This is a genomic window from Myxococcus sp. CA056 (assembly GCF_013336715.1).
Lineage (GTDB): Bacteria > Myxococcota > Myxococcia > Myxococcales > Myxococcaceae > Myxococcus > Myxococcus llanfairpwllgwyngyllgogerychwyrndrobwllllantysiliogogogochensis.
Genome location: NZ_JABUMT010000011.1, coordinates 115,344 through 171,529, shown reverse-complemented (window position 1 = coordinate 171,529; position 56,186 = coordinate 115,344). Strand labels below are relative to the sequence as shown.

The following is a 56,186-nucleotide window of genomic DNA, read 5'->3' as shown; positions in this document are numbered from 1 at the left end:
TCACGAGCACGGTCCCTGCTTCCGTCCCGTCACTCTTCCAGAGCTCTACATTCTCTTCCTGATCGACACCCGTGAAGTAGAGGGTGCCGTCGATTCGCACCATGGAGCTGCTGGCGGGCATGCCGGTGTATTGCCAGTTGGGGATGCCATTGAGAGGGCCCGGGTTGATGTCCTTCACGAGCGTCGTTCCCGTATCCGTTCCATCCGTTCGCCAGAGTTCGTGGCCGCGGGTGGGATCCGACGCGAACATGTAGGCGTACTGTCCGAGAGGCAGGAACGCCTGCATGCCATAGGGCGTCTCGCCATGGAGGGCCAAGGCGGTGCCGGCGGGAGTGAAATCGGTCCGCCACAAACGGCGGCGCGGCACGCCGGCCTGAGAGGCGGTGACGTACCTCACGCCCGCGAGCTCGAACGAGCCGCTGCCGAAGCTCACCCTGTTCGCGCTCCCCGAGGAGTCTGTCAGCAGGTGACTCCCCCCGGGCGTTCCATCAGTGGCCCAGAGCTCGCCCTGCCCTTGAGAGCGATTCACCACGAGGAGCGCCTGGTCGTTGAAACCGAAGCCCGGGAACACCGCCGAGCTTCCGTACTCCTCTCCAGTCAGCAGCTCCCTCACCTTGACGGTGCCCGCCGCCGTGCCATCTGTCTTCCACAAGGCCATGTCCGAGGCGATTCCTCCTGAGAAATAAGGTCCGTCCCCCGCGAGGAAGAGCAGGTTCCTTCCCAGGACTGTCATGTCGCCCAAGTAGGCGCTGTCAGGGCCGACCGCGATGTCCTTCATCACGCGGGTCCCTTCCCGGCTTCCGTCGCTGACCCAAAGCTCTTTTCCGTAGGGAGAGCGGGCCGCCGCGAAGAGCATCACCTCCGTGGCGTACGCGGGATACGTATACGTCCAAGGCATGGCGCGACGATCCTGGAACTCCAGGGGCACTTCGCCAATATCTCTCACCGGATACGCTGGCCAGGAGTCCGGACGTGATTGCAGCCGTGATTCCAGAACGGGTGAGTGGCGCTCGACCGGCACCCCGCCCTCCGACATCACCGGACTACAACTCCCCGCCAACACCCACAGCGCACCCCACAGCGCTCCATTCGGTCTCATGCGCGCATCTTCATGAATTGACGCGCGCGTGACGAGTCCTCGGCTCTTCATCGCGTCGAACATGACGCCGAGTCCTCGGCTCTCACCGCTCCCCGTGCGAGAAGGAGTAATCCCAGACGTCTGCCATCACGAAGTTGGCGGAGACGACCCAAGGGGGCCTCGTACTTCAAGCCCAGGGCTCACCATCGGTTGTCATGGAAGAACCCGCCCCCTCCACGGGGAGGTGTTCTCCCCGTCGGCCCTGGGCCGCGCGTAGCCCTCCGCCTCGGCTACTCGCCCTCTTCGACGGTGAGCTGGTACGAGTCCTGGAAGTTGGCCTCGCGGTTCTTCGCGTCACGCACCTCGAAGATGTAGACGCCGGGCTCCGCGCTGTACCGGATGCTCTCCGGCTGGTCTCCCTTGGCGCGGTCCGCTGTCTGCACGAGCGACAACTTCCCATCCGGCTGCACGCGATGCAGGTACAGGCCCACGTCGACCTTGAGGATGCCCAAGAGCGTCGCCCTCAGCGGCGTGCGCACCGGCCGGTCCGACAGGTCCACGCGGTAGTAGTCCGAGTCCTTCACCGGGAACACCGTGCCGCGCACCGCCTTGCCGAGCGCGAGCTCCTGCGCGCGGTCCACCGTGTTGTTCGGCTCGCGCTCCTCGCCACCGTTGTCCGGCACCGTGGAGACGCTGATGCGGTAGGGCTGCTCCGCGTTCTCGAAGTCCTTCACCCACTTGCCCTCCACCTTGCGCGACGCGCCCTCCACGCGGAAGTAGCAGGCGCCGGTGCACGAGACGTTGTTGAGGCGCTCGGGCTCCTTGAGCGCGCCGTCATTGGCGCGCAGGAGCACCGTCTCCGACTGCCCATCACCCTGGGCTGGCTCCACCATGGACAGCACCAGGTCCAGTCGCTCCACGCCGGACAGCTCCACCTTCGCCAGCACCGGCTCCGTCGTGCGCAGCACGAAGTGGTCCACGTCTCCCTTGGGCGCCAGGAACCCCTCGCGGTACCCACCGGCCGTCAGCGGCGTGGCCTTGTGCAGCTCGTCATTGGGCTCCAGCTCCGCGTTCGCTCCGGCCTCCTCCTGCGTCACGGTGAGCGTGTACGGCGTGCTCGCATTGAACGTGCGGCGCGCTTCCTTGCCCGCCCCCGTCCAGCCGCCCTTCACCACCACGTAGACGACCCGGTCCGTCGCACGCACCCCGATGTTGCGCAGCGACAGGGCCTCGCCCTCCTTGCCACGCAGCGAGAACAGCGGCGCCTCGGCCGCGGACAGCACCGAGATTTCCGGCCGCACGCCCTCCACCGCGGACAGGTCGATTTTCAGCGCCACCGAGGGAGGCTCGGGCGGAGGCGCCGCCACCCCCGCATCCGTGATTTGCGCCACGCCCGTCTCCGGAGTCGGCGCGGCGGCGGGCTCACCTCCACCGAACGTGCCCGTGGGGGAGGGGGGCGTGTCCAGAGGGGCCGCACCTTCCTCGGGCGTCCCCGTGGCCGCGCCGCTCTCCGCGCCAGGCACCGGGCTCGGAGGAGGCGTTGCTCCCTGGGTGGGCACGTTCCCTGGAGCCGCAGCTCCGGGGGGCACGGTGCCCTCGGCACCCGAGTCCGCGTCGTTCGCCGCGGGCGCGCTCGTGGGCGCGGCGGTCTCCGGCAGCTCCACCCGGTACCAGTCCTCGTCGCCCGCGTGGCCCAGGAACGCCGTCACCGTCTGGCCCAGGGGGAGCGCAATCGCGTCCACGGCCCTGTCGTTGGGCTCGTGCTCCTCGCCGTCATTCGCGGCGCGCATCTTCACGCTGAGCGTGTAGGCCCCGCCCACGCCCTTGCGCGCGGGCGCCACGCGCACCCAGCGCTCGCCGTCCACGTAGAGGTTGGGGAAGCGCTCCGGCTTGCCGTCGCCCTCGCTGTTGATGGAGGCCAGCCGGTTGCGGTCCCGGTCATAGACCTCCAGGGTGATGTCTCCGCCGGGCAACCCGGACACGGTGACGTCCGCCACGCGGGGGGCAGGGGGCGCGAGCCGATACCAGTCCTCGTCCGCCTCGTTCGGCTGGGCCGCCAGGTCCGCCGTCACCGTGCTGTCCCGCGTAATCGTCAGGGCCTGCTCGGGCCGCTCGTTGGGCTCCTGCTCCGTGAGGGCGGATGGCCCCGTCTCCACGGGCCCCGCGTCGGGCACCTCGCTCGGCTTGTCGTCCTTGCAGGCGACCAGCGTCGCGGCCAGCACACAGACCCACCCCCAGCGTCGCATCACGTTTTCTCTCCGCATCGGGCCGCATCACTTCCCCGCGGCGTCCGGGTGTCAAGCACCCCAACACCCGGGCCCGTGCTTTCATCCGTGACGAAAGGCCCACCCCGGGCCCCTCCAGACGGCCTTCCTGGTCGGGGACTGGAGCCACCCTCGCGGTGCGATCAAAGATGGGCGCATGAGCCGCCTCCCCCTCGCCTTGTTGCTGCTCGCCTCCGCCGCCCCCGCCGCGTCCAACGCCCCGCCGGGGTATGCCCAGGCCGCCGACTACCTGGAGCGAGAGCGCCAGCCCGAGCGTTACTCGCCCCTCCACCTGCTCGACGGTCGCGACTCCACGGCCTGGTGCGCCACGGGCGCCACCCCGGCCCCCGTCACCATCGGTTTCAAGGACGTCGTCACCATCGACGAGGTGCGCGTCTACACCGGTGATGGGACGGACAAGGCCTCGTACAAGGCCCACGCCCGCGCGAAGAAGCTCACCCTCACCAGCGTGGACTCCGCCAAGAGCCTCAAGGTGGAGGACAAGCGCGGCCTGCAGGTCGTCCCCATCAGCCCGTCCCTGAGGGGCAACCGCTTCACGCTCGAGGTGGCGGAGCGCTTCCCGGGTTCCGGCGAGGCCGCCCCTGTCTGCGTCACCGATTTGATCTTCTACTCGGGGGGCAAGGCGCTCAACGGCACGTGGCTCGCGCCGCGCCTGCGCTACGACTCGCGCCTGGCGCCCCTGTTGGGGACGTGGTTCAGCGGCCTGGACGGCGCCCCGGACCGCTTCCTCTCGTTCTACGTCGACGGGACGTACCGCTTCGCCCACGAGCCGCTGGAGGGCGGTGAGCCGAGCGCCGTGACGGGCACCTATGCCCTGTCGGGTTCTCGACTCACGCTGGAGGTGCCCAAGCGCGGAAAGGTGACGGCGCGCCTCCAGAAGGCCGCCCCGGAAGGGGCCACCTCGGCTGGAGCCACACTGGAACTCGACGGCGCGGTGGCCGAGGAGTGGGGCCGCGCCTTCCGCGGCCAACCCTGAACCGGCTGCGACTGCCCGGTGGGCCGTCTAGAGGGAGGCCGCCTTCTTCTTGCCACCAAAGTGGCGGAAGAACGCGATGATCTCCTCGACGGCGACCTTCACATCGGTGGCGTCCTCGAACTCCGACTCCAGGAAGATGCCACCGCAGGATTCGCAGGTGTCGTAGTGCAGGGGATGCTGGCGGTCGCCGCCATCCACGCGGACCAGATCGACCAGACATTCAGGGCACTGACCGGTCAATGCCTGTGCATCTACCTTGCCGCCCTGGCTCTCCAGCCCGGGGAGGTTGTTGTGGAGGAGGACCCGGTTCAGGTCCGCGACGTCAATCCACAGTCCGCCGCAATCTCCACACCTTCGCAACGTCTGGTCATCCCCCTCGAGATCAACCATCTCGACGTTGCAGCTGGGGCAATCCATGGCGCGGGTCAATCTCCTTCAATGGGGGACACACGTCCCCAGTGGTTCGGAGAATGATAGGTCGTGCGAATTTTGGGATGCAACCCAGGTTGCCGCTTCTGTTGGCAACGCGCCTTCTGGGGTCGTTCGGCCCCGTGTCCCCCGGTCCCTCAGGCCTTTGCTTTCACGCGCCGGATGTCCGCCCCCAGGGCACGCAGCTTGCGCTCCAGGCGCTCGTAGCCGCGGTCCAGGTGGTAGACGCGGCTGACGTCCGTACGCCCCTCGGCGCGCAGGCCCGCCAGGATGAGCGAAGCGCTCGCCCGCAGGTCTGTCGCCATGACGGGTGCGCCACTGAGGGTCTTCACGCCCTTCACCACCGCCGTGTGCCCCTGAACAGTGATGTCCGCCCCCAGTCGGTGCAGCTCCGGAACGTGCATGAAGCGGTTCTCGAAGATGTTTTCGCTGATGACGGATGTCCCATGGCTCACACACATCAGCGCCATGAGCTGCGCCTGCATGTCGGTGGGAAACCCAGGATGTTCGGTGGTGGTGATGTTCACCGAGTTGAGGGTGCGAGGGGCCTTGCAGCGCAGGCCCCCGGCCTCGGCGGTGAGGGTGCACCCGGCCTCGCGCAGCTTGTCGATGACGGCGTCCAGGTGTTCGGGGACGGCGTGTTTCACCAGGACGTTGCCACCGGAGATGGCCGCGGCCACCAGCAGGGTGCCCGCTTCGATGCGGTCCGGGAGGATGGCGTGGTCCACGGGCGTGAGGCCCTCCACGCCTTCGATGGTGATGATGGACGTCCCGGCGCCTTCAATCCGGGCGCCCATCTTGTTGAGCACCCGGGCCAGCTCCTCGATTTCGGGCTCGCGCGCGCAGTTCTCCATCACGGTGCGGCCCTTGGCCAGCACGGCCGCCATCAGCACGTTCTCCGTGCCGGTGACGGTGATGACGTCGAAGTTGACGGTGCCGCCCTTGAGCTGCTTAGCCCGGGCCTCCACGTAGCCTTCCGTCAGGGTGATGTCCGCGCCCAGGGCCTTGAGGCCCTTGAGGTGCTGGTCGATGGGGCGTGCGCCGATGGCGCACCCGCCGGGCATGGACACCCGCGCGCGACCGAAGCGCGCGACGAGCGGGCCCAGCACCAGCACGCTGGCGCGCATCGTCTTCACCAAATCGTAGGGGGCCTCCGGGGTGATGGCCCCGTTGACGCCCACCTCGCACACGTCCTTCTTCCGGCCGGTGAGCCGCTCCGCGTCGCAGCCCATGGTGCGCAGCACCTTGAGCATGGTGACCACGTCAGCCAGGTCCGGCACGTTGCGGAAGGTGGAGGTGCCATCCGCCAGCAGCGCGGAGGCGAGGATGGGCAGCGCCGCGTTCTTCGCGCCCGAGACGACGACCTCGCCGTGCAGCTCCGCGCCGCCCTTCATCACAATCTTGTCCATGCTGTTTCCGGCCCTCAGCCCTGTGGCCCGCTGGCCGCGGGCTGTGTCCCAAATGCCATGCGCTCCCGCCGCTCCAGGTCCTTCTCCACCCGCGCGTCCTCGTAACCGGCCGCGCGCAGCAGCTCCAGGACCGCGGCGCCCTGCGTCTCACCCATCTCCAATGCAAGGAGGCCGCCAGGCTCCAGCCACTTGCGCGCCTCCGTCACCACCCGCCGGAGGGCGACCAGGCCGTCCTTCCCACCGTCGAGCGCCAGCCTGGGCTCGCGCCGCACCTCCGCGGACAGGCCGGGAATCTCGTGCGAGGCGATGTAGGGAGGGTTGGAGACGATGACGTGGAAGCTCGCGTCGGCGGGCAGCGGGGAGAACAGGTCTCCCTGGAGCACCGTCACCCGCTCGGAGACCTTGAGCGTCTCCGCGTTCTCACGCGCCAGGGCGCACGCATCCGGAGACAGGTCCGTGGCCGTCACGGCGAGCTGGGGGCGCTCGGCGGCGAGGCTGATGGCGATGCAGCCGGAGCCCGTGCACACGTCGAGCGCGCGAGCAGGCGAGTCCTTGGGCAGCACGCGCAGGGCCGCCTGGACGAGCAGCTCCGTCTCCGGCCGGGGGATGAGGACGCGGGCGTCCACCTTGTAGGCGCGGTTGTAGAACTCGCGCGTACCGGTGAGGTACTGCGTGGGCTCTCCCGCCAGGCGCCGTTCAATCAGCGCGCGGAAGGCGGTCAGCTCCTCCTTGGACAGGGGGCGGTCCAGGTCCACGTACAGTCGCACGCGCCCCGTCTTCAGCACGTGAGACAGGAGGATTTCCGCCGTGAGTCGCGGCGCATCCACCTGCCGCTTCTCGAAGTGCTGTGTCGTCCAGGTGAGGACCTTGCGGATGGTCCAGGTCTCGCTGCTCATGCTTCGGACTGGGGCCTCGGGCCGCCCATCTGAGCCTTGAGCGCCTCCGCCTGGTAGAAGGTCCGACAGGCGGTGATGATGTCCTCGATGTCGCCCATCATCACGGCGGGCAGGTTGTGCACCGTGAGGCCGATGCGGTGGTCCGTCAGCCGGTCCTGCGGGAAGTTGTAGGTGCGGATCTTCTCGCTGCGGTCGCCGGTGCCCACCTGCGAGCGGCGCGTGGAGTCGCGCTCGGCGCGGATGCGCTCCTGCTCCATCTCGTAGATCTTCGCGCGCAGCATGCGAAGGGCCATGTTGTAGTTCTTCAGCTGGCTCTTCTCCTGCTGGCACTTCACGACGATGCCCGTGGGCCGGTGGGTGAGGCGCACCGCGGAGTCCGTGGTGTTGACGCTCTGCCCGCCCGCGCCGGTGGAGCGCATCGCCTGGCGGTCGATGTCCGCCTCGTTGAGCTTCACGTCCACTTCCTCCGCCTCCGGCATGACGGCCACGGTGATGGTGGAGGTGTGGATGCGGCCCTGAGTCTCCGTCGCGGGCACGCGCTGGACGCGGTGCACGCCGGATTCGTACTTCAGGTTGCTGAAGACGGCGTCGCCGGACAGCGTCACGGTGGCGTCCTTCACCCCGCCCGCGTTGCCAGCGCTCATGTCGATGATGTCCGACTTCCAGCCCCGCTGATCCGCGTACCGGAGGTACATCTGCATGACCTCCTCCGCGAACAGCGCCGCCTCGTCGCCGCCCGCGCCCGCGCGAATCTCCAGGATGACGTTCTTCTCGTCATTTGGATCCTTGGGCAGGAGCAACAGCTTGAGGCTGCTCTCCAGGCTGTCGCGCTGCTCCTTCAGTCCGGGCAGGGCCTCGCGCGCATAGCTCTTCTCGTCGGCGCTGCCGGCGTCGAGCCACACATCCACTTCCTTGAGGTCGGCGAGCACTTGGCGGTACGTGCGGAATGTGTCCACCAGCTTCTCCAGGCCCGCCCGCTCCTTGGAGACCTTCTGAAGCCTCGCCGAGTCGGCGAGGACGTCGGGGTTCGACAGGTCCGCGGTGAGGCGTTCGAACCGGCGCTCGACGTCTTCAAGTTTGTCAATCATCGTCGTTCCAGGGGGTATTGCCCCTTTGTCCGGCTGCTGGCAAGGGAGGACGGAGTCAAGAAATTCCTTGGCCGCTCGGGCGGTAGCATGAAAGAAGGGCCGCCCTCACCGCCGGATCCACTTGGCGGTCGGTTTCACATCACCACACGGAGTCCTTCCACATGCCCGCCCAGAAGGGAAATCGTTCCAAGAAGAAGGTCGCCAACCGTGCCAAGGGCCGGAAGGCCCAGCTGAAGCGCCGCCGTAGCCGCGCCAAGAAGGGCCAGTCCAACAACAAGGTCTGACGCTCCGGTTACTCCCTCCCGCCAGTCGCGGGGGAGGGAGACGGCCTTGCCCACGGCTCCAGCTCGGGGAGCATCCGCTCCACCCCCGAAGAGCTGTTGGCCAGCAGTCGCAGCACCTCCTCGGCTGCCTCCCCGGTGACGGGCACGGGCTGGAAGGGGAGCTCCGGGAAGCGGTCCGTGCGCAGCGGCAAGACCTCGCTGGAGAGGTAGCCCCCCGGACCGAAGCGGCCCTTCCACAGGGCGCCCCGCTTGTCGCGCGGGTTCCAGTTGCCTCCGAAGACGAAGTTGCCCAGCGAGTAGACGACGGGCGCCCCCCGGTGCAGCTCCATCGCCTGGAGCACGTGGGGGTGGCTGCCCAGCACGCCCGCCGCGCCCGCGTCGATGGCGGCGTGGGCCAGTCGCACCTGGTAGGGCTCCGGCACGTAGGTGCCCTCGCGACCCCAGTGGAAGAAGGGCAGCACCACGTCCGCTTGGTGCTTCGCTGCGAGGATGTCCTCGCGCAGCATGCGCTCCATCACGTCCACGTCGGAGAAGTGGCCGGCGACCCCGGGCGTCGTCTCCGTGGCGTAGACCTCTGGCGGCTCGATGTTTCGCTCGCCCAGGAAGAAGTACCCCAGGAGGGCCACTTTCACGCCTCCCACGGTGATGACAGCGGGGCGGCGCGCCTCGGCGAGCGTCCTGCCCGCGCCGAAGTAGGGGATTCGGGCGGCCTCCAGCGTCACCAGCGTGTCCACCAGCCCCTGGGCGCCGTAGTCCATGAGGTGGTTGTTGGCCAGGCTGACGACGTCCACGCCGCCGGCGACGAGCGCTCCCACCAGCTCCGGCCGGGCGCGGAAGTTGAAGTTCTTGGCCAGCTTCTCGCCGCCCTCGGTGAAGGGGCACTCCAGGTTGACGACGAAGAGGTCGGCCGCGTCACCCAGGGCCCGGACCTCCTTGAAGCCGTAGGCGAGCATCTCCTCGCGGGAGCGGCCCTTGGCCACCTGGTCGTCGAAGTACTTCTGGTGGTTGTGACCCAGCGTCACGTCCCCGCCTACGACGAGGGTGATGGGGCGAACGGGGGGCCCGGCGTCCGGGAGGCCGGCCAGCGGATCGGTCGCTTCCCGGCTTTCGGGAGGCCCTGCGTCCTCTGGAGAACGGGGCTCCACGGAGGGGGGAGGGGCCTCCGCCACGGGGGCGGGCCGGGGATGACAGGCGGAGAACAGGAAGAGCAGGAGGGCGGCGTGGCGCATGGACGGAGGGAAACTCTACCTTGCACCCTTTGTTGCGCGACGCGTAGATTGCCCGGCGCTCTCATGGCCCGGGAAAAGGACAACATCGCGCTCTCCGACGAGCACAACACTCGCGGAATCGAGCTGGCGGACCGGGGTTGGCTCGATGAGGCCATCAAGGAGTTCAAGAAGGCCATCGACCTGGACCCGAGCTCGGCGCACGCGCACGACAACCTGGCCACCGTCTACGCGGAGAAGAAGCTCTTCCGCGAGGCCCTCACCGAGTACCTCACCGCCCTGAAGCTGGAGCCGGAGAGCGCCACGGCGCACTACAACCTGGCTTGCTTCCTCTCCACGCATGCCGGGGAGATGGCGGTGGAGGAGTACAAGGAAGCCATCGAGTTGGATCCGGAGTACCCGGACGCGCACCTCAACCTGGGCCTCACGTACGCGGACCAGGGGCGGGTGGAAGAGGCGATGCGCGAGCTGCAGGCGGCCATCGAGCTGGACCCCCAGGACGCGTTCCCCCGGCACGAGCTGGCGGCGCTGATGATGGACGAGGGGGACTACCGCTCGGCGATTACGTTGCTGAAGGACGTGGTGCGGCTGGAGCCGGACAACTTCGAGGCGCAGCTCGATTTGGGCATCTGCTACGCGCAGAAGGGCTTCTACGCGGAGGCCGAGCGCGCGTATGAGCGGGCTCGCGCGCTGAACGCGGAGGACCTGCTGCTCAACTACAACCTGTCGGCGCTGTACGCTCTGTGGGGCAGGCCGAAGGACGCGGTGCAGTACCTGAAGGCGGCGCTCACGGCGGACCGTCAGAAGGTGATGGGGTGGCTGTCCACGGACCCCATGTTCGACGCGCTCAAGGGCGACGCCGACTTCGACGCCTTGTTCTGAGCCATGGGAATGGAATGGGTGTTCCTGGGGCTGGCGATCCTCCTGGTCTTCGCCAACGGCTTCTTCGTGGCGACCGAGTTCGCCATCGTGAAGATTCGCGCCACGCGCCTGCAGTCGCTCGTGGACGAGGGCACGCCGGGCGCCGCGCAGGCGCTGCGGATGGTGGAGAAGCTGGACGCGTACCTGTCCGCCACGCAGTTCGGAATCACGCTGGCCTCGCTGGGCCTGGGCTGGCTGGGTGAGCCCGCCTTCGCGAAGCTCCTGGAGCCCGTGCTGACGCGGCTGGTTCCCGAGGGCGCGAGCCCCACGCTGGCTCACACCGTGTCGGTGGTCATCGGCTTCAGCATCATCACCTTCCTGCACATCGTCCTGGGAGAGCTGGCGCCCAAGAGCCTGGCGATTCAGCGCGCGGAGGCGACCACGCTGGCCGTGGCGCTGCCGATGCGGGCGTTCTACTTCCTGTTCTATCCGGCCATCATCCTGCTCAACGGGCTGGCGGCGTGGGTGCTGCGCATCTTCGGCCTCCATTCGGTGGGAGAGGCGCACGAGGCGCACAGCGAGGACGAGCTGCGCGTCATCCTCCACAGCTCCGCGCAGGCGGGGGCGATTACGACGGCGCGCGCGGAGCTTTTGGAGCGCGCGCTGGAGATGGCGCAGAAGACGGCGCGGCAGGTGATGGTGCCGCGAAACCAGGTGAAGTTCTTGGACGTGGAGGAGCCGCTGGAGAAGTGCATCGCGGACGCGCGCGCCGCGGGGCACACGTGGCTGCCGGTGTGCCGGGGCAACCTGGACGAGGTGGAGGGCGTGGTGAACGCCAAGGACCTCTTCTTCCTCCTGTCTCGCGGTGAGCTGCGCAGCCTGGCGCAGGTGCAGCGGCCGGTGCTCTTCATCCCGGAGAACGCGACGCTGGAGCAACTGCTCGCGGAGTTCCGCCGCCGTCGTCGTCAGACGGCCCTTGTCGTCGACGAGCACGGCGGCACGTCGGGCCTGGTGACGATCGCGGACGTGGTGGCCGAAGTCGTGGGCGACGTGGCGGAGCTGGGCCGGCGGGTGGATGAGGTCCGCTCGCTGCCGGGCGGGCGCTTCGAGCTTCCGGGCACGGCGCAGTTGGATGACCTGGAGGAGCGGCTCGACGTCAGCTTCGACCTCGATGAGGACGAAGAGGGCGAGGTGACGACGATTGCCGGCTTCCTGATGGCGAAGCTGGGGCGCGTCCCGGAGAAGGGGGACTCGCTGCGGCTGGATATGTGGCGAATCCTGGTGGAGGAGGTGGACGGACCCCGTGTGGTGCGCGTGACGGTGGAGCCTCAGTCCCGCGCCGCCCCCCGCTCGGCCACGGAGTCGTCGTCCTCGTCCGGCCCGGGAGAGCCGTCGCAGGGCGCTCCAGGAGAGATACCCCCCGCCTCGTCGTCGGGCGGCGAGTCCACCTAGCTGTCTGCCCCGGCCGCCTGGTTCAGGGCGCCGAGGGCACCTTCGTGTCGGCCGCGGCCTTCTTCACGGGCCGGCGCGCCTTGCCGGAGGACTTGGCCTGCACGGGCTGGGGACGCTCCACCTTGAGCAATTCCAGGTCCGTGCTCTCCGCCGTGGCGAACTTGAGGATGCCCACGCCCGGCGCGAACCAGACATAGCTCTCCATGGAGCGGCCCTCGGAGCCAGGGCGGCTGGCGCGCGCGGTGACGATGTTCTTCACCTTCAGCGCCTTGAACGTGCCGGCGGCCACGGTGACTTCCTCCTCGCCCACGACGGTCGACTCCTTTTCGAACGTGGTGGCGATGATGGGCCGGATGCCGCCCGTCTTGCCCGCGGGGGGCTGGAGCTTCACCGACAGGCTGTTCTTCCACGAGCCGCCGGGCACCATGCTCGTCAGCGCGGGCACCGCCATGCCTTCCGAGCTCACCACCTGCACATCCATGCCGGACGCGGACAGCAGCGTGCCTTCCAGGCCGCCCAGGCCCGTGCTCATGCCCTCGGCGGTGCAGGTGGCGTCCGTCTCGCCCTGGCGGCCCTTGAGCTTCACGGCGACCTTGCCGCGCAGCCCCTCGGGTGTGGGGGTCACGCCGTGGGTGCTGATGACCATCTGCGACGACTTGCCCGCCCGGTAGGTGAGCGTCAGCCCTTCCTCCAGCGGGAAATACGGGTGGGGGCAGGGGGCCGGGGCTTCCACCGCCTGCGTGTCAGACCGGGGTGTTACCTCCGGCGTAGGGGACGCTCCCATGAGGAGCGTCAGGGCAAGAAAGGGCTGGTACGTACGCAACCTCCAGGAATGTCAATGGGAAGGTAGGGTGGGGCGGCCAGGGCGCAAGTCCAAGAGAGGACCTTCCTGCCCGCCTCTGGCCCGTTTGAAGGGCAAGCAGCCGAACGTATGGCCACGCGTGGCATGGTCACGCTTGATCGCCTGGATGGCGGCTGGTACTCCTGCTGATCGTTCCGAGGCCGATTTTTCGGCCTCGCGCTCACTTTTCACCTCGTACCTCGCGCCTCTTCCAGGAGCCCGCTGGCATGCGTATCAAGCGGTTGGACATCACCGGCTTCAAGTCGTTCATGGAGCGGAGCGTCTTCACTTTCGACGAGGGCGTCACCGGCATCGTCGGCCCGAACGGCTGTGGAAAGTCCAACGTCGTGGACGCCATCCGCTGGGTGATGGGTGAGCAGAGCGCGAAGAACCTCCGTGGCCGTGGCATGGAGGACGTCATCTTCAACGGCTCGGAGAACAAGCCGCCCCTGTCCATGGCGGAGGTGTCGCTCACCTTCCTGGTGGATGACACGGACCAGCTGTCGCCCCAGTACCAGGGCTACTCGGAGATCACCGTCACGCGGCGCCTGTTCCGCAACGGGGACTCGGAGTACCTCATCAACAAGACGCTGTGCCGGCTGCTGGATATCACCGAGCTGTTCCTCGGCACGGGCGTGGGCACCAAGGCCTACTCCATCATCGAGCAGGGCCGCGTGGGCCTCATCGTCTCCAGCAAGCCGGAGGACCGGCGCCACCTGCTGGAGGAGGCCGCGGGCGTCACCAAGTACAAGGCCCGCCGCAAGGCCGCCGAGCGGAAGATGGAGGCCACCGAGGCCAACCTCCTGCGCGTGACGGACATCACCAGCGAGCTGGAGAAGAGGCTGGACGCGCTGTCGCGCCAGGCGAAGAAGGCGGAGAAGTACAAGAAGGTCAAGCAGCGCATGCGGGACATCGACCTGCACGCGGCCAGCCACCGCCACCTGGAGCTGCTGGCGGAGAAGCAGGTCCTCCAGTCGCGCCTGCAGAACCTGGGCTCCGAGGAGCGAGAAAACCTGGACCGGGTGAAGGAGCTGGAGGAGGCCATCACCCGGCGCCGCGCGGAGCTGGACGCGGAGGCCGCCGCCCTCCAGACGCTGGCCGCGGAGGTGCACGCGCTCGAAAGCTCCGTGCAGCGCGACACGCAGGAGCTGGCCTACGGCCGCCGTGACTACGACGAGACGAACAGCCGTGTGATGCAGGCCCGGGCGGAGCTGGACGGGCTGCTGGCGCGGCAGGCGGAGATGTCCGACGCCATGGCCGCCCGCGAGGCGGAGCTGTCCGGCATCGCCGGCTCGTGGAAGGAGGACGAGGTGGCGATGCAGGTGGCGCAGGAGGAGCTGCGCCGCGTCAACCACCTCCAGACGGAGGTCGCCCTGCGGTTGGAGCAGGAGCGCGCCGGGCTGGTGGCGGTGGCCACCCGACTGGCCAACCACGAGAGCAACCTGGTCAACCTGGCCCGTCAGCGCACGGACCTGGAAGCGCGTCGGGCCAGGCTCCAGGCGGAGCTGGACGGGCTGCGCGCGCAGGAGACGGAGCTGGAGTCGGTGCGCGGCGACGTGGCGAAGCGGGTGGAGGACACCCGGCACCTCGCCGCGGAGCTCGCCGAGCGCAAGGGGCAGGAGGAAGAGGCCCTCACCCGCACGCGCGCGACCTTCACGGAGAACGAAATCCAGGTCATCGCGCTGCGCGAGGAGCTGAGCGACAAGCGCAGCCGCCTGTCGTCCCTGGAGGACATCCAGAAGAACTACGACGGGTTCGACCGGGGCGTGCGCGCGGTGATGATGCGCGCCGGCACGGTGGCCCGGGAGCAGGGCATCTTCGGCCTCGTGGCGGACGTGCTCACCGTCACCCAGCGCTACGAGCGCGCCGTGGAGGCGGCCCTGGGTGAGCGGCTCCAGCACGTCATCGTGGAGAGCCGCGACAAGGGCGTGGAGCTGGTGGAGTACCTCAAGGGCCACGCGGAGGGCCGCGGCAGCTTCCTGCCCGTGCCCATGCTTGACACGCTGCAGCCCGTGCTGGAGCCGGACTTCGAGCGCCCGGGGGTGCTGGCCCACGCGCTGCGCGAGGTGACGTGCGAGGAGGCCCTGGCGCCCGTGGTGCGGATGCTGCTGGGAGACGTGGTCATCGTCCAGGACCTGGCGTCGGCGCGTGCGTACTCGGAGGCCGGTGGCCCCCAGTGCACGCTCGTCACCCAGGAGGGCGAGGTCTTCCGCTCGGACGGGACGATTGTCGGCGGCGAGCGCGAGGGCGCGGCGGTGGGTGCGCTCCAGAAGAAGCGTGAAATCGCCGAGCTGGCCACCGAGGTGGCCCGGGTGGAGGAGCGCTACAACGAAATCCTCACCCGGCACTACACGCTCCAGAAGCAGATGGGGCACACCGAGGGCGTCCTCAAGGGGCTGGCGAAGAACCAGCACGCCGAGGAGGTGAACCTCGCCAGCCAGGAGAAGGACCTGCACAAGGCGGGCGAGGACCTGGCGAAGGTGCGCGAGCGCCTCCGGGCCCAGGAGCTGGAGGACGGGCAGCTGGGTCAGAGCCACATGGCGCTGGCGAACGAGGAGGAGACGAGCCGGGGCGAGGTGGCCCACGGCCAGACGGACCGGGAGTCGCGCGAGGAGCGCGTCCGGCAGCTCTCCTCCGAGCAGGAGTCGCTGCGCCAGCGCTCCGAGTCCGCCAATGGCGAGCTGACGGGCCTGCGCATCAAGGTCGCCGCGGGCAGCGAGCGCGGCGAGTCCGCGCGCAAGGAGCTGGACAGCCTGGTGACTCAGCGCCGGGAGATGGAGACGCGCGTGGCGCGCCTCCAGGCGACGCTGGCCGAGGGTGGCACGCGCACGGAGGAGCTGGCGCGGCGCACGGCGGAGACGGAAGCGGGGCTGGCCCAGCGCGTGGAAGAGCACCGCGTGGCCGCGGAGGGCCTGGAGACGCGGCGCACCGCGCACACCACGGCCTCGACGGAGGTGCGGGAGCAGGACGCCCAGTTCCGCGAGCTGCGCGGTCGGGTGGAGGAGCTGATGCAGGGGCTGTCGCAGATTTCGCTGCGCGAGCGCGAGATTGCCCTGGAGCTGGAGCACCTGTCGGCCGGCATCCGCGAGCGGCACCAGGTGGACCTGGCGCTGGAGCTGCACCGCTACCACCTGCTGCCTTCGCTGGCGCCGGAGACGGAGGCGGAGCTGAAGGACCTGCGCGCCCAGGTGGAGAAGATGGGGGAGATCAACCTCACCGCCATCGACGAGCACGCGGAGCTGTCCAAGCGCTTCGACTTCCTCATCGCGCAGAAGACGGACCTCCAGGCCTCCATGGGGCAGCTGCGCGAGGCCATCACCCGCATCGACGCCACCAGCCGCGAGCGCTTCAAGCAGACCTTCGACGTGGTGAACGAGAAGTTCCAGGCCATCTTCCCCCGCCTGTTCGGCGGTGGGCGCGCCAGCCTGGTCCTCACCAACGACGGCCCCAATGGCGAGCCGGGCGTGGAAATCGTCGCCCAGCCGCCGGGCAAGAAGCTGCAGAGCGTCAACCTGCTCTCCGGTGGAGAGAAGGCCCTCACCGCCGTAGGCCTCATCTTCGGCATCTTCCTCATCAAGCCCACGCCCTTCTGCCTCCTGGACGAGGTCGACGCGCCGCTGGATGAGGGCAACGTGGGCCGCTACAACGACATGGTGAAGGAGATGAGCAGCCAGTCGCAGTTCATCCTCATCACCCACAACAAGCGGACCATGGAGGTCTCCAACACCCTCTACGGTGTCACCATGGAGGAGCCGGGCATCTCCAAGCTCGTCAGCGTGCGCATCAGCGAGGCCAGCGCGGCCAACGACGACAAGATCAGCGCGTAGTCGTCCTCACGACGCTGGAAACACAGAAGGCGCGGGTCCCGGAAGTTCGGGTCCCGCGCCTTCGTGCGTTTCAGCCCGCTGGGGACTGCTTACCGACTACTTGCCCTTGTAGGACTTCTTCGGGCACGCCTTCTGGTCCGCGTCCGCGCGGGCCTGGGCGGCCGTCAGGTCCTTCTGGGTGTTGGTCAGCGCCGTCTGGCTGGCCGTCTCCACCGGCGTCCAACCCTCGGCGTCCGTCGTCTTCAGCTCCTGCACCAGCGCCACGGAGGCCTGGTCCACGGCCTGCTGGGCCTCCAGCGCCTTCACCCAACCCTGCGCGGCCTCCACCAGGGCGTTGCACTTGCCGGCCAGCTCGTCGAACAGCTTGTAGTCCTTGGTCTTCTGGTACTTCGCCACCACGGCCTCGAACGACTCGGCCGCCGCGGCGCGGGCGCCGAAGGCGATGGCCGCGTCCGCCGCGCGCTGGTTGCGGACGACCTCCAGCTGGAAGAAGCGCAGCTGGGGGGGCAGGGCGCTGGCGGCCTCGGTGGCCCCGGAGTTGAAGTGGACGAAGCGGTGCGGGTAGCTGAGCTTGTCCGTGGACAGCTTCGCGGGCACGGCGACAATCTTCGTCTTGAGGCACGCGGCGAGCTGGTCACCCTCGGTGCTGCCGGAGGCGTCGAACGTCACCTCGGCGACGGGCTGGCCCTTGGTGAGCGTCATGTGGGACGTCAGCACCGGCGGCGTCTGCGCCTTGTAGGTGGCGTAGCAGTCGCACCAGCCCTGCTGGGCCAGGCGGACGGCGCCGGAGAAGTCCGAGCCGTCGTTGACGCCGAACTTCACCGTGGCGCTGGCCGTGGTGTCGTGCTCGAAGGTCGCCGTGGACTCCAGCGGCGGGGCGCCCTTGGCCAGGGGCTTGGGCTGGACGAGCTTGTCCACCACGGCCTGGATGCACTGAGTGCCCGTGGGGGTGAGGTTCTCACCAGTGATGGCGTGGGTGCTGCCCGCGTCCGTCACGGTGGTCTTCACCGTCGCCACCGTCTTCTCGGCGGGGCCCCGGTTCTGCGGGGACACGAGGCACTCGAGTACTTCCGGCCGGGTGGTGAGCATGGCGCCCACCAGCACGCCCTGATTGGACGCCGGCAGGGTCAGCTCGCGCGGGAAGCAGGTGGCCACGTCGAACGCGGGCTGGTTGCCAATGCGCACGCGCTCCTCGGTGGTCTGCGGCTTGGCGGCCGTGTCGGCGCTCTCGGCGGGCTTCTGCTGACCGGCGCAGGCGGCGGTGAAGACGACGGAGGCTACGACGAGACGACGCAACATGCGGTTGTTCTCCATGGGGTGGAACTGCGAGGGGGCACTCACTTCTCCAGGCCCTCGGCGTTCTTGAGGTCCTTGAGGCGAAGCCCGTTCTTCTTGAGCAGACGATAGAGGCTCTGCATGGACAGCCCGGTGCGCTGCTCGGCGGCCTTCATGTCGAAGCCCACCGTGCGCATCACCTCGGCGAAGTAGAGGCGCTCGAAGTCGGCCAGCACCCTGTCCTTTGCCTCGTGGTACGGCATGCCGGTGACGAGCGTGGCCACGTGGGTGCCGGGCGGCTGACCCTCCGGGCGGCGCGAGGGCTGGGCGAGGAAGTCCAGCCAGCTGGTGTTGCCCGTCTCCTCCATCAGCGCGCCGCGCTCGAGCACATTGCGCAGCTCGCGCACGTTGCCCGGCCAGTCATAGCCCTCGAAGAGCGCGAGCGTCTGGGGCGTCAGCGTCACGCTGGCGCGCAACGTCTGCGACAGGGCCTGCGCCAGCGAGGGCAGGTCCTCGCGGCGGGTGCGCAGGGGCGGCAGGCGCACGCGCGCGACAGCGAGGCGGAAGTACAGGTCCGCGCGGAAGCGGCCCTGGCGCACGTCCTCCTCCAGGTTGCGGTGCGTGGAGGCGATGACTCGCACGTCCACCGGCACGGGCTGGCCGTCCAGCGAGGGCACCTCGCGCGCGTCCAGCACGCGCAACAGCTTGCCCTGCACCATCAGCGGCAGCTCGCCGACCTCATCCAGGAAGAGCGTCCCTCCCCGGGCGGCCTCGAAGACGCCGCGCGCCTCCTTGTCCTCCGGGTCGCTCGCGCGCAGACCGCCGAACAGCTCCCGCTCCGCCTTCTCCTCGGAGATGAGGTTGCAGTCGACGACCTTGAACGGGCCATGCCGCCGCGACGAGTGCTGATGCACCGCGCGCGCCGCCAGCTCCTTGCCGGTGCCCGTCTCGCCCTCGATGAGCAGGCTCATGTCCTCGCGGGCCACGCGCCGCAGCTCCGTGAAGACCCACCGCATCTTCTCCGAGGAGCCCACCAGCGCGCCGAAGGACTCGGCGCCCGCGAGCTCCACCTCGGTGGGCTTCGCCGCCACCTTCACGGCCAGCTTCGTCTTGCCGAGCTCGACCTTGTCTCCGCGGCCCAGGTACGCCTGAAGCACCTGTCGCCCGTCGAGGAAGGTGCCATTGCGACTGCCGGTGTCGCGCAGCAGGAGGCCTCGCGGCGTGCGCTCCACCTCGAGGTGACGGCGGCTCACCGTGGTGTCCGTCAGCACCAGGTCGCTTGCGGGGTCCGAGCCCACGCGTACCAAGCCATCCTGGGTCGTCACCTTCTTGCCCTTGTCGGGGCCAGACACCACCTCCACGGTCCATTCGTGAATGGGGATGCGGGTGGTGCGGCCTTCTTCTTTGTCCGTCTGGGTGGTCTGGGTGACCTCGGGCCTGGGCTCCATCATGGGTCCTCTTTAGGTGCGAGGGGACCGGGCGGGCAAGCCCGACGCACCATGTGCTCGTGCCCGAACTGGTCAGGGCAGCATGAGTGGAAGAATCTTCCCGGAAGGCTGTTGCACGTCAGCCTTCCTCGGAAGGAGCGCCCCGTGCGCGTGGACCGGGGCGGGGGTGGCGCGTCGGAGTGTCCCCGCTCGGGCCTCCGGGCGAACGACTCCCCAGCGCGCGGTGGCTTCGGAGTGGGGCCTGGGCCCTCGTCCGTGCTTTGCGCGATGGGGATGCTGGCGTCCTTCCCGGTGACTCCCGGAAGGGCGCGTCGGAGGGTGGGGTGGCGCACGTCCACGTGGCCCCAGTACGCCATGGACGCCTGGGGACCTCGTGCTGGGGTGTGCCTGGGACTGTCCACCAGCGCACGTTCGTCGCCGTGCAGGCGCCGCGTCGTGTCGCGGTGCGGCCCTCGGGCGTTCCGCAGCCGCGCCTGCGCCGGCGGAGGTCGTCCAGGAGGATGGGAAGGGCCGTTCCAGAAGCTCACGGCCGGCATCCAAGACGAACACCCTCCGCGAATCCAGTGTCACGCGCGGGCGAGGTCCAATCAGTACGTCGACGGCGAGTCGCTGGCGGGGAATGACTCCTTGGAAAGCTCGTCCACGAGATCATCGGAGCTGGTTCCTCCGGACTTCACCCCCGCGTTGCTCTGGTCCCTGACCACCGGTCCCTTTGGGGAGGACTTGCCCGAGCCCGCCGCGCGCTTGCGTCCGGCGCTGCCCGTGGCCGCGGCCCTTTCCGTCGTCCCCAGTCGCGCGCCCAGGAGGTTCTTCGCCCGCTCGGCCAGGTGGCGCTGCTCGTCCCGCCAGTCGCGGAAGAACTGCGCCAGCTCCGGGTCTCCCGCCCGCTCCGCGTCCTGGATGAACTGCTCCGCGGTCGAGGCGCCCTTGAGCAGGTGGTACAGCGTGCTGATGACGTTGTAGTGCGCGTCTTCACCTGCCATTGCCGCCTCCCGAGAAGGGGTGGTGTTCCATGGCGGTAAGGTAGGCACGGCGCGGCGAGCGGCCCCGTGAAGGGCGCTCGCCTGCCCGCTTGCGACTCAGGCCTGGAGCATGGGCTCGAGCTTGCCTTCCTTGTCGAGCTGGGCCAGGTCCGAGTAGCCGCCGACGTGCGTGTCACCGATGAAGATTTGAGGCACGGTGCGCTGGCCTCCGCTCATCTCCACCAGCTTCTCGCGCGCGTCATCGTCTCCGGTGACGTCCAGCTCCTGGTAGTCCACGCCCTTGCGCTTGAGCAGGTCCTTCGCGCGGACGCAAAAGCCACAGTAGTTCGTGGTGTAGATCTTCACGGGTTTCACGGTGTCGCCTCCTTCATTCCCAACGTAAGGGCGTGGCCTTTCGCGCGCCACCGGGCGCATGAAAGCACGACGGCCCCCGGCTCCTTGAAAGGAACCGGAGGCCGCCAGTGAAGCGTCCACCCCGGATGGACCGGGGTGGGGGGCGACTACATGCCCATGCCGCCCATACCGCCCATGCCGCCCATGCCGCCACCGCCGGCGGGGGCGTCCTTCTCGTCCTTCGGACGCTCGGCCACCATCGCCTCGGTGGTCAGCATCAGGGACGCCACGGACGCGGAGTTCTGCAGCGCCGTGCGGCTCACCTTGGCCGGGTCGATGACGCCCGCGGCCAGCAGGTCCTCGTACGCGCCCGTCGCGGCGTTGAAGCCGAACGAGCCCGTGCCTTCCTTGACCTTGTTGACGATGACGCTGCCCTCGAGGCCGCCGTTGCCGACGATCTGGCGCAGGGGCTCCTCGACGGCGCGGCGGATGATGTCCACGCCGAACTTCTCACCCTCGGCGAACGTCTGACCCTCCAGCGCCTTGAGGCACCGGATGTAGGCCACGCCACCGCCAGGAACCACGCCCTCCTCGACGGCCGCGCGGGTCGCGTTGAGCGCGTCCTCCACGCGGGCCTTCTTCTCCTTCATCTCCGTCTCGGTGGCCGCGCCGACGTTGATGACGGCCACGCCGCCCACGAGCTTCGCCAGACGCTCCTGGAGCTTCTCGCGATCGTAATCGCTGGTGGTCTCCTCGACCTGGGCGCGGATCTGCTTCACGCGCGCCTCGATCTCCGGCTGGCTGCCCGCGCCGTCGACGACGGTGGTGTTGTCCTTGTCGACGGTGATGCGCTTGGCCTTGCCCAGGTCCTGCAGGGTCAGCGTGTCCAGCTTGATGCCCAGGTCCTCGGCGATCATCCGGCCGCCCGTCAGGGTGGCGATGTCCTCGAGGATGGCCTTGCGGCGGTCGCCGAAGCCCGGCGCCTTCACCGCGCACACGTTCAGCACGCCGCGGATCTTGTTCACCACCAGGGTGGCCAGGGCCTCGCCCTCGACCTCCTCGGCGATGATGAGCAGGGGCTTACCAGCGCGAGCGACCTGCTCCAGGATGGGCAGGAGGTCCTTCATCGAGGAGATCTTCTTCTCGTGGATGAGGATGAGCGCGTCGTTCAGCACCGCCTCCATCCGCTCCGGGTCCGTCACGAAGTACGGAGACAGGTAGCCGCGGTCGAACTGCATGCCTTCGACGACGTCCAGCGTCGTCTCCAGGCCCTTGGCCTCCTCCACCGTGATGACGCCCTCCTTGCCGACCTTCTCCATCGCGTCCGCGATGATCTGGCCGATGGTGGCGTCGCCGTTGGCGGAGATGGTGCCAACCTGCGCGATTTCCTTCTTGTCCTTCGTCGGCTTCGCCAGCTTCTTCAGCTCCGCGACGATGACGGCGACGGCCTTGTCGATGCCGCGCTTGATGTCCATCGGGTTGTGCCCGGCGGCCACCAGCTTCGCGCCCTCGCGGAAGATGGCCTGCGCCAGCACCGTGGCGGTGGTGGTGCCGTCACCGGCGACGTCGGAGGTCTTGGACGCGACCTCCTTCACCATCTGCGCGCCCATGTTCTCGAACTTGTTCTCCAGTTCGATTTCCTTCGCCACCGTCACACCGTCCTTGGTGATGGTGGGCGAGCCGAAGCTCTTCTCGATGACGACGTTACGGCCCTTGGGGCCGAGGGTCACCTTGACCGCGTCGGCCAGGATGTTGACGCCACGGAGAATGGCCTCGCGGGCGCGTACGTCGAAAAGCAGTTCCTTCGCCATGATGGGAATTCCTTGAGTGAAGGGGTGGGGGACGGATTACTTCTCGATGACGCCGAGCACATCCTCCTCACGGAGGATGAGGTGCTCCTCGCCGTCGAGCTTGATCTCGGTCCCGGCGTACTTGCTGAAGAGGATGGTGTCGCCGGCCTTGATGTCGAGGGGACGCACCTTGCCGTCCTCCTGCACCTTGCCGTTGCCGACGGCGATGACCTTGCCCTCGAGGGGCTTCTCCTTCGCCGTGTCCGGGATGAAGAGGCCGCCCTTGGTCTTGTTCTCCTCGGCGACCCGCTTGACGATGAGCCGATCCTGCAGGGGACGAATCTTCATGGTCTGCTCCTTGATGGGCGCCCACCGTCCGGGGTCTCCGGACGGCTCTCGGCGCCACTGGGGGTTGAAAAGGGCCGTGACGACCCGCGGCATTTAGCACTCACACCTTGCGAGTGCTAACGCCTAGGCGCGGCGGATAATAACCAGCGAAGTCGACCCGTCAAGCGACGCTGACTGCCCGTGCCCCGACATGCCAACCGTCTGGCATTGCTGCTCTTTTCCCCGCCGCGCACGACGCCGTGGAAGGACGCCCGCTCGTCGCCCCGCACGTGGAAATTGGCACTCGGGGTGGTCGAGTGCCAGCGCAAGTGCTTGGAATCATTGAAAGCGGGTTTTGCGACGAGGAGGGTCGATTGCTACCGTTCCCTTATTCCCGAAGGCGCCGTCGGCCGGGTGGAAGGACGGGAGTGTCGATGAGTCAACTGGTGGCGTCCCTGTCGCTGAAGGAGTTCTTCAAGTCGCTCCTGGACGAGGTCACTTCGCGCCAGCGCGTCTCGCTGGAAGAGGTGACGGAGTTCTATCTGGTGAACCTGCTGGCGGACTTCGCCAGCACCGACATGCTGTTTGACCGCCAGGAGGACGGCCGCAAGGGCCGCGAGCCCCTGGCGCTGCTCTACCACCAGGCGCTGCAACAGGAGCGCGAGGCGCGCATCCGGACGCTGCGGCGGCTGGGGGATGTCTCCCTCTACACCGTGGGCTTCTTCTCCGGCGCGCTCCAGGGCGGAGTGGTGGGGCCGGACTACTACATCCAGATGGGAGGCACGGCGTACGGCCAGGTGGCGGACCTGTCCCCTCGGGCGGGCTTCGCGGGGGTGTACCGGGAGCTGCACGACAAGTTCCGCTCGGTGGTGGAGGTGCTGGAGGAAATCTCGGCGCGAGGCATGGTCCGGGCCGGGCCCTCCGGGGCGTTGAAGGTCTACGAGTCGTGGGCGCGCACGGGCAATGACCGGCTGGAGCGCGTGCTGGTGGACGCGGGGATGATGCCGAACGCGAAGGGACAGCTCCCCAACTAGCCGTGGCACGGAGGTCGCGATGATTGGCCGCGTTCAGGACCACCTGGAGGCCATCTATGGCTTCACGTGCGAGGCTCGGGCGGAGGTCTTCGTGGTGGACACGGAGGCCGCCGTCCAGTTGGGCGCCACGGGGCGCAGTGACGAGGAACTCCTGGTGCACGAGTCAGGGGACGCGCTGGAGATGGCGCTGTACCTGTCCCCCGCGCTGCTCGACAGGCTGAAGCCCTACGAGGCCGGGCCGCTGGGGTACCTGCTGGATGGAGACCTCGCCGGCTACTGCCAGGTGGCCGAGGGCGTCAGCCACTTCCTCTACATGGCGCACACGGCGGCGCACGGGCGGACGGTGTCCCTGCTGGAGCTGGAGGCCCAGGCGGAGGTGGACAAGTTCGCCATCTGCCTGTTGCACCGCTGGGGGGAGGGGGTGGGGGCGTGGGCCCAGGAGCTGCTCACCCGGCTGTTCGACAGGGTGTCCTACCGGGAGAAGCTGTCGTCCCAGGAGCGCTGGCGGTACGAGGAGGCCAACCGCGTCTCCCGGCGCTTCTGCTCGCGGATGATGGGGCACGTCTCCGGAAGGCGGTTGGACAGGCTCCTGGCGGACCTCCGGTATGCCTACCGGCTGGGAGCGGAGGCGAAGCTGAGTCACTTCGTCCACGGTGGTTGAGTCCCCGCGGCCCGCCTCCTTCGGTTAGGGTAGGTGGGCATGCCACGCGAGGCGTCCGCAGGCGGGATTGTCATCCGGGAGAGTGACGGCACCTGGGAGGTGGTCGTCATCCGTCCGCATGGCCGTCCTCTGTGGGCGCTGCCCAAGGGGCACGTGGACCCGGGGGAGACTCCGGAGCAGACGGCGAGCCGCGAGGTCCACGAGGAGACGGGGCTCACCGCCGCGCTCATCGCGCCGCTGGGTGAGATTCGCTACGTCTACCAATTCAGGGGGCAGCGCATCTTCAAGCGCGTCCACTTCTTCCTCTTCCGCTACCAGGAAGGCGCGCTGGGGCCGCTGCCGGGGCCGCGCGTGGAGGTGGACGAGGTTCGCTGGGTGCCGGTGGGACAGCTGGTGCCCCTGCTCGGCTACAAGGGAGAGAAGGCCGTCGCCGCGCGCGCCGTGCGGTGGATGCGCGCCCAGGGGCTCATCCCGGAGGCCCCTTCCCCGGCCGTAAGGCCCGAGGGGAAGGGAACCTAGGACCTACGACTACTTGCGGGCGTCTTCGGGGGTGTACTTCCCGGAGAGCGCCTCGCGCACGTCGCGGTCGAACTTCACGCGGCCCGTGGCCACCTCGCGCAGGGACAGCACGGGGGGCTTGTTCTTGGAGCTCTCGATGATGGGGCGGGCGCCGGCCATCAGCTGACGCGCGCGCTTCGCACCGAGCAGCACCAGCGCGAACCGGTTGTCGACGAGGGGGAGGCAGTCTTCGACTGTGACGCGAGCCATGGAACGTCCTTCGGATTTCGGTGGGGCTACCTGAAACGGTGAAAACTAAAGACCACCCCGGGGGGAGTCAAGGAAGGACGCACGGGCAGGGCCGCCGGGCGGACAGGCGCTGTCCCACCCTGGAAGCCTGGATTCGGTGGATCAGGTGTACCACCAGGCCCAGGCGATGAGGACGACCTGGAGGGGCAGCCGGGCCCAGAGCAGGGGGGCGGGGACCTTCTTGAAGCGCTCGGGCTGGAGGGCCATCTGGAGGTTGGCCGGGAAGATGGCGACGAACAGGGCGATGAGTCCCCATGCGGACACCGCGCGCGTGGCGGGAACCAGCAGGCCCACGCCCAGCAGGACTTCCGCCACGCCGCTCAGGAAGACCAGGGGCCCGTGCCACGGCAGGTACGGCGGCATCATCCGCACGTAGGGGCGCGGGTTCACGAAGTGATTGATGCCACCGGCCACCATGAACAGGCCGAGCACGTACATCAGGACGGTCTTCACCATGTGCCGGGAGTCCTACGCCCCCGCGAAGGCCGTGTCGACGATGGAGCGGGCTTCCTGGAGGATGGCCTGGAGGTGGGCGTCGTCGCGGAAGCTCTCCGCGTAGATTTTGTACACGTCCTCGGTGCCCGACGGCCGCGCGGCGAACCAGCCGTTCTGCGCCACCACCTTGAGCCCGCCGATGTCCGCGTCGTTGCCGGGCGCGCGCGTGAGGCGCTGGAGGATGGGTTCTCCCGCGAGGCTCGTCGCCTTCACCGCCTCCGGTGAGAGCTTCTTCAGCACGGACTTCTGCGCGGGCGTGGCCGCCTGGTCGATGCGCGCGTAGTACGGCGTGCCGAAGCGCCCCGCCAGCTCCTGATAGTGCTGTCCCGGGTCCTTGCCGGTGCGCGCGAGAATCTCCACCGCGAGCAGGTCCAGCAGCATGCCGTCCTTGTCGGTGGTCCACACGGTGCCGTCGCGGCGCAGGAAGGACGCTCCCGCGCTCTCCTCACCGCCGAAGCCGAGCGAGCCGTCCAACAGCCCGTCCACGAACCACTTGAAGCCCACCGGCACCTCGACGACGCGGCGGCCCAGGCTCTTGGCCACGCGGTCGATGAGCCCGCTGCTCACCAGCGTCTTGCCCACGGCGGTGTCCGCCTTCCAGCCGGGCCGGTTCTGGAACAGGTAGTGGATGGCCACCGCGAGGTAGTGGTTGGGATTCATCAACCCGATGGAGCGCGTGACGATGCCGTGCCGGTCCGAGTCCGCGTCGTTGCCGAAGGCGATGTCGTACTGGTCCTTGAGCTTCACGAGATTCGCCATGGCGTACGGCGACGAGCAGTCCATGCGGATCTTCCCGTCATGGTCCACCGGCATGAAGCGGAACGTCGGGTCCACCGTGGGGTTCACCACGCGCAGGTTCAATCCGTAGCGCGTGGCGATGGGCTCCCAGTACGCGACATTGGAGCCGCCGAGCGGATCCGCGCCGATGTGCAGCTTCGCGCCGCGCAGGGCCTCCATGTCCACCACGGTGCCCAGGTCCTCGACATAGGGCGTGATGAAGTCGTGGGGCTTCACCGTCGGGGCCGTGCGCGCCTTCTCGTAGGGCGTGCGCTTCACGCCCGCGTTGCTGGTACCGAGCAGCGCATTGGCGCGGCGCTCGATGCCGGAGGTGACGTTCGTGTCCGCGGGGCCGCCGTTGGGCGGGTTGTATTTGATGCCGCCGTCCTCGGGCGGGTTGTGGGACGGGGTGATGACGATGCCGTCCGAGAGCCCCGAGGCGCCCCGGCCTTTGTTGTACGTGAGGATGGCGTGGGAGATGACGGGCGTGGGCGTGGCGCCGTCGGTGAAGCGCACCTGGACGCCGTTGGCGGCCAGCACCTCGAGCGCGGTCTGCTGCGCGGGCGCGGACAGCGCATGGGTGTCCATGCCCAGGTACAGCGGCCCGTCGATGCCCTGCTGCTGCCGGTACTCGCAGATGGCCTGCGTCACCGCGACGATGTGGGCCTCGTTGAAGCTGGTGCGCGCGGAGGAGCCTCGGTGGCCCGACGTGCCGAAGGCGACGCGCTGCTCGGGCACGGCCACGTCGGGACGCTCCGCGTAGTAGCGCGCGCGCAGCTTCTCGGGGTCGATGAGGAGGTCTTCCGGCGGGAGCTTTCCAGCGAGGGGATGGGCCATGTCGCCGCCAACATAAACGCGCCGCGCGACGGATGGATCTCCCATGTGAGGGAGCTGTCCTCGGGTGGACCCAGACCCTCCCGGGCTCGAAGCGGGTGCCTCGCTACGAGCCGGTGGCGCCAGAGGGGGAGGGGGGCGCCTCCTGCTCGGGGAGGTAGAACGCCCCGGAGCGCGCGGCGAGCACCGCCGCGGTGAGCAGGCCCACCGTCAACCCGAAGACGGCGATGCCGGCCAGCGTCACCCAGTCGGTGACACCCGAGGGCTGGAACAGCGCGGTGAAGGGCGTGGCGAAATCGAAGCCCTTCTCGGGCGCCTTGCGCAGGTTCTGCACGGCGGTGAGCAGCGCTGTCGTCATCGCGCCCAGCACCATGCCCACGACGGCCGCGAAGGCGGCGCTGCCCATGAGGACGGGGCGGGTGACGGCGCGGGTGGTGGGGCGGCTCTGCACGTCGAAGTCCGGGTCCTTCACGCCCAGCGGCACGAAGCGCGCGAGCAGCAGCAGGCCGGGGATGCCGCCCACCATGGTGAACCAGAAGAAGGGCTCCCAGCCGATGGCGTACACGAGGAAGCCGGCGATGGGGCCCGCCACCACGCGCGGAATGGAGAAGAGGCTGGAGAGCAGCGCGAACTGGGTGGCGGAGAAGCGCTTCTGCGTCAGCCGCATCAGCAGCACGGAGAAGGCCCCGGTGCCCAGGCCCTGCGTCACGTTCTCGAAGCCGATGGCGATGTACATCAGCCACGGCGTGGGCGCCCCGGCGCGCGCGACGAGCACGTAGCCGATGTTGGACACAATCTGGATGACGCCGAACACCCAGAGCGCGCGGCCCAGGCCCAGCACCGTCGTCCACGCGCCTCCCACGAGCGTGCCGGCGATGGTGCCGAACAGGCCGATGGTGCCCAGGGCCACGCCCCGGTGCAGGTCGCTGTAGCCCATGTCCACCAGGAAGGGCCGCAAGAGCGTGCCGCCGAGGTTGTCGGCCAGCTTGTAGAGGAAGACGAAGGCGAGGATTTCGAGCGCCCGGTGCCGCGCGAGGAAGCCCACGAAGGGATACCAGACGGCGTCCTTGAGGGACTTCGGAGGCGTGAAGCGCTCCTCGGGCTCCGGCGCGAAGCGCGTGACGATGAGCATGGGCAGGTACAGCACCGCCAGCCCGATGACGACCCACTTCCACGACACGCGGCCCGCGAGCGTAATCGCCGCCGAGCCCGCGATGAACATGGCCGCGCGGTACACCGCCACGCGCGCGCCCACCGCCACGCCCTGCTCCTCCTTGCGCAGCACCTCCACCGCGTACGCGTCGATGGCGATGTCCTGCGTCGCCGCGGAGAACGCCACCGCCATGGCCAGCGCGCCCACCACCCACGCGGTCTCCGGATGTTCTCCGATGCCGGCCAGGGCCAATGTCGTGGCGAAGAGGGCCACCTGCGCCACCGCCATCCAGCCCCGCCGCCGGCCCCAGAAGGGCGGCACATAGCGGTCCATCAGCGGCGACCAGAGGAACTTGAAGGACCAGGGTGCCTGCGCCAGCGTGATGATGCCCACCACGCGGATGTCCACGCCGATGCTGCGCAGCCAGTCGGGGATGGCGATCCACACCAGGCCGAGCGGCAGGCCCGAGGAGAACGAGAGCAGCGTGACGGAGGCCGTCCGCCAGGAGGCCATGGCCCGCGCCAGACTGGCCCAGGTTCCCGGCCGCGCTGCCTGCTCTCCACTCTTGCCCTGCTGCTCGCTCATGGCGGCGGACTCTATACCAGCCGTGCTCGCGGCCCAGGGTGTCCCGCGCGCTTCCGCTCGGAGGGTTGGCCGGTTACCGGTCCAGCGCGGACATGTCCGGGCAGGAGCTGCGCAGGCCCTCGGTGGGGTTGAGGAAGTCCCAGCTCCGGGAGATGAACGTCACGCGGCCCTGCGCGTCCCAGCACTCGGTGTATTTGGCGCCCAGGATGTCGCCCTTGATGATCTCCAGGATGCCCGTCCCCCGGCCGTCCGGTGCCCAGCGCGTGGTGAGGGCCACGTCTTCGCGCAGTCCGCCCTGGACGAAGTCGGTGTCGAGGATCTGGAAGGTCATCTCCGCCAGGTCCCCCTCCGCCTCGCGGTAGATGTAGCGCGAAGGCAGCAGGGTGGGCACGTTGCTGACGAACACCAGCTCCACCCGCGTGGGGAGCTTCCGCGTCTGGTAGTGGATCTCCTCGCGGTCCAGGAAGGGGATGTCCAGGAAGCGCTCTTCCCGGGCCCGCTTCAGGTCCATGATGAGGCTGCCCTCTCCCTTGCGGACGCCGCCATTGGCCTGGAAGGAGCCCGACATGAAGCTCCACCACGCGTCCTCGCCCTCACCGACGTCCCGGTACTGGAGCTGGTAGTCGAACCGCTCCCCTTCACGCGTCATCACGAAGCGCGTGTCGAACTTCATGTCGTTGCGCCCCGGGATGGGCCCCCACACCCGACGGTCCGGCTCTCGCTTCGTGGGCGTGTACTGCTGGATGGCCTCCAGCGAGGAGAGGATTCCGTCCACCGCTTGGTTGAAGCGCAGGCCCGTCTCGTCCGTGTCGCCGACGATGCCCGACGAGTCCCCCAACCGTCCCGCCTGCTGCGCGGACTTGCTGGCCACACGTGCGCCCCAGGCTTCGCCTTGGGTCTTCCCCGGCATCGACGCCGTCAGGTCCTCGCGCCGGGGGAAGGCGTTGAGGAACTCCAGGTCGTCGTTGGAGAAGTCGCCGCCACATGCGGCCAGGGCCAGACACAGACAGATGGGCACCAGGTGTCGCATCGAACGCTCCCTCAAGGCTGATACGTGACGAGCGCGCCCAGCTCCCAGAAGCCCAGCGAGCGTTGCTCATCCACGGTGTAGAGGAGGTAGTGGAGCCGCGCGCGTCCCGTCACGTGCAGGCGCCGCAGGGGTTGCCACCGCAGGCCCGCCACCAGGCCCGGGGAGAACATCGCGTACTTCTGGTCCGGGTACGTCGCTTCCTCGAAGTCGCGGCGCATCACCAGATACGCCATGCGCGCGCCCACGAAGGGCGCCACGGTGCCTCGCGGCCACTCGGACGTGAGGGTCGTGCCCAGGCTCGTCACCGAATACTTGTAGGGCGGTCCACTCAGGGTCGGCAACGCCAGCAGCGCCTGTTTCCCGCCCACCGCCACGTCCACGCCCCACACCCAGTCGCGGCGGAAGTAGTCGTGAAGCTGCGCCTCCGCGCCCAGCATGCCCACCGACAGGAAGAGCGACTGGCGCGTGGGCGCATCGAAGAAGGACTGCACGCCACCGGACACGCCCACCGTCCACCACGCTCCGCCCTCCGGCGCCGCGCCCTTCACCGGGTCGTCCGAGAACGGCGCGTCTCGCAGCCGCGCCTCTTCCAGCACCACCTGCCGTCCCCGGGACACTTCCACTTCGCCGATGCGCAGCCGGTCCGACAGCCTTCGCTTCACGCGGTACGTGCCGGGCGCGAGCGCCACGCGGCGCTCCACGTCGGGCGTCTTGTCCAGCTCCGCCACCACCATGCCGCCCGGGTCCACGAAGTAATACATGCCCGCGGGCGCGAGCCCTGGCACCACCAGCCCGTCGCCGCCCGCGCGCAGGTCCGTCAGCACCAGGTCCCCGTTGCCGGCGAGGTCGTAGCTGAACGTCGGATGCTGAGCGCCCCCGCTGCTGGCCGCCGTGTCCGCCACCGTGCGGGCGTAGGCATGCGAGTACGCCTCGAACAGCGTCACGCGTCCGTCACCGCTGCGATCCGCGTCACCCAGCAGGCCACTGGCCAGATGGTGCGAGAAGTAGCTGCCGCGCAGCGCGTCCGACTCCTGCGAGTCCTCGTCCGCCGAACTGGAGGTGAGGATGACCAGGCCCCGCGCATCGCGCGCCGCGCCGGACTCGATTTCGAAGGCAGGTGCCCGTCGCGCGCCCTTGGTGCGCGTCAGCGCGCCAGAGCGGCACGAGTCGAGAATCGCGATGCGGATATCCGCGGGCGCGTTCGACAGCCGCTGCTTGAGGTCTTCGAAGCCCAGCCGCGTGTTGCCCAGGCGCAGCGTGCCGTCCTTCGCGTGGCCGGAGTAGTAGACGAGCAGCGCCGTGCGCTCACCTCGCGCCCGAGCCTCCTTCGCTCGGGCCTCCAACTGCGTCAGCGCCGCGAGGAAGTCCTTCGAGGACTCGTTGAGCAGCAGCATCGCGTCGCCGGGCGCGACACCGCCCAGGCGCGCCAGCAGGCCGTGCATCTTCCGCGCGTCGTCCTGTGCGAAGCGCAGGGGCCGCGTCTCGTCGCCGCCCTCGTCGTTGCCTGCCACCAGCGCGAAGCGGCGCAAGCTGTCCGCATGCGCGGCCGAGGCACCGAGCACGAGGAGGGCGGCCAGCGCGCGCCAGGAAGGAAGCAGGGGAGGGCTCATGGCTTGAACAGCACCCAGTGCGTCTGCGCACCCGGCACGTCGAGCTGGGACATCCGCTCCACCTCGCCGTTCGCCGCCGTGAACGCACGACGGGTCGCCTCCACCACCGACTCCACCGTGAACGATTCATCCCCGAGCACCAGCACCACGCGCTCGGCTCCAGAGCCGGTGAACTCCCAGCTTCCTTGCAGCCAGTGCAGGTCCTCGCCGGACTCCACGGGGGCGCTCGCGCCGGACTCCGGATGCAGCGCCGTCACCTCGCCGATGGCATCCACGGACACGGCGGCCACGTAGCGGTGGGTGCCCGCCTTGTAGCCCAGCATCACCCGCTCACCCGGTTCCAGGGCCTCGGGAGCCTCCGGCTTCACCTCGCGCTGGGGCCCGGGACCTCCGCCGATGCGCAGCTCCGCGATGTCCGCGCCGCCCTTGCTCCGGTCCCAACCCGGACCCTGATTCAGCAGCGGCCGGGCCAGCACCACCATCAGCACCGACGCGGCCAGCGCCACCGTCGGAGCGAGCCAGCGCCGGGGGGAGGGCTTCAGCGCGTCACGCCGCTGCTGTCGCTCCAACGCGCGCTGCACTCCCAGCTCGAAGCGCTCGAAGGGAAGCTCTGCTTCGAAGCGGGCCTGGTTCGACTCGAGGCCGCTCAGCACGGCGCCACACGTGTCGCAGCTCGCCGCGTGGGCGCGCGCGCGGGTGGCCTCGGGCGAGCCCAGCTCACCGGCCCTCAGGCGTCGCAGTGTCCACTCCGACTCGTGCGCGCTCATCGAACCCTCAGCTCCTCTCCACCCAGCGCGGCGAAGTGCTCCAGCCGCTTGCGAATCGTGGGCACCGAGCGCCCCAGCAACGCCGCCACCTCTTCCAACGTCATCCCATCCACGTGGTAGTGCACCACCGCCGCCTGCGTCTCCGCATCCACCCGGGACAGCAGCCGGCGCACCAGGTCCCGCGTCTCCATCTCTCCCGGACCCCCGTGGGCTTCCGGGCGCGCGGCCGCGTCCCGCTCGAACCACTGCCTCCAGCCCGCCCGCTCCGAGCGGAGCTGGTTGAGACAGTGGTGCGTGGCGATCTTCATCAGCCACGTCAGCGGCGAGGCATCCGCGCGGAAGTCGTCCGCGTGGACAAGCGCTCGGGCGAACACGTCGTGCATCGCGTCCTCCGCCCTCGCCGCGTCCTTCAACAGGTAGCGGCAGCGTCCCATCACGCTGCCGCCGTACCGCGTGTACAGGTCGCGCAGGAAGTCCCGCCGGTCCTGCTGGGGACCCCCCTGGATGACCCTGAGGGCCGGCTGGCGCGTTCCTGTCACGCGCCGCAGACTACCGCGAGCCGGCTCACAGCGTGGAGTAGACCGCCGTGCTGAAGCTGCCGCAGGCGCTCACCGTCCCGTAGCCGATGGCCGGGTTGTAGCTGACCGCGTGGTAGGCGCTGCGGAAGTTGCTGTCCCAGCACTCGTTGATGGTGGCCTCGCCGAACAGGTCTCCGCCCGACAGCTTGATGTCCGAGCGACCGAGGCCCGTGCGCTCCCAGCGGCTCTTGATGGACAGCTTCTCCAGCTTCGAGCGCGTCGGGTCCACGTCGATGTTCTGCTTCACGACGTAGTCCAGCTCGCCGCCGGTGCCCGGGGCCTGCTTGAAACGATAGTTCGCGCTCGCCAGGGTGCCTCCGCCGGCATCCACCTGGAAGTCCGCCTCCACGGAGGCCACCGCGTTCGGGGCCGTGCGCGCGTAGCGAATCTCCATCGTCGCCACGCCCGTCTCGCCCTCGTTGCCAGGCAGGGAGTTGTTCTTCTCCCAGTCGATGAGGAACTGTCCGGAGCCATAGCCGGAGCGGCGCTCGCCATCATCATCGACCGCCGCCGTGTGCGAGCCGGCCAGCACCGTCTTGAAGTTCGTGTCGGGCTCGATCTTCGCCTTGGCCGCCAGCACCCACCCGTAGGTGTCGTCATCGGTGCGCGTGACGGTCAGCTTCCAGGTGATGGGGCTCAGGGCCTCCGTGTGCGGACCCCACACCGCGACGTCGCCCTGGATGGAGGACGGCGGGTGCTTGACGATGGCCTCGATGAGGCCGAGCACTCCCAGCGTCCCACCGTTGATGCTCGCGGCGGCGGCCACGGTGAGCACGTAGTACTCCGACGTCTGGTTCTCGGCGGAGGCCGCGGTCAGTCCCTGACCGTCCGGGCCGGGCGAGGCCACTTCCACCATCTGCTTGGAGGGAAGTCCCTCGCGGAACGAATCGGCGTCCTGCTTCGAGTCAGGATCGCAACCGGCGAGCAACAGGGAGGCGCACAGCAGGCTCTTGCGCAGCATGGTCCTTCTACCTTTCGGATGGCCCCCGGCGGGCCGTGCAGCAGCGTGTTCGCCTCAATGGACACAGCCCCGCCGAAAAACAGAAAGCACGCCTGCCTGGTTCTGAAATGCGCTGGGATTCCAGGGGGTTGGAGGTCGCTCGGACGCCCCTCGGGCGACTTCACCCGGCCTTCGGACGGCGGAAATGCACCGTCCCTACCTTTCGCCCATGGAAAAACGACACCCCAACCATCCCGGGGAGATGGGCACGGACGCCTCGCTCGCGGAACGGGAGCGCACGGCGGATGAAATCAACGCCCGCGCACGGGCCGTGGGGCTGTTGCGCGACGCGGGGGTGCCCTTCGTGGTGGGAGGTGCGTACGCATACGCCACCTATACCGGCATCTACCGGGACACGAAGGACCTGGACCTGTTCCCCCGCAAGGCGGACGCGCTCCGGGCGCTCCAGGTGCTGGAGAAGGACGGCTGGCGCACCGAGCGCACCGACGAGGTGTGGCTCTACAAGGCCTTCAAGGGTGACTACTTCGTCGACTTCATCTTCTCGTCCGGCAACGGCGTGGCGGTGGTCGACGACGAGTGGTTCCAATTCGCCAAGACGGCCACCGTCTTCGGGCACGAGTGTCTGGTGGCGCCCGCCGAGGAGATGATCTGGTCCAAGGCCTTCGTCGTCGAGCGCGAGCGCTACGACGGCGCGGACGTCAACCACCTCATCCTCAAGGCGGGCCACGTCATGGACTGGGACCGGCTGATGCGCCGGTTCGACCGGTACTGGGAAGTGCTGCTCAGTCACCTGATGATGTTCCGCTTCGCCTATCCCTCCGAGAGGGACCTGGTGCCGGAGTGGGTGATGGCGGAGTTGATGCGCCGCACGCTGGACAGCATCCGCGAGGGGCGCTGGGAGGAGAAGCTGTGTCGCGGCAACCTCGTCTCCAAGGTGAACTACCACGTGGACATCCACCACTGGGGGTTCAGGGACGGGCGGGCCTGGGACGAAAACGAACGACAGCAGGGGGGCGAGCGTGGCGAGGGATCCGAGCTCGAAAATTCGATTGGCGGCAGTCGGTGACCTGCACTGCCGGGAGGACCAGCACGGACGCTTTCGCCACCTCGTCAAGCAGGTGAACGCCACGGCGGACCTGCTGGTGCTGTGTGGGGACCTCACGGACCGCGGCATGCTCGAGGAGGGCAAGGTGCTCGCCGAGGAGCTGTCCGCGCTGCGGGTGCCGTGCGCGGCGGTGCTCGGCAATCACGACTACGAGCACGGCCAGGTGAAGGACATCTGCGCGGAGCTCGCGAAGGTGGGCATCCACATCCTCGATGGGGACCACTTCATCTTCGAGAAGGTGCTCGGCGTGGCTGGCGTGAAGGGCTTTGGCGGCGGCTATGGCAACGCGACGTTGCAGGCCTTCGGCGAGGCGCAGACCAAGGGCTTCGTGCAGGAGGCGGTGACGGAGTCGCTGAAGCTGGAGGCGGCGCTGAGCCACCTCGACACGCCGAGGAAGATCATCATCATGCATTACTCCCCCATCCCGGAGACGCTGGAGGGGGAGAACATCGAGATCCGCCCCTTCCTCGGGACGAGCCGGCTGGCGATGCCCATTGATCACTACGGCGCGGAGGCGGTGTTCCACGGACACGCGCACCACGGCGCGCTCCAGGGCAAGACGAAGAACGGCATCCCCGTCTTCAACGTGGCCATGCCCCTGCTGGCCCGGCACACTCCCGACCAACGCTACGTGCTGCTGGAAGTGTGAGCCGGACTCAGGCGGTGACGACCATCCCGGCTTCCACCTTCACGGGCCAGGACGTCAGCGACGCACCGCTGCACGGGCCGCCGACGCACTTCCCGTCGTCGGGTTGGAACAGGGCGCCGTGCCACGCGCAGACGATGAGCTGCTTGTCCGGCGTCAGGTAGCGGTCCAACACGCGCGCCAGCGGGAGCCCGGCGTGGGGGCACCGGTCCACATAGCCGTGGACCTGGGTGCCCTTGCGCACGAGGAAGCCGTGGAAGAACGCCTCGCCAATCTGGAGCACGATGTTGCGCGAGCCCGGGTCCTCCAGCGAGTCCACCGGGCAGAGCTCGACGTCGGAGGGCGTCGTCCAGACGCGCTGCCTTGGAGGCAGGCTCAAGGCAGTCGGGCCTTCTCGAACCCGGCCCAGCAGTCGTCGTAGTCCAACTGCATCGCCGGCGTCTCCACCGCGAAGCGCGTGGGGCGGATGGTCCACCGGGACTCGAACATGAACGCGAGCGTGTCCTGAATCTTGTGCGGCTTCAGGTCCGCGCGGAGGGCCTGCTCGTAGCTCGCCCGGTCCGGACCGTGGCCGCTCATGCAGTTGTGCAGGGACGCGCCGCCCGGAGCAAAGCCTCCGGCCTTCGCGTCATAGACACCCTGCACCAGCCCCATGAACTCGCTCATCACGTTGCGGTGGAACCACGGCGGCCGGAACGTGTTCTCCGCCACCATCCACCGGGGCGGGAAGATGACGAAGTCGCAGTTGGCCGTGCCCGGTGACTCGCTGGGCGAGGTCAGCACCGTGAAGATGGACGGGTCCGGATGGTCGTAGCTCACCGTGCCGATGGTGTTGAACCGCGACAGGTCATACTTGTACGGCGCCAGATTCCCGTGCCACGCCACCACGTCGAGCGGGGAGTGGTCGAACTGGGACGCCCACAGGCGCCCCTGGAACTTCTGGACGACCAGCGTCGGGCGGTCCACGTCCTCGAAGGCGGCCACGGGCGTCAGGAAGTCGCGCGCGTTCGCCAGCCCGTTGGAGCCGATGGGCCCCAGGTCTGGCAGGCGGAAGAGGGCGCCGTGGTTCTCACAGATGTAGCCCGACACCGGCCCTTCGGGCAGCTCCGCCCGGAAGCGCACGCCCCGGGGCACCACGCCCATCTCGCCGGGCCGCAGGTCCAGCACGCCCAGCTCCGTCACGAGCGTCAGCCGCCCGGCCTGCGGAACGATGAGCAGCTCGCCGTCGGCGTCGTAGAACACCTTGTCCGTCATCGACCGGTTGGCGAGGTACAGGTGGATGGCGATGCCCGCCCCCGTGCCTGGATCTCCATTGCCCGCGTAGGTGACCAGTCCCTCGACGAAGTCGGTGGGCGCGGTCGGCGCCGGCTGGGGACTCCAGCGCAGGCGGTTGGGCGTGGGCGGGACCTCGTCGAACGGGCCACCGCGCAACAGGCCCTGGGGATGGACCTTGTACGCGGGATGGTTGGCGCTGGGCCGCAGCCGATACAGCCACGAGCGCTTGTTCTCCCGGCGCGCCACCGTGAAGGCCGTGCCGGAGAGCTGCTCCGCGTAGAGCCCGAACGGGGCGCGCTGCGGTGAGTTGCGCCCCACGGGCAGGGCACCCGGGACGGCCTCCGTGGCGAATTCATTGCCAAAGCCGGAGAGATAGTCACCGGGCGCCTGTCGGAGCCCGCTCTTCGGAGGTACCGCGGTTCGATTCTCGAGAGTCACCGTGTCGCTCCTCCGAAGTCGGGCCCGAGACTACTTCCGGGACTTGTCGACCTTGATGACGCCGCGGCGGATCTGATCCAGCTCGATGGACTCGAACAACGCCTGGAAGTTGCCGTTGCCGAAGCCCTCGTTGCCCTTGCGCTGGATGATCTCGAAGAAGATGGGCCCGAACAGGTTCTCGGTGAAGATCTGCAGCAGCAGGCCTTCCTGCTGATTGCCGTCGATGAGGATGCGGTTCTTCCGCATGCGCTCCAGGTCCTCGCCGTGGTTGGGGACGCGCGAGTCGACCAGGTCGTAGTAGGTCTCGATGGTGTCCTGGAGGTCCACGCCGCGAGCGCGCAGCTTCTCGACGGTGCTGTAGATGTCCTGCGTGGCCAGGGCCAGGTGCTGGATGCCCTCGCCCTTGTACTCGCGGATGAACTCCTCGATCTGCGACTTTTCGTCCTGGCTCTCGTTGAGCGGAATCCGGATGGCGCGGTCCGGCGCAATCATCGCCTGGCTGAACAGGCCCGTGGCCTGGCCCTTGATGTCGAAGTACTTCTGCTCGGTGAAGCCGAAGATGCGGTTGTAGAAGGACGACCACGTCCGCATCTCACCCCGGCGCACGTTGTGCGTCAGGTGGTCCAGCGACTCCAGGCCCACGCTGTTGCGGGCCTCGGCCTCGACGGCGCCGGGAATCTGCACCCAGGAGTCGTAGATGGTGCCGCTCGGACCGTGTCGGTCGATGAGATACAGCAGGCTGCCACCGATGCCCTGGAGGACATAGAAGCCCTCGCCCAGGGAGCTGGCGGCGGGGTCGGCCGGGATGGCGCCGCGCTCCAGCGCCATCTCGTACGCGGTGCGGGCATTGGCCACGCGGAAGGCCATCGCGTTGGCGGACGGACCGTGGGCGGCGCGGAACTCGGCGGCCTGGCCCGTGGTCTCCCGGCTGATGAGCAGGTTGATGTCACCCTGCTTGTAGCGAACCAGGTCCTTGCTCGGGTGCTTGGAGAAGGCGGTGAACCCCAGCATCTCCACCAGCTTCACCATTGCCTCGGGGGCGGGGCTCGTGAACTCCACGAACTCGAAGCCATTCAGTCCAAGAGGGTTTTCCGCCGTGCTCATCATGACCCAGCCTCCGCGAAACGTCTGCGAGTGTGCCTTGGAAGGTAGGGAGTGGCGGCCAGGGAGGAAAGCACAAAGCACTGCCAGAGAATGTCAGGCCCTTTCACAATCTCCAGAGGGAGGGCCCACGCGAATGCGCACGGGTGGCGCGTCAAACGCGGCACCGCGTCGCGTCACCTACGGAGGGTCGTGGATTGTCACAGCAGGAGCGGGCTCATCCTCACGGACCGCGCGCTTCCGTGGGCTCCGGTGCGGGGGCGCCTTCCATCAGGTCTTCAGCCCGCACCGGCAGCACGAGTCCTTCGATGGAGACCTCCATCACCTCGGGTCCCGAACCCCGCACGTAGCTCAAGCCCGACGAGTCGGGCACGTCGCCGCCCAGCCACAGTCGCGCCAGCTCGCGTCCATCCGCGCCCAGCAGCACCGCGCCGCGTGAGGCCTCGTCGATGCCGTACTTCGCCCAGCTTCGTGGCTTTGCGTCTCCGAAGCTCGTGGCCTTCAGTGCGCCCAGTGCGCGCAGCAGGGAGACGACGCGGAAGTGCTGGGCCTTGCCTTGCTTCGGTGACTCCACCCGCCACGACTCCGTGCCGCCATCCGTCTCCGAGGCGTTGACCAGGATGATGGGGGCCGCGCCTCCGCCAGGGTGGAACACCACGCGTCGCACGTCCTCGCGCCGGAAGCTCAGCACGTGCTTGTCCTTCAATTCGTGGACGTCCACGTCGAGCACCGTGAGCGCGCCGTCCGACACCTCGGCCAGCACCGCGTCCGGGCCCTGCTCCCGCAGCGCGTGGATGCGCGGAGTGCCGTCCTCCATCACCTGGGCGAGTCGGATGCGCACGGGTTCGCCCGAGAGCGGAGTGAAGCGCGCATCGACGAGCGGCGACTCCAGTCCCAGCTTCTTCCGCATCTGCGCGGAGTCCGAGGGGAAGGCGAGCGCCCGGTGCTCCTTCAAGTTTTTCAACAATGTCGCCACCCGAGCCTCGTCCGCGCGCTCGGCCACGGGTTTCGTCAGGCGCCACTTCGTCGTGCCCGTCTCGTGCTGCAGCACGTAGCTTCGCTCCTGGGCCCGCACCTCGATGGTCGCGAGCGCGGTCGCCTCCAGTCCGCCGAGCAGCTCCTTCGAGCGCAGCGCGAAGGTGTCCTTGTCCAGGCTCCATCGCACCGAACCCTGGGCCGCGTAGACCTTCGAGTCCCCGTCACGACGCACGTACACGGACCCGTCGAAGGTGTTCTCGACGCCGCCGTGTAGCGTCACCGTGTGCTGGCGGCTCGGGACGTCTTCACCTCCGCCGCTCGCGTCCGGCAGGAAGGCGTGTGCTGTCACGCTGAAGACGGGCGACTTGAGGCCGTACTTCTCCAGGTCGGCGTCGGTGGGCGCGTCGTTCACCAGGGGGCTCGACGCGGTGCTCCCCAGCGTCTCCAGCAGGGCCTCCACCGCGGCGGCCTCCGCGCGAGCCTTCACGGGAACGACGATTTGCCACGCGCCATCCGGCTCGCGCGCCAGCTCCGTGGTGTCGCCCTGGGCCCGCACGGTGATGCGAGTGAACACGGGCGCGGCGGCCTTCGCCCCCTGTGTCGCGCTGGACGGCGGGGCGAACAGTTTCTCTGACACCGCCGGGGTCTCGGAGCCTCGCCGCGAGGTGCCGTCGGAGCACGCGGACAAGGTCAGTCCTCCCGCGCCCAGCGCGAGGACCGCCACCGTCACGAACGCCTTGCCCGTGGCGCTCACTTGTTCCGCCGGGTCAGCCAGATGGCCAGTCCCAGGCCCATCATGGTGAGGGGGAGCAGGTCGGTGGAGATGAAGCGGATGTGGTCCATGTCGTCCGCGTCCAGCTCCAGCGTCGACACCTCGCGGTCCGGGGGGCGCAGGGTGACCTTGGTCACCTGATTGGAGGCCCAGCCCAGCGCGTTCATCACGAGGTTGCGGTTGGGCTCATGGCCCCAGTTCGGATCCAACAGCAGCTCCGCGTCACCCATCACCACGAGTCGCGCCTCGTCGAAGCGCTTGTTGGCGGCGTTCTTCGTGTCGCGGACGATGGCGGCCACGAGCGTGAGCTGGCCCGTCTTTTCGCCATCGGAGGGGACCGCGTTCTCCTCCGGCTTGGTCTCCACCCAGCCGTACTGAGAGGTGTGCACCACGGGCTCCACGCGCACGCCTTCCGCGAATCCCTCGCGCAGCAGCGTGAGGCTGCGCGGCGTGGGCAGCTCCACGTTCAGCCCGCGCTGCCGCAGCGGGAGCACCATCGCGTGGTTGCTGTAGAACCGCGAGAGCACCACGTAGGGATTTCCGCTGTTGAACTGCGCGTCGGCGGCGATGCCCTCGTCGAGCTGGATGCCGTACTCGGCCAGCAACCCGCCCAGACCGTCCTCCAACCCCGCGTCCGTGAAGTAGAGCAGCCTGCCGCCGCCCGCGAGGTACTTGCTCAGCACCTCCACCTCCGGCGTCGTGAAGCGCGCGCGAGCACCCGCGATGATGACCAGCGAGGCATCCCGGGGCACGTCCGTCGCGCCCGCCAGGTACATGGCCTCCGCGCCGTAGCCCTCCTGAAGTAGCTGCCTGCGCAGCTCGGACATGGTGGCGCCCGGGTCATTCGGGGCCGCTTCGTCCTTGGCCAGCGGCCACTCACCGTGGCCGGTGACGAAGTACACCCGCTGCGTGCCCACCGCGTTCAGCTTGATGAGCGCGTTGGTCAGGTCCTGCTCGGAGACGGCCTGCAGCGTCGTGTGCGCCTCGCCACGCACCAGCACCACGCTCGCCTGACCCTCCTTGAGCTGGTACTTCGCGGCCAGGTCCGGGCTGCGGCGCGCGTCCTTGAACGTGTACTCGAAGTGCTCCGGCGCCTGCGCGCGGTAGCGCTGGAACAGCGTGTCCAACAGGCCGTAGGACTCGTGCGTCGGAGGCACGAAGCCAATGGCGAGGACCTTCTCTGGCAGGGCCTCCAGCGTGGCGAGCGTCTGCGGCGCCAGCGTGTGGATGCGCCCCTTCGTCAAATCCCAGCGAGGACTCTTCTGGAAGGCGACGTAGTTGAGCGCCACCAGCGCGAGCAGGGCGGCGAACACGGTGAGTCCCGTGCGCAGGAAGAAGAAGCTCGAGCGGTGCGAGGCGAGCTTGCCGAAGTGCTTCAGGTTCGTCGCCAGGTACACGCCGAGCAGCACAAGGCCCACAGTCGCCTTCACACCCGCGGCAATGGGGTTGCCGGAGGTGACGAAGAGGGTGAAGGGGCTCGACAGCAGCAGCAGGAGCCCGAAGGCGCCCAGGTATCGACCGAGGAGGGTCGCATTCATGTGCGGGGATTCCCTTTCGCGTGAGCGCGGGCCATGTCAGGCCCAGCGCCGCGCTTCCACGGTGCGGTGGGTGAGCAGCAGCGAGAAGACGATGACGGAGGCGAAGAACACGAGCGTCTGCACGTCGAGGATGCCCTTGAGCATGTTCTGCAACTGCGCGTCGAAGGACAGGTACGTCAGCACCGAGCGCAGCGGCTCCTCCGTGGCCTGCGCCACGCCCGACAGCAGCATCCACGGCAGCAGCACCGCGAAGGTGAGGAAGGCCGCCAGCATCTGGCTCTCCGTGAGCGCGGAGATGAACATGCCCACCGCCATGCACGTGGCGCCCCACAGCAGGATGCCGCCGTAGCCCAGGAGCACGGTGGGCCACTCCAGCGCGGTGCCGGACTCCGCATGGCCGAACGCGGAGAGCACCAGCGGGAAGATGAGCGTGAGGCCCAGCGTCGCGGAGATGATGCCCAGTCCGCCCAGGTACTTGCCCAGGACGATTTCGATGGGGCGCACTGGCGCGGTCATCAGCAGCTCGAACGTCTTGTTGCGCTTCTCCTCCGCGAACAGCCGCATGGAGAGGAAGGGCGCGATGAAGAGGGTGATGATGATGACCATGCCCCACAGTTGCACCATCACCCCGTCGGTGAGGTTGCGGTAGGCGGTCATGTCCGGAGGCATCATCGCCCACGTGACTTCCCGTGCCTGCTCCTGCACCTGCTGGAACGTCGCGAGCAGGTTCACGAAGAAGAAGGACGAGAGCGCCACCATCGCCGTGAAGACGCCATAGGCCCACGGGGTGGTGAAGAAGAGGGACAGCTCCTTGCGAGCGATGGCCAGGGCGATGCGCATGGACCGGGGGGTTCCTTGAAGGAGGGGACGGGCGTCGCGCTCAGGCGGCGGTCAGCTTGATGAAGACCTCTTCCAGCGACGCGCTCTCCGAGGTGCCCTGGGAGCCGGCCAGCTTGCGGAGGTCGTCGTAGGCGACGATGCGCCCTTGGTTGAGGATGAGGACCTTCTCGCACGTCATCGTCACTTCCGGGAGGATGTGCGTGGAGAGGATGACGGTGTGCTTGCCCGCGAGGCTCTTGATGAGCGCGCGCACCTCCGCGCGCTGCGCGGGATCCAGCCCTTCCGTCGGCTCGTCGAGGATGAGGACCTGGGGCGAGCCGAGCAGCGCCTGCGCGATGCCGACGCGCTGCTTGTAGCCCTTGGACAGGTTCTGGATGAGGCGGCCGAGCACGTGCGTGACGCCGGTGAGGCCGGCCACCCGCTCGACTTCGCCCTTGAGTTCCCGGGCGGGCAGGCGCTTGAGCGCCGCGACGAACTTCAGGTACCCGTGCACCGTCATGTCCGGATAGAGGGGCGGCGCCTCCGGCAGGTAGCCGATGCGGCGCTTCACCTCCAGCGGGTGCGTGAAGACGTCGAAGCCTCCCACGCGGGCGACTCCCTCCGAGGGCGGGAGGAAGCCGGTGAGAATCTTCATCGTGGTGGACTTGCCCGCGCCGTTGGGCCCGAGGAAGCCGAGGATTTCGCCCTCTTCGACGCTGAAGGTGAGGTCGTCGATGGCCACGCGGTCGCGATACCGCTTGGTGAGGTGCTGTACCTCGATCATCGCCATGGGCAGGCTCCAGGAGAGACGCGCTCGACCCTGGGCCGCCGGCCGTGGAGGTGTTTCTCGGACGGCCCGGGCAGACCGTCGCCGACTATAGGGGCCGACCTTGGGGTGTCAAGGCGACGCCCGGCTCCCGGCTCGGGTGCTTCACCGCGCTGGCCGGGCTCCTGCAAGACTGCGCTTCGGTGTGGTTCCCCGGACACGCCCAACAGGGGTAGTGAGACGCTCATGCCTATCGTGGTCCAGAAGTACGGCGGCTCGTCGGTGGCCGACGTGGAGAAGATTCGCAAGGTGGCGCGCAGGGTGAAGGACAAGCGCGACGCCGGGTACCAGGTGGTGGTGGTGGTGAGTGCCATGGGCGACACCACGGACGAGCTGCTCGCCCTGGCCAAGCAGGTGTCCCCGGACCCCGCGCGGCGCGAGCTGGACATGTTGTTGACGTGCGGTGAGCGCATCTCCATGGCGCTGCTCTCCATGGCGCTCCAGGAGATGGAGGTGCCGGCCATCAGCTTCACGGGCAGCCAGAGCGGCATCATCACCAACGACGCGCATGCACAGGCGCGCATCGTCGAGGTGCGGCCCTATCGCATCCACGACGAGCTGGCGCGCGGCAAGGTCGTCATCGTCGCCGGCTACCAGGGCGTCTCCTACAAGAAGGAAGTGACGACGCTGGGGCGCGGAGGCTCGGACACGACGGCTGTGGCGCTGGCGGCGGCGCTGGAGGCGGAGGCGTGTGAAATCTACTCCGACGTGGATGGCATCTTCAGCGCGGACCCGCGCGTGGTGCCGGATGCGCGCAAGCTGGAGTCGCTCAGCTACGACGAGATGCAGGAGCTGGCGAGCGCGGGCGCCAAGGTGCTCAACGCGCAGGCGGTGGAGTGGGCGAAGTCGCGCGGCATCGCCATCCTCGCGAGGACGGCGCATGCCCCGGGCAACGGCACGGTGGTTCGCGAGCTGACGGCGCCCTCGGACAGTCGGGTGAAGGGCGTGACGGCGGACTCGGAGCTGGCGGTGCTGGCGGTGGGCGAGCAGGTGCCGCTGCCGGAGCTGTTGGAGTTCCTCGACGCCCGAGGCGTGCGAGGCCGCTCCCTGGGCTTCGACGGGCTGCCGGGGGGCACGGCCCACGCGTACCTCCTGGTTCCGCTGGCGGACATCCACGGGCCGGAGGCGCTGCGCAAGGAGCTGGCCACACGCTTCGACGGAGCGGTGTCATGGCGCGAGGAGCTGGGCACCGTCACCTGCGTGGGCGTGGGGCTCAACGCGGACTGGGCGCCGCTGAGGCAGTCCCTGGCGGCGGCGGAGGAACTCGGCGCGAAGGTGCATGCGGCCCACACGTCACCGCTCCAGCTCACGCTGCTCGTGGACAAGCCCCACCTCAAGCCGCTGACGGCGAGGCTGCACCGGGAGCTGCTCGGCGCGTGACGTCCAACGAGTCGCGGTCCATCGACAGCAAGCTGTCGCCGCGCGTGGACCGAGGGGCGCACGGGAGAGGACCTCCTCGTATCCAGCCGGGAGGTCCTCTCTCGACGACGCTATTCGGTGAGCGCCGCGGTGGCGGCCTGGGCATCCGAGGGGCAGTCGGACTCCACCGCGCCGACGTCGGGCGCCGAGCCGCAGAAGGGCAGGCCCAGGTCCATGCCCCGGTCGACCGCACCCGTGCCGGGCATGAAGGTGTTCGTGTCCACCAGCGCGTTGGCGGACTCCGCGGAGCTCACGTCCTGGCCTTGCTGCTTCCACGCGGCCAGCAGCTCACCCACCCAGGAGTCCTCGGGGATGAAGAAGTTGCCCTTCGTGAAGTTCGCGCCCTGCAGGTACACGTTGGCGGCCAGGTCCAGCCCGGAGGTGTAGGGCCCCAGGTTGACGGCGTTGCGCGTGGCGAAGAGGTTGTTTCGCACCGCCACGTTGGTGGAGTCGCCACCGGTGCCATGTCCGAGCACCAGCGCGAAGCCCTTCGTCCCGGTGACGGTGTTGTGCAGCACGCGCACGTCGACGCCGTTCTCGATGCGGATGGCGGAGCCCTCGGGCATCTTCAGCGAGTGGACTCGGTTGCGTCGCACGGAGATGTTGGTCGGCGGGGCGCCCACCCGGTTGCCGCCCACGGCGATGCCCAGCGCGGCGTCCGAGATGTCGTTGTCCTCCAGGACGACGTTCTTCGCGGAGTAGTGCACCACCACCGCCTCACCTCGTGACGTCGAGGACTTGGTGAAGCCGTGCATGCGGTTGCCGCGCACGGTGACGTCGTGGCACGTCTTGATGTCCACGGCGTTCTCACGGTTGTCGTACATGTGATTGGCTTCGATGAGGACGCCGCTGGCGGGCGCGTCGTTGCTGAAGCCCTCGGGCCCGAGGCACTGCACGGAGTCGCCCGAGTTGTCGTGGATGTCGTTGCCGCGCACGGTGATGTCCTTCGACGTGGGGGCGATGACGACGCCGTGCGAGTCGTCGGACCCTCGAGCGAAGTGATGGATGTGGTTGTTCTCGATGGTGACGCCGCGCGCGCTGGCGTCCGTGCTGATGCCGCTGCCGAAGGCGCCGTGGTGCAGGTCGTTGTTCGCGAGCACCGTGCCCTGGGTGTCTCCGGCGAAGGTGACGGCGATCTGCCGCTGGCTCTTCACGTCGAACTCGAAGCCCTCGATGCGCCAGTTCGGGCGCTGCACCAGGACCATGTACCAGCCGCTGGAGGTGGGAACGAGCTTGGGCTTGCCCTCGCCGAGCAGGGTGATGGGCGCGCTGGTGGTGCCGGCGCGGACGTTGGAGTCGAGCACCAGCTTCTCCGCATAGGTGCCCTGCTGGACGCGGATGATTTCACCGGGGCCCACCAGGGTGAGCGCCTTGGCGATGGTGCGCAGCGGACTGGCTTGCGAGCCGGCGGCGGTGTCGTTGCCCGACGGGCTGACGTACCACTCGCGCGAGTACCGAGGCGGGGCTGGCTCCTCGGGCGTGGGAAGGGGCGAAGGTGTGGTGGGCTCCGGGGACGGCGTGGGCACCTGCGTCACGGGAGGCGTCGTCGGCTCGGGAGAGGGCTGGGTCGGGGGAGGCGTGGGACGGGTGGGGAGGGAAATGGTGCCCGAGGGGGAGGGGGGCTCCTTGTTTCCGTTACAGGCGAGGGCCCCCACGGAGAAAGCTCCGATGAGGCACAGGCTGCGCAGCGTGGACATGGGGGTCGACTCCTCTGGGGGTTGAGCGAGCCAAGGAACGTTCGGGAGGGCGAGCGGTATTCTGCTGGCCTGTGCCGTACGGCCCCTCGTGAAGCAGGCGGCCTGTCATCCTTCCCGCGCGTGATGCACTGGTGAAGGAGCGCCGTGGCTCGGTGCTCATTCGCTACCACGAACCCGATGCGAAATGGAAAGGGACCGCCGGCTGCTCTCCTGCCAAAGCGCGAGTGCTCGTGGGGACTGTCGTGGAGCGACGGAGCCGGCGTCCTCGCGAGAGTGTCAGCTGGCACGCAGTGGTGAGGGCCTGGAGGGCAAGACGGGAGCCGAGGCCCGCGTGCCTACAGTGCGCTCCCTCGCACGGCGGCAGTCACGTGGACATCGTGCGACCTGACCCGACTGGAGGAACGCCCATGGCCCTGCAGAATGACTACAAGGACGTGCTCGACGTGGCGAAGACGATTGGCGCGAAGGTCGAGTCCCGCGAGGAGAATGGAAAGCTCACCCTCAAGGGCTCGGTGGACTACGCGTGGGACCGCGACCGCATCTGGGACCAGATCAAGGCGAAGCACACGCAGTGGCAGCAGGAAGTCATGGTGAACCTCACCGTGACGCACGCGGAGCCGTACGGCGTCTACACGGTGAAGTCCGGCGACACGCTGGGCAAGCTGGCCAAGGACATCTACGGCGACGTGAAGCTGTACCCGAAGATTTTCGAGGCCAACAAGGACCAGCTCAAGGACCCGGACCACATCAAGGTGGGCCAGGTGCTCAAGCTGCCGCCCAAGTCCATCGCCCAGGCTTGAGCGCTCCGTCGTGTCGGGGGAGCCTCGGGGCTCCTTCGATGCACGGGGTGCTCACGCGTGAGCGGTTCGTCGTGTCGAGGTGAGCCCGTGGAGCAGGCGCGGGGCTTCGTATGCCTCCGTGCGGGCGACCTCTGGCGCGAGGTGCGCTGGCTCGTGAGTCGCGGCCCGCTGCTCTCCGGTTCTTCGAAGAGGGGCGTGCGAGTCCGGCTCAGGGAAGCAGCCCCGGGATGCTGCCCCCGGGCCTGGGACCGATGTGGAACCGGATGCTGCCCGGCGCCAGTGTGCATGCGGGCGGATGGGGCGCGTGGAAGGCACCGTGCCGGGGCGGTGTGCACAGTCCCAGCAGCTGCATCGTGGAGTACGGCGACGAGGGCTGCTCGAGATAGGTCTCCACCGTGTTTCGTGGCGGTGGTGGTTCCTCGTCGGTCGTCGCTGGCTCGTCGAGCACGGCGAGAGCGTCCTCCGGCAGTGGACTCGTGTCCGGAACGAAGGAGATGCCCTCGGGAATGGGCTCCTCGCGGTCCGGTCGCCCGATGATGTTCTCGATGCGCTCGGTGCCCTCGTCCTTCACGGCGCGAGGCGCGGTTGCACACGCGCCCAGGAGCGACGCCGCCAGGAGCGTGGAGAGCACTCGGCGCGAATGGAACGGAGACGGAAGGGGCATGGGCGTCAGGGCCCTTGGCGACATTCGGCCGGATGCCGGACATGTTCCCTCGGGAAGAGGGGTCCGGGGAAGAGGCGCAGGTCCTCGCCGCGGGGGAAGTCGGTCTTGGGACATCACTCGGACTCCTGAGGACTCTCGTCACAGGCTTCGTCCGAAGCGCACGCAGCGCAACGTCGCGAGCCAACGCCTTCCTCCATCCTGGGGGTGGGGCGGTGGAGTCGTGAGAGCGCCTCTCACGAGAGAGAGGATGAGGCCTCGTCAGGATGCCCGCCCTTCGTGAAGCGGCCTTCCGTGGTCCTCGGCCCGCGCCATTCCTAGCTTGCCCGGGAGTGGAGCGCGGAGGTCGTCGACCATGCTGTGTCAGAACTGCCGGACCCGTCCAGCCGCGGTCATGCTCAAGAAGCGGATGAACGGGCAGGAAGCCATCCTCAACTTCTGCAACCACTGCGCGAGCGCGATGGGCGTGGGGCTGGGGGACGCCAAGGGGTTCGGCAGCCTGGAGAGCCTCGTCGAGCAGATGATGGGCCCTCGCCCTCGGGGCCGGGAGAATCTGCTGACGCAGCTGTCGGAGATGGCGCAGCAGGTGCTGGAGCGCTCGGCGCGGATGACGCTCGACTCGGGCTACGAGCGGATGCGCATCGAGCACCTGTTGCTGTCCTTGCTCCACTCCGTTCCGGAGCTGCGCGAGTCGCTGAAGCACGCAGGCGCGCCCGTGGACGAGTTCGAGGCGCGCCTGGACGCGGTGATGCCCCGCCGCGAGCCGCGCAAGGCCCAGGGGGTGACGCTGTCCTCGGGCGTCAAGCGCGTGCTCCAGATTGCCCGCCTCCAGGCGCTCCAGATGGGGCATAGCTTCATTGGACCGGAGCACCTGCTGCTCGGCATCCTGATGGAGGCGGAGAGCTACGCGGCGCAGTTCCTCTCGGGCGTCGACGTCAATGAGCTGCGCAAGCGCCTGGTCGCCTCGGTGGGCGGCCCCGCGGCGCCCTCGGCGGGAGTCGGTGGGCGGCAGGGAAGCGGAGGGCTTCCGCCGAACCTGACACGCTTCACCAGGGACTTGTCGGTGCTGGCGCGCGCGGGAGAGTTGGACCCGGTCATCGGGCGCGAGAAGGAAATCAGTCGCGTCATTCGCATCCTGAGTCGCAAGACGAAGAACAATCCGGTGCTCATCGGTGAGCCGGGCGTGGGCAAGACGGCCATCGCGGAGGGGCTGGCCCAGCGCATCGTCGCGGGAGAGGTCCCCGAGGTGCTCAAGGACAAGCGCGTGCTGTCGCTGGACCTGGGGAGTGTCCTGGGCGGCACGAAGTTCCGGGGCGAGTTCGAGGAGCGCTTCAAGGGACTGATGGACGAGATTCGCGCCCTCAAGGGGCAGATCATCCTCTTCATCGACGAGGTGCACACGGTGGTGGGCGCCGGCGGTGCCGAGGGCGCGGTGGATGCGTCCAACCTGCTCAAGCCGGCGCTGGCTCGCGGAGAGCTGCAGTGCCTGGGGGCCACGACGCTGGATGAGTATCGGAAGAACATCGAGAAGGACGCCGCCCTGGAGCGCCGCTTCCAGCCCGTCATGGTGGCCGAGCCCACGCCGGAGCAGGCCATCGAAATCCTGCGAGGACTGCGCGATGCGTACGAGGCGCATCACCGCGTGAAGATTCTCGACACGTCGCTCACCGCGTCCGTCGAGCTGTCCGACAAGTACGTCAATGACCGGTTCCTGCCGGACAAGGCCATCGACCTGCTCGACGAGGCCTCGGCCATGGTGCGGCTGGGCGCACGCACCGCGCCGGACCGGCTGGGTGAGGTGGAGGCGATGCTCGCGCAGAAGGAGAAGGACAAGAGCGCGGCGGTGGCAGGGGAGCGCTACGAAGAGGCGAGCCGACTCAAGGGCGAACTCGACACGCTGCGCACGGAGCTGGAAGGCCTGCGCACGCAGTGGCAGCTCAAGCGAGGTGTCACCGAACCCGCCGTGACGCCGGAGGACATCGCCACGGTGGTGAGCGAGTGGACGGGCATCCCCGCGCGGAAGCTGCAACAGGAAGAGGGACAGCGACTGTTGGAGATGGAGGATGCGCTGAAGCAGCGCGTGGTGGGACAGGAGGACGCACTGCGCGCCATCTCCGAGGCGGTGCGCCGGGCTCGCGCGGGCTTGAAGGACCCGAATCGTCCCATCGGCTCGTTCCTGTTCCTGGGGCCCACGGGCGTGGGCAAGACGGAGACGGCGCGCGCGCTGGCCGAGTATCTGTTCAACGACGAGGCCGCGATGATTCGCCTGGACATGTCCGAGTTCCAGGAGCGCCACACGGCGAGCCGGCTCATCGGCGCGCCCCCGGGATATGTGGGCTACGAGGATGCGGGGCGACTCACGGAAGCCGTGCGTCGCAGGCCGTACTCGGTGCTGCTCTTCGACGAGGTGGAGAAGGCGCACCCGGACGTGTTCAACCTGTTGCTGCAGATTCTCGACGACGGGCGGCTCACGGACTCACGCGGCCGCACCGTGGACTTCAAGAACGTGGTCATCATCATGACGTCCAACCTGGGCTCGGAGGCGATGGGGGCCGCGAGGGCGGCGCTCGGCTTCCAGAACTCGGGGGACGAGGAGCGGACGGTCAGGGAGCGGGCCAGCGAGGCGGTGATGAACGCGCTGCGCGGACACTTCCGGCCGGAGTTCATCAACCGCATCGACGAAATCATCGTCTTCCATCCGCTCAACCCCGAGCAGCTCCGACGCATCGTCGACACGATGCTGGAGGCCACGCGCCGCAAGCTGCACGGGCAGAACGTGGGCCTGGAGTTGACGGACGCGGCGCGCGACTCGCTGGCCGAGAGGGGGTTCGAGCCCCGCTATGGCGCACGTCCCCTTCGCCGCGTCATCCAGCGCGAGCTGGAGACGGAGCTCAGCCGGATGATGCTGCGCGGTGAGCTGAGTGAGGGCCAGCGCATCCGGGTCGACTTCCAGGACGGACACTTCGTCTTCAAGGCGGAACCGGGAGCGCCCGCGGAGGCGGAGCCGAAGCCCCCCGAGACTCCTGTTCCACCCGCCACGTGAGTGGCTCGACGCGCGCGGTGGTGCTGCTCAGGGCGAGGCGCGGGTGTTGTCGAGAATCCACGCGAGATAGGGCGCGTGGCCATCGGCGATGTCGACGCGGAGCACCTCGGGCACCTGGTAGGGGTGGAACTCGATGATGCGGGCGCGCAGGGTGTCGAAGAGCGCGGCTCTCGTCTTGAAGAGGATGAGTGCCTCCGCGTCGTCCTGCACCTTGCCCTCCCAGCGATAGATGGAGCGAAGGCCGGGGAGGATGTTGCCGCAGGCGGCGAGCTGTTCTTCCACGATGGTCCTCGCCAGCTCCGCGGCCTTGTCGGCGGAGGGCGCGGTGACGAGGACCAGGATGGCGTCGGTCATGGCGCCCGAGTCACCGCCCGGCGCTGCGCATGCCGCCGGTGGGGGGCTGGTGGAGCGTGTCCATTTCCTGCCGCGTGCGTCGGCGGTCAGGGGTGTCCTTGGGCAGCTCCACGAAGGTGCACATCTCGCAGAGGCGGCTGTAGATGCGCTCGCCCACGCGCTCGCGCAGCAGCTCCGCTTCCTTCACCACCGCCTTGGCGTCTTCCGTCGTCCGGTAGCCGGTGGGGCCCAGGGGGCGCTGCTTCTTCTCCGGCTCCAGCGAGTAGTTCGTCGCGAACAGCGTGGTGCGGCCCGCGTTGTAGCGGCGGGCGATGAGCTCATCCAGCGTCTCCATCTCGAACGGGCTGCCGCGTCCCTTGCCCAGTTCGTCGATGGCCAGCACCTCCACCTCCGACAGCGGCCCGATGATTTCTCCGCCGCTCTTGCCGTCCTGGAAGCCCCGCCGGATGGTGGCGTAGAGGAGCGAAATCTCCACGTAGCGCGCGCGCACTCCCATCTCGATGACGAGGTGGCCCAGCGTGGCCGCGAGCAGGTGCGTCTTCCCGGTGCCCACCGGGCCGCTCAGGATGAAGCCCTTGGACGTGGCGCCCTTCACGTACTGGTGGCCGAAGTGCATCGCCACCCCGCGGCCCCGGTCCTGGGCCTCGTTGAAGGCGCGGTAGTTGTCGAAGGACGCGTGCGCCACCACGCCGGGCAGCCGCACGTCGTTGAAGATGGTCACCCGCCGCATCCGCCGCGTGCAGGTGCAGGGCTCCATCACCTCGTAGCGCTTGGGCCCCACCTTCTGGCTGAAGACGCCCTCTCGCTCCACCAGCACATGGCCGCGCCCGCCGCAGATGGAGCAGTTCTCCGAGCATGCGCACACGCGCGCCTGCGCCTGGTCTCCGTGCCGTTCGATGACATACGTCCGGCCGGCACAGACGCGGCACCCCTCCCCAGTCGCCTTCGCTCCCACACCCGTCTCGCGCATCGCCATAGCAGAGCCCTTCCCCGCCTCCTCGCAAACTGAACGGGCGAGCAGTAGTTGTGTCGCCCCCTCAGACTTCCTTCACACCCAGTCGCCGTCGCACCGCGGCCACCACCCGGAAGCGCCGGGAGAGCCTTCGCGCGCGCACCGACATCACCTGCTGTTCAGAACCCACCGAAAGTGCGTCACGCCACACCTCGCGTCGCTGCAGGAAGGGGAGGGCTCTCAGGAGCGCCAGGAAACTCAGGGCTTCCTGCGCATCGAGCGCGGCGGGCTCCCCCGGAATGCTCGCCAGCACCGTGCCGCGCAGCCACGCCACCCGGGGCGCCAGGGCCTGTTCCCGCCCCGCGAGGTCCTCCAGCGCGTCGACGAGCCGGGCATGTCGGGTCTCCTCCCACGACAGCGCCTTCCGACGTCGCGAGGGAGCCTCCGGCGCCGGTGTCTCACCCGCGCCCGCCGTCAGCGAACGGTACTTCTTGATCTCCGCGTCTACCTGCCGCCGACACGCACGCAGGTTTCGCAGCACGGGCTCACCGGGGCGCGCATCCCACAGCGCCTTCTCCGCCGAGCGGGAGATGCCCCGCGCCACCACCTCGAACGGAACGCCTTCTCTGGCCCAGGATGTCAGAAGCTCCGAGTCCAATGCCGAGAGCATCAGCCCCGCGCCACGCACCGCGAGGAAGTAGTCCTGCACCAGCTCCTCGAAGCTGGCGCTTTCCGGCAACAGACTCATGATCCGACACCCACTCCAGGCAGGGCGACCGGGCAGCCGGCCGTCCGCTCCCCCATACCCGGTGGGTCCGACAAGGCAACCGTGTTGTCATCCTTTTCACAGCAGTTCTGGAAGTTTGCCGGCCTGCTTTCCACTTCTGGAGGGGCCAGCCAGTCAGGGTTGACCCTGCACTTGGAAACCGCGCATAGTGGTTCTCCCCGAATGGAAATTCCCGAAGATTCCCGGCCACTTGCCTGTTTGGTAGGCAACCGGGGACGCCGGTCCCCCCCGCTTAGGAAGACCATGCGCCGTTCGCTCCTCGTCTGCCTCGTCCTCCTGGCCTCGGCCTCCGCCGCTCAGGAGAAGAAAGCGCCGCGTGACGCCGACCTGGGCCAGAAGTCCGCCACCGCGGTGGACAAGTCCCTGGCTGGCGACATCACCCGCGAGAAGAAGAAGGAAGAAGTCGCCCCCGCGCTCCAGTACGACCAATTCCGATTGGGCGTGGAGCTGCAGGTGGCCTCCAAGCGACGCGAGCAGATCGTCTCGCTGAAGAAGATCATCTCCCTGTCGCCGGATCCGAAGGAGGTCCCCAGCCTCCTGTTCCGCCTGGGAGAGTTCTACTGGGAGGAGTCGAAGTTCTATTTCTTCGAGGCCAACCGCAAGGACGACGACCTCATCAAGGCGATGAACCGCAACGACGCCGCGGGCCAGCAGCAGGCCAAGGCGGAGAAGGCGGAGTTCGTCGCGAAGCAGAAGGAGTACGGCAAGCTCGCCGTCGAGCAGTACACCCGGATTGTCCAGGAGTTCCCCAAGTTCGAGCGCACGGACGAGGTGCTCTTCTTCCTCGGTCAGTACCTGATGGAGGAGGGCCAGGACCGCAAGGCGCTGGTCGCCTTCAAGCGCCTGGTGGAGAAGCACCCGAAGTCCAAGTACATCCCGGACGCGTACCTCGCCTTCGGCGAGTACTACTTCAACAACTCCAAGGGAAAGCGCCCGGAGTTGGAGAAGGCGCTGGTGGCCTACAAGAAGGCCGCCGAGTTCCCGGAGAGCCAGGTGTACGCGTTCGCCCTCTACAAGCAGGGCTGGTGCCACTACAACCTGGGCGACTACACGGCGGCGAAGGACAAGTTCAAGACGGTGGTGCTGTACGGCGAACTGGCCGGCGCCAACGCGGTGGAGAAGGACGGCGGCAAGAGCGGCCGAGGCTCGCTGGTGCGTGAGGCCCGGACCGACTACGTGCGAGCGTACGCGCACGAGGGCGACGTGGCGCAGGCGCGCGCGGACTTCGGCAAGGTGGCCTCCAATCCGGAGGACCGCTTCACGATGCTCAAGCAGCTCGCCAACATGTACTACGGCGACGGCAAGGACCGCGAAGCGGCCATCACCTTCAACTCCCTCATCAAGGAAAAGCCGTTGTCGCCCGAGGCGCCCGGCTTCCAGGGGAAGATCGTCGACTGCATCCTTCGCATGGGCAACAAGGAGCGCACCGTGGCCCAGGTGCGCCGGCTCGTGAAGATCATGAAGGAGGTCGAAAGCTCCGGCGTCATCAAGGACGACAAGGACAAGAAGCTGCTCGCGGAGGCGAAGGAGCTGTCCGAGCGCACGCTCTCCAACCTCGCCGTCACCTGGCACAACGAGGGCCGCAAGACGCGCAACGAGGAGACGTTCCGCTACGCGGACGCCGTCTACAGCGACTACCTCACGCTCTTCCCGGAGAACCCCAAGGCGTACGACCTGCGCTTCTTCTGGGCGGAGTTGCTCAACGACAACCTGCAGAACTACGAGAAGGCCGCCGCCAACTACACGCTCGTCGTGCTCCAGGACGCCAAGGTGCTGGAGGCCAAGGACGACAAGGGCAAGCTGAAGCCGGGCAAGCCGGGCAAGTGGCTGCCGAACGCGTCCTACAACGCCGTGCTGGCCTACGACGAGGTCGTCAAGGCCGCCGAGGCGCGTGGCGAGGCGAAGAGCGAATCGGTGGGCACGGACCTGTCGAAGAAGGCCGCCATCCCCACGCTGAAGAAGGCGCTGTTGGATGCGTGCGAGCGCTACCTCAAGTACGTGCCCAAGGGTGACAAGCGGGTGGAGATCGCCTTCAAGGCGGCGAACATCTACTACCGCCACAACCACTTCGACGAGGCGGTGCTGCGCTTCAGCGAAATCGCGCTCGGCTACCCCGAGTACAAGTTCGAGAACGGCGACCGCGCCGCGGAGATCAGCGCCAACCTCATCCTCGACTCGTACAACCTGCTCCAGGACTTCGCGAAGGTGAACGAGTGGGCGCGGCGCTTCTACGCCAACGACAAGCTGGCCACGGGCAAGTTCCGCGACGACCTGGCCAAGCTGATTGAGCAGTCGTCGTTCAAGCTGGTCAGCCAGTTGGAGGAGAAGAAGGAGTTCTCCAAGGCGGCCGAGGCGTACCTCAACTTCGTGCACGACTTCCCGCAGACGGAGATCGCCGACCTGGCGCTCTACAACGCGTCCGTCGACTACTACAAAGCGAAGATGCTGGATAAGACGATTGAAGTGCGGGCCCGGCTCTTCGCCCAGTATCCGCGCTCCAAGTACGTGCCGGACTCCATCTACGCCAACGCGGAAGCGCTGGAGGCCATTGGCGACTTCGAGCAGGCCGCGACGACCTACGAGCTGTACGTGAAGGGCTACGAGCGCAGCGTGTCGGAGAAGGGTGGCGGCAAGGCGCGCCCGAGCAAGTCCAGCAAGTCCAACAGGAAGGGCGGCGGCGACGACAAGCCGGCGGTGCCGCAGAAGTGGGACGAGGCCAAGGCGCAGGTGGCGCTGTTCAACGCGTCCACCTACCGCGAGGGCCTGGGCCAGACGAAGGCGGCGCTGCGCAACCGCGAGCGCTACCTGGAGCTGTGGCCGAAGGCGAAGGACGCGGATGACATCCGTCTGTCCATCATCGAGCTGACCGGTAAGA

General features: G+C 68.4%; 49 protein-coding genes (2 of these 49 cut by a window edge). 14 read left to right on the top strand and 35 right to left on the bottom strand.

Features of this window, described 5'->3' with window-relative positions:
• Window positions 1-898 carry the start of an ELWxxDGT repeat protein gene (locus HUA76_RS32945; RefSeq protein ID WP_174463078.1) on the bottom strand. The gene continues 2,348 nt to the left of window position 1, outside the view, so the window shows 898 of its 3,246 coding nt (coding positions 1-898); the start codon lies at window positions 896-898; its stop codon lies off the left edge, out of view.
• A gap of 470 nt (window positions 899-1,368) precedes the next feature.
• A complete protein-coding gene (locus tag HUA76_RS32940) occupies window positions 1,369-3,324 on the bottom strand; it encodes an ABC transporter substrate-binding protein (protein ID WP_174463129.1) in 1,956 nt (651 codons plus the stop codon).
• A 175-nt stretch (window positions 3,325-3,499) separates the two neighbouring features.
• Here HUA76_RS32940 and HUA76_RS32935 point away from each other — a divergent pair, with 175 nt between their 5' ends.
• Complete coding sequence (locus HUA76_RS32935) at window positions 3,500-4,339, top strand: hypothetical protein (protein ID WP_174453588.1); 840 nt, start codon at window positions 3,500-3,502, stop codon at window positions 4,337-4,339.
• A gap of 27 nt (window positions 4,340-4,366) precedes the next feature.
• Here HUA76_RS32935 and HUA76_RS32930 read toward each other — a convergent pair whose 3' ends face one another.
• The 4 genes from HUA76_RS32930 to prfA form a co-directional block, all read right to left on the bottom strand.
• Complete coding sequence (locus HUA76_RS32930; protein WP_141646542.1) at window positions 4,367-4,756, bottom strand: zf-TFIIB domain-containing protein; 390 nt, start codon at window positions 4,754-4,756, stop codon at window positions 4,367-4,369.
• Window positions 4,757-4,905: 149 nt separating this feature from the next.
• Complete coding sequence (gene murA / locus HUA76_RS32925; RefSeq protein ID WP_141646541.1) at window positions 4,906-6,177, bottom strand: UDP-N-acetylglucosamine 1-carboxyvinyltransferase; 1,272 nt, start codon at window positions 6,175-6,177, stop codon at window positions 4,906-4,908.
• Between the two features lie 14 nt (window positions 6,178-6,191).
• The gene (gene prmC / locus HUA76_RS32920; RefSeq protein WP_141646540.1) at window positions 6,192-7,073 is read right to left on the bottom strand and encodes a peptide chain release factor N(5)-glutamine methyltransferase; all 882 of its coding nucleotides are present in this window, start codon (window positions 7,071-7,073) and stop codon (window positions 6,192-6,194) included.
• Entirely contained in the window at window positions 7,070-8,161 is a 1,092-nt protein-coding gene (gene prfA, locus HUA76_RS32915) for a peptide chain release factor 1 (protein WP_141646539.1), read from the bottom strand. The genes prmC and prfA overlap by 4 nt, the downstream gene beginning before the upstream one ends.
• A 161-nt stretch (window positions 8,162-8,322) precedes the next feature.
• On the opposite strand from prfA, the gene HUA76_RS46155 reads away from it, so the two are divergent.
• Window positions 8,323-8,445, top strand: a complete 123-nt coding sequence (locus HUA76_RS46155) for a hypothetical protein (protein ID WP_013941470.1) — start codon at window positions 8,323-8,325, stop codon at window positions 8,443-8,445.
• A gap of 8 nt (window positions 8,446-8,453) precedes the next feature.
• On the opposite strand, the gene HUA76_RS32910 is transcribed toward HUA76_RS46155, so the two are convergent.
• Window positions 8,454-9,674, bottom strand: a complete 1,221-nt coding sequence (locus HUA76_RS32910; protein ID WP_174453590.1) for a CapA family protein — start codon at window positions 9,672-9,674, stop codon at window positions 8,454-8,456.
• 63 nt (window positions 9,675-9,737) lie between these two features.
• Between HUA76_RS32910 and HUA76_RS32905 the strand changes: the two genes are divergently transcribed.
• Both HUA76_RS32905 and HUA76_RS32900 read left to right on the top strand, forming a co-directional pair.
• Window positions 9,738-10,553: a lipopolysaccharide assembly protein LapB gene (locus tag HUA76_RS32905; RefSeq protein ID WP_141644800.1), complete on the top strand. Its 816-nt coding sequence runs from the start codon at window positions 9,738-9,740 to the stop codon at window positions 10,551-10,553.
• 3 nt (window positions 10,554-10,556) lie between these two features.
• Entirely contained in the window at window positions 10,557-11,984 is a 1,428-nt protein-coding gene (locus tag HUA76_RS32900) for a hemolysin family protein (RefSeq protein ID WP_174453591.1), read from the top strand.
• Window positions 11,985-12,006: 22 nt separating this feature from the next.
• On the opposite strand, the gene HUA76_RS32895 is transcribed toward HUA76_RS32900, so the two are convergent.
• On the bottom strand, window positions 12,007-12,768 hold the full coding sequence (locus HUA76_RS32895; protein ID WP_174463077.1) for a hypothetical protein: 762 nt from the start codon (window positions 12,766-12,768) through the stop codon (window positions 12,007-12,009).
• Window positions 12,769-13,052: 284 nt separating this feature from the next.
• Here HUA76_RS32895 and smc point away from each other — a divergent pair, with 284 nt between their 5' ends.
• A complete protein-coding gene (gene smc, locus HUA76_RS32890) occupies window positions 13,053-16,652 on the top strand; it encodes a chromosome segregation protein SMC (RefSeq protein WP_174463076.1) in 3,600 nt (1,199 codons plus the stop codon).
• Window positions 16,653-16,748: 96 nt separating this feature from the next.
• Here the strand turns inward: smc and HUA76_RS32885 are convergent, their stop codons facing one another.
• From HUA76_RS32885 to groES, 6 genes are all read right to left on the bottom strand, one after another.
• Window positions 16,749-17,951 carry a hypothetical protein gene (locus tag HUA76_RS32885; RefSeq protein ID WP_174463075.1) on the bottom strand — a complete coding sequence of 401 codons (1,203 nt, stop codon included), beginning with the start codon at window positions 17,949-17,951 and terminating at the stop codon, window positions 16,749-16,751.
• A 38-nt stretch (window positions 17,952-17,989) separates the two neighbouring features.
• Window positions 17,990-19,375, bottom strand: a complete 1,386-nt coding sequence (locus HUA76_RS32880) for a sigma 54-dependent Fis family transcriptional regulator (RefSeq protein WP_141644829.1) — start codon at window positions 19,373-19,375, stop codon at window positions 17,990-17,992.
• Between the two features lie 587 nt (window positions 19,376-19,962).
• Window positions 19,963-20,358, bottom strand: coding sequence for a hypothetical protein (locus tag HUA76_RS32875; RefSeq protein WP_174453592.1), 396 nt, complete (start codon window positions 20,356-20,358; stop codon window positions 19,963-19,965).
• Window positions 20,359-20,454: 96 nt separating this feature from the next.
• A complete protein-coding gene (gene grxC / locus HUA76_RS32870; RefSeq protein ID WP_141644805.1) occupies window positions 20,455-20,712 on the bottom strand; it encodes a glutaredoxin 3 in 258 nt (85 codons plus the stop codon).
• A 146-nt stretch (window positions 20,713-20,858) separates the two neighbouring features.
• Window positions 20,859-22,502 (bottom strand): chaperonin GroEL, encoded by a 1,644-nt coding sequence (gene groL, locus HUA76_RS32865; protein ID WP_141644806.1) that lies wholly within the window; start codon window positions 22,500-22,502, stop codon window positions 20,859-20,861.
• Between the two features lie 36 nt (window positions 22,503-22,538).
• Window positions 22,539-22,829 carry a co-chaperone GroES gene (gene groES / locus HUA76_RS32860; protein WP_002640434.1) on the bottom strand — a complete coding sequence of 97 codons (291 nt, stop codon included), beginning with the start codon at window positions 22,827-22,829 and terminating at the stop codon, window positions 22,539-22,541.
• A 413-nt stretch (window positions 22,830-23,242) separates the two neighbouring features.
• Between groES and HUA76_RS32855 the strand changes: the two genes are divergently transcribed.
• Genes HUA76_RS32855 through HUA76_RS32845 form a run of 3 tightly spaced genes read left to right on the top strand, consistent with a single transcriptional unit; the run spans window position 23,243 to window position 25,022 of the window.
• Window positions 23,243-23,842 (top strand): hypothetical protein, encoded by a 600-nt coding sequence (locus tag HUA76_RS32855; protein WP_174453593.1) that lies wholly within the window; start codon window positions 23,243-23,245, stop codon window positions 23,840-23,842.
• 19 nt (window positions 23,843-23,861) lie between these two features.
• Window positions 23,862-24,503 (top strand): hypothetical protein, encoded by a 642-nt coding sequence (locus HUA76_RS32850; protein ID WP_174463074.1) that lies wholly within the window; start codon window positions 23,862-23,864, stop codon window positions 24,501-24,503.
• 39 nt (window positions 24,504-24,542) lie between these two features.
• Entirely contained in the window at window positions 24,543-25,022 is a 480-nt protein-coding gene (locus tag HUA76_RS32845) for an NUDIX hydrolase (protein WP_141644809.1), read from the top strand.
• A gap of 9 nt (window positions 25,023-25,031) precedes the next feature.
• On the opposite strand, the gene rpoZ is transcribed toward HUA76_RS32845, so the two are convergent.
• The 9 genes from rpoZ to HUA76_RS32800 form a co-directional block, all read right to left on the bottom strand.
• Entirely contained in the window at window positions 25,032-25,271 is a 240-nt protein-coding gene (gene rpoZ, locus HUA76_RS32840) for a DNA-directed RNA polymerase subunit omega (protein WP_141644810.1), read from the bottom strand.
• 141 nt (window positions 25,272-25,412) lie between these two features.
• Complete coding sequence (locus tag HUA76_RS32835) at window positions 25,413-25,766, bottom strand: DoxX family protein (protein WP_174453596.1); 354 nt, start codon at window positions 25,764-25,766, stop codon at window positions 25,413-25,415.
• A gap of 12 nt (window positions 25,767-25,778) precedes the next feature.
• Window positions 25,779-27,419, bottom strand: a complete 1,641-nt coding sequence (gene pgm / locus HUA76_RS32830) for a phosphoglucomutase (alpha-D-glucose-1,6-bisphosphate-dependent) (protein WP_174463073.1) — start codon at window positions 27,417-27,419, stop codon at window positions 25,779-25,781.
• A 103-nt stretch (window positions 27,420-27,522) separates the two neighbouring features.
• Window positions 27,523-29,154, bottom strand: a complete 1,632-nt coding sequence (locus tag HUA76_RS32825) for an MFS transporter (protein ID WP_174463072.1) — start codon at window positions 29,152-29,154, stop codon at window positions 27,523-27,525.
• Between the two features lie 73 nt (window positions 29,155-29,227).
• Window positions 29,228-30,184, bottom strand: a complete 957-nt coding sequence (locus HUA76_RS32820; RefSeq protein WP_174453599.1) for a hypothetical protein — start codon at window positions 30,182-30,184, stop codon at window positions 29,228-29,230.
• Window positions 30,185-30,195: 11 nt separating this feature from the next.
• Window positions 30,196-31,794: a caspase family protein gene (locus HUA76_RS32815; RefSeq protein ID WP_174453600.1), complete on the bottom strand. Its 1,599-nt coding sequence runs from the start codon at window positions 31,792-31,794 to the stop codon at window positions 30,196-30,198.
• Window positions 31,791-32,561, bottom strand: coding sequence for an ACP synthase (locus HUA76_RS32810; RefSeq protein ID WP_174463071.1), 771 nt, complete (start codon window positions 32,559-32,561; stop codon window positions 31,791-31,793). The genes HUA76_RS32815 and HUA76_RS32810 overlap by 4 nt, the downstream gene beginning before the upstream one ends.
• The gene (locus tag HUA76_RS32805; protein WP_174453602.1) at window positions 32,558-33,100 is read right to left on the bottom strand and encodes a sigma-70 family RNA polymerase sigma factor; all 543 of its coding nucleotides are present in this window, start codon (window positions 33,098-33,100) and stop codon (window positions 32,558-32,560) included. The genes HUA76_RS32810 and HUA76_RS32805 overlap by 4 nt, the downstream gene beginning before the upstream one ends.
• A 25-nt stretch (window positions 33,101-33,125) precedes the next feature.
• Window positions 33,126-34,100 (bottom strand): hypothetical protein, encoded by a 975-nt coding sequence (locus tag HUA76_RS32800; RefSeq protein ID WP_141644817.1) that lies wholly within the window; start codon window positions 34,098-34,100, stop codon window positions 33,126-33,128.
• 208 nt (window positions 34,101-34,308) lie between these two features.
• On the opposite strand from HUA76_RS32800, the gene HUA76_RS32795 reads away from it, so the two are divergent.
• Both HUA76_RS32795 and HUA76_RS32790 read left to right on the top strand, forming a co-directional pair.
• Entirely contained in the window at window positions 34,309-35,166 is an 858-nt protein-coding gene (locus HUA76_RS32795) for a nucleotidyltransferase (RefSeq protein ID WP_371745463.1), read from the top strand.
• Window positions 35,150-35,854, top strand: coding sequence for a metallophosphoesterase (locus tag HUA76_RS32790; protein WP_141644819.1), 705 nt, complete (start codon window positions 35,150-35,152; stop codon window positions 35,852-35,854). The genes HUA76_RS32795 and HUA76_RS32790 overlap by 17 nt, the downstream gene beginning before the upstream one ends.
• Before the next feature lie 7 nt (window positions 35,855-35,861).
• On the opposite strand, the gene HUA76_RS32785 is transcribed toward HUA76_RS32790, so the two are convergent.
• The 7 genes from HUA76_RS32785 to HUA76_RS32755 form a co-directional block, all read right to left on the bottom strand.
• Window positions 35,862-36,230, bottom strand: coding sequence for a Rieske (2Fe-2S) protein (locus tag HUA76_RS32785; protein ID WP_141644820.1), 369 nt, complete (start codon window positions 36,228-36,230; stop codon window positions 35,862-35,864).
• The gene (hmgA, locus tag HUA76_RS32780; protein WP_174453603.1) at window positions 36,227-37,564 is read right to left on the bottom strand and encodes a homogentisate 1,2-dioxygenase; all 1,338 of its coding nucleotides are present in this window, start codon (window positions 37,562-37,564) and stop codon (window positions 36,227-36,229) included. The genes HUA76_RS32785 and hmgA overlap by 4 nt, the downstream gene beginning before the upstream one ends.
• 30 nt (window positions 37,565-37,594) lie before the next feature.
• Entirely contained in the window at window positions 37,595-38,671 is a 1,077-nt protein-coding gene (gene hppD / locus HUA76_RS32775; protein ID WP_174463070.1) for a 4-hydroxyphenylpyruvate dioxygenase, read from the bottom strand.
• 217 nt (window positions 38,672-38,888) lie between these two features.
• Window positions 38,889-40,397 carry a DUF4340 domain-containing protein gene (locus HUA76_RS32770; protein WP_174463069.1) on the bottom strand — a complete coding sequence of 503 codons (1,509 nt, stop codon included), beginning with the start codon at window positions 40,395-40,397 and terminating at the stop codon, window positions 38,889-38,891.
• Window positions 40,394-41,953, bottom strand: coding sequence for a Gldg family protein (locus HUA76_RS32765; protein WP_174463068.1), 1,560 nt, complete (start codon window positions 41,951-41,953; stop codon window positions 40,394-40,396). The genes HUA76_RS32770 and HUA76_RS32765 overlap by 4 nt, the downstream gene beginning before the upstream one ends.
• 36 nt (window positions 41,954-41,989) lie before the next feature.
• Window positions 41,990-42,793: an ABC transporter permease gene (locus HUA76_RS32760; protein WP_174463067.1), complete on the bottom strand. Its 804-nt coding sequence runs from the start codon at window positions 42,791-42,793 to the stop codon at window positions 41,990-41,992.
• A 40-nt stretch (window positions 42,794-42,833) separates the two neighbouring features.
• Entirely contained in the window at window positions 42,834-43,556 is a 723-nt protein-coding gene (locus tag HUA76_RS32755) for an ABC transporter ATP-binding protein (protein WP_141644831.1), read from the bottom strand.
• 228 nt (window positions 43,557-43,784) lie between these two features.
• Here HUA76_RS32755 and HUA76_RS32750 point away from each other — a divergent pair, with 228 nt between their 5' ends.
• Window positions 43,785-44,978, top strand: a complete 1,194-nt coding sequence (locus HUA76_RS32750) for an aspartate kinase (RefSeq protein ID WP_141644826.1) — start codon at window positions 43,785-43,787, stop codon at window positions 44,976-44,978.
• A 110-nt stretch (window positions 44,979-45,088) separates the two neighbouring features.
• On the opposite strand, the gene HUA76_RS32745 is transcribed toward HUA76_RS32750, so the two are convergent.
• Window positions 45,089-46,714, bottom strand: coding sequence for a nitrous oxide reductase family maturation protein NosD (locus HUA76_RS32745; RefSeq protein WP_174463066.1), 1,626 nt, complete (start codon window positions 46,712-46,714; stop codon window positions 45,089-45,091).
• Window positions 46,715-47,121: 407 nt separating this feature from the next.
• On the opposite strand from HUA76_RS32745, the gene HUA76_RS32740 reads away from it, so the two are divergent.
• Window positions 47,122-47,514, top strand: a complete 393-nt coding sequence (locus HUA76_RS32740; protein ID WP_174463065.1) for a LysM peptidoglycan-binding domain-containing protein — start codon at window positions 47,122-47,124, stop codon at window positions 47,512-47,514.
• A gap of 208 nt (window positions 47,515-47,722) precedes the next feature.
• Here HUA76_RS32740 and HUA76_RS32735 read toward each other — a convergent pair whose 3' ends face one another.
• Window positions 47,723-48,145 (bottom strand): hypothetical protein, encoded by a 423-nt coding sequence (locus tag HUA76_RS32735; protein ID WP_174463064.1) that lies wholly within the window; start codon window positions 48,143-48,145, stop codon window positions 47,723-47,725.
• Window positions 48,146-48,530: 385 nt separating this feature from the next.
• On the opposite strand from HUA76_RS32735, the gene HUA76_RS32730 reads away from it, so the two are divergent.
• The gene (locus HUA76_RS32730; RefSeq protein WP_174463063.1) at window positions 48,531-51,218 is read left to right on the top strand and encodes an ATP-dependent Clp protease ATP-binding subunit; all 2,688 of its coding nucleotides are present in this window, start codon (window positions 48,531-48,533) and stop codon (window positions 51,216-51,218) included.
• Window positions 51,219-51,245: 27 nt separating this feature from the next.
• On the opposite strand, the gene cutA is transcribed toward HUA76_RS32730, so the two are convergent.
• The 3 genes from cutA to HUA76_RS32715 all read right to left on the bottom strand — a co-directional run bounded on the left by cutA (window position 51,246) and on the right by HUA76_RS32715 (window position 53,272).
• Entirely contained in the window at window positions 51,246-51,572 is a 327-nt protein-coding gene (cutA, locus tag HUA76_RS32725) for a divalent-cation tolerance protein CutA (RefSeq protein WP_174463062.1), read from the bottom strand.
• Window positions 51,573-51,582: 10 nt separating this feature from the next.
• Window positions 51,583-52,548 carry an ATP-binding protein gene (locus tag HUA76_RS32720; protein WP_174453613.1) on the bottom strand — a complete coding sequence of 322 codons (966 nt, stop codon included), beginning with the start codon at window positions 52,546-52,548 and terminating at the stop codon, window positions 51,583-51,585.
• Between the two features lie 61 nt (window positions 52,549-52,609).
• Window positions 52,610-53,272 carry a hypothetical protein gene (locus tag HUA76_RS32715; RefSeq protein WP_141647498.1) on the bottom strand — a complete coding sequence of 221 codons (663 nt, stop codon included), beginning with the start codon at window positions 53,270-53,272 and terminating at the stop codon, window positions 52,610-52,612.
• 282 nt (window positions 53,273-53,554) lie between these two features.
• Here HUA76_RS32715 and HUA76_RS32710 point away from each other — a divergent pair, with 282 nt between their 5' ends.
• Window positions 53,555-56,186, top strand: partial view of a tetratricopeptide repeat protein gene (locus HUA76_RS32710; RefSeq protein ID WP_174453614.1) — the 5' portion only. It continues 950 nt past the right edge of the window; 2,632 of the gene's 3,582 nt are visible here — the first part of the coding sequence; it begins with the start codon at window positions 53,555-53,557; its stop codon lies off the right edge, out of view.

What these genes read in the sequence shown, in the direction of transcription:
- HUA76_RS32940 (WP_174463129.1), bottom strand. Translation starts at nt 3,324, where the DNA reads ATGCGACGCTGGGGGTGGGTCTGTGTGCTGGCCGCGACGCTGGTCGCC.
- HUA76_RS32935 (WP_174453588.1), top strand. Translation starts at nt 3,500, where the DNA reads ATGAGCCGCCTCCCCCTCGCCTTGTTGCTGCTCGCCTCCGCCGCCCCC.
- HUA76_RS32930 (WP_141646542.1), bottom strand. Translation starts at nt 4,756, where the DNA reads ATGGATTGCCCCAGCTGCAACGTCGAGATGGTTGATCTCGAGGGGGAT.
- murA (WP_141646541.1), bottom strand. Translation starts at nt 6,177, where the DNA reads ATGGACAAGATTGTGATGAAGGGCGGCGCGGAGCTGCACGGCGAGGTC.
- prmC (WP_141646540.1), bottom strand. Translation starts at nt 7,073, where the DNA reads ATGAGCAGCGAGACCTGGACCATCCGCAAGGTCCTCACCTGGACGACA.
- prfA (WP_141646539.1), bottom strand. Translation starts at nt 8,161, where the DNA reads ATGATTGACAAACTTGAAGACGTCGAGCGCCGGTTCGAACGCCTCACC.
- HUA76_RS46155 (WP_013941470.1), top strand. Translation starts at nt 8,323, where the DNA reads ATGCCCGCCCAGAAGGGAAATCGTTCCAAGAAGAAGGTCGCCAACCGT.
- HUA76_RS32910 (WP_174453590.1), bottom strand. Translation starts at nt 9,674, where the DNA reads ATGCGCCACGCCGCCCTCCTGCTCTTCCTGTTCTCCGCCTGTCATCCC.
- HUA76_RS32905 (WP_141644800.1), top strand. Translation starts at nt 9,738, where the DNA reads ATGGCCCGGGAAAAGGACAACATCGCGCTCTCCGACGAGCACAACACT.
- HUA76_RS32900 (WP_174453591.1), top strand. Translation starts at nt 10,557, where the DNA reads ATGGGAATGGAATGGGTGTTCCTGGGGCTGGCGATCCTCCTGGTCTTC.
- HUA76_RS32895 (WP_174463077.1), bottom strand. Translation starts at nt 12,768, where the DNA reads ATGGGAGCGTCCCCTACGCCGGAGGTAACACCCCGGTCTGACACGCAG.
- smc (WP_174463076.1), top strand. Translation starts at nt 13,053, where the DNA reads ATGCGTATCAAGCGGTTGGACATCACCGGCTTCAAGTCGTTCATGGAG.
- HUA76_RS32885 (WP_174463075.1), bottom strand. Translation starts at nt 17,951, where the DNA reads ATGTTGCGTCGTCTCGTCGTAGCCTCCGTCGTCTTCACCGCCGCCTGC.
- HUA76_RS32880 (WP_141644829.1), bottom strand. Translation starts at nt 19,375, where the DNA reads ATGGAGCCCAGGCCCGAGGTCACCCAGACCACCCAGACGGACAAAGAA.
- HUA76_RS32875 (WP_174453592.1), bottom strand. Translation starts at nt 20,358, where the DNA reads ATGGCAGGTGAAGACGCGCACTACAACGTCATCAGCACGCTGTACCAC.
- groL (WP_141644806.1), bottom strand. Translation starts at nt 22,502, where the DNA reads ATGGCGAAGGAACTGCTTTTCGACGTACGCGCCCGCGAGGCCATTCTC.
- groES (WP_002640434.1), bottom strand. Translation starts at nt 22,829, where the DNA reads ATGAAGATTCGTCCCCTGCAGGATCGGCTCATCGTCAAGCGGGTCGCC.
- HUA76_RS32855 (WP_174453593.1), top strand. Translation starts at nt 23,243, where the DNA reads ATGAGTCAACTGGTGGCGTCCCTGTCGCTGAAGGAGTTCTTCAAGTCG.
- HUA76_RS32850 (WP_174463074.1), top strand. Translation starts at nt 23,862, where the DNA reads ATGATTGGCCGCGTTCAGGACCACCTGGAGGCCATCTATGGCTTCACG.
- HUA76_RS32845 (WP_141644809.1), top strand. Translation starts at nt 24,543, where the DNA reads ATGCCACGCGAGGCGTCCGCAGGCGGGATTGTCATCCGGGAGAGTGAC.
- rpoZ (WP_141644810.1), bottom strand. Translation starts at nt 25,271, where the DNA reads ATGGCTCGCGTCACAGTCGAAGACTGCCTCCCCCTCGTCGACAACCGG.
- HUA76_RS32835 (WP_174453596.1), bottom strand. Translation starts at nt 25,766, where the DNA reads ATGGTGAAGACCGTCCTGATGTACGTGCTCGGCCTGTTCATGGTGGCC.
- pgm (WP_174463073.1), bottom strand. Translation starts at nt 27,419, where the DNA reads ATGGCCCATCCCCTCGCTGGAAAGCTCCCGCCGGAAGACCTCCTCATC.
- HUA76_RS32825 (WP_174463072.1), bottom strand. Translation starts at nt 29,154, where the DNA reads ATGAGCGAGCAGCAGGGCAAGAGTGGAGAGCAGGCAGCGCGGCCGGGA.
- HUA76_RS32820 (WP_174453599.1), bottom strand. Translation starts at nt 30,184, where the DNA reads ATGCGACACCTGGTGCCCATCTGTCTGTGTCTGGCCCTGGCCGCATGT.
- HUA76_RS32815 (WP_174453600.1), bottom strand. Translation starts at nt 31,794, where the DNA reads ATGAGCCCTCCCCTGCTTCCTTCCTGGCGCGCGCTGGCCGCCCTCCTC.
- HUA76_RS32810 (WP_174463071.1), bottom strand. Translation starts at nt 32,561, where the DNA reads ATGAGCGCGCACGAGTCGGAGTGGACACTGCGACGCCTGAGGGCCGGT.
- HUA76_RS32800 (WP_141644817.1), bottom strand. Translation starts at nt 34,100, where the DNA reads ATGCTGCGCAAGAGCCTGCTGTGCGCCTCCCTGTTGCTCGCCGGTTGC.
- HUA76_RS32795 (WP_371745463.1), top strand. Translation starts at nt 34,309, where the DNA reads ATGGAAAAACGACACCCCAACCATCCCGGGGAGATGGGCACGGACGCC.
- hppD (WP_174463070.1), bottom strand. Translation starts at nt 38,671, where the DNA reads ATGATGAGCACGGCGGAAAACCCTCTTGGACTGAATGGCTTCGAGTTC.
- HUA76_RS32765 (WP_174463068.1), bottom strand. Translation starts at nt 41,953, where the DNA reads ATGAATGCGACCCTCCTCGGTCGATACCTGGGCGCCTTCGGGCTCCTG.
- HUA76_RS32760 (WP_174463067.1), bottom strand. Translation starts at nt 42,793, where the DNA reads ATGCGCATCGCCCTGGCCATCGCTCGCAAGGAGCTGTCCCTCTTCTTC.
- HUA76_RS32755 (WP_141644831.1), bottom strand. Translation starts at nt 43,556, where the DNA reads ATGATCGAGGTACAGCACCTCACCAAGCGGTATCGCGACCGCGTGGCC.
- HUA76_RS32750 (WP_141644826.1), top strand. Translation starts at nt 43,785, where the DNA reads ATGCCTATCGTGGTCCAGAAGTACGGCGGCTCGTCGGTGGCCGACGTG.
- HUA76_RS32745 (WP_174463066.1), bottom strand. Translation starts at nt 46,714, where the DNA reads ATGTCCACGCTGCGCAGCCTGTGCCTCATCGGAGCTTTCTCCGTGGGG.
- HUA76_RS32740 (WP_174463065.1), top strand. Translation starts at nt 47,122, where the DNA reads ATGGCCCTGCAGAATGACTACAAGGACGTGCTCGACGTGGCGAAGACG.
- HUA76_RS32730 (WP_174463063.1), top strand. Translation starts at nt 48,531, where the DNA reads ATGCTGTGTCAGAACTGCCGGACCCGTCCAGCCGCGGTCATGCTCAAG.
- cutA (WP_174463062.1), bottom strand. Translation starts at nt 51,572, where the DNA reads ATGACCGACGCCATCCTGGTCCTCGTCACCGCGCCCTCCGCCGACAAG.
- HUA76_RS32720 (WP_174453613.1), bottom strand. Translation starts at nt 52,548, where the DNA reads ATGGCGATGCGCGAGACGGGTGTGGGAGCGAAGGCGACTGGGGAGGGG.
- HUA76_RS32715 (WP_141647498.1), bottom strand. Translation starts at nt 53,272, where the DNA reads ATGAGTCTGTTGCCGGAAAGCGCCAGCTTCGAGGAGCTGGTGCAGGAC.